53 protein-coding genes and 1 rRNA gene (1 of these 54 cut by a window edge) are annotated in these 57,298 nt (G+C 70.6%); 46 read left to right on the top strand and 8 right to left on the bottom strand.

The window, feature by feature from the left end; genetic code table 11:
- The 15 genes from pdxS to CA984_RS01115 form a co-directional block, all read left to right on the top strand.
- Positions 1-131 carry the final stretch of a pyridoxal 5'-phosphate synthase lyase subunit PdxS gene (gene pdxS, locus CA984_RS01185; protein ID WP_012892587.1) on the top strand. Its footprint begins 784 nt before the window's first position, so only the last 131 of its 915 coding nucleotides appear in the window; the start codon falls outside the window, past its left edge; it ends in the stop codon at positions 129-131.
- A 290-nt stretch (positions 132-421) separates the two neighbouring features.
- Positions 422-838, top strand: coding sequence for a MarR family winged helix-turn-helix transcriptional regulator (locus CA984_RS01180; protein ID WP_086566906.1), 417 nt, complete (start codon positions 422-424; stop codon positions 836-838).
- Between the two features lie 112 nt (positions 839-950).
- Positions 951-2,159 (top strand): MFS transporter, encoded by a 1,209-nt coding sequence (locus tag CA984_RS01175; protein WP_133061500.1) that lies wholly within the window; start codon positions 951-953, stop codon positions 2,157-2,159.
- Between the two features lie 70 nt (positions 2,160-2,229).
- Positions 2,230-2,820, top strand: coding sequence for a pyridoxal 5'-phosphate synthase glutaminase subunit PdxT (gene pdxT / locus CA984_RS01170; RefSeq protein ID WP_086566902.1), 591 nt, complete (start codon positions 2,230-2,232; stop codon positions 2,818-2,820).
- A 3-nt stretch (positions 2,821-2,823) separates the two neighbouring features.
- Entirely contained in the window at positions 2,824-3,576 is a 753-nt protein-coding gene (locus CA984_RS01165) for a YebC/PmpR family DNA-binding transcriptional regulator (RefSeq protein WP_012892582.1), read from the top strand.
- A gap of 115 nt (positions 3,577-3,691) precedes the next feature.
- Positions 3,692-4,966: a cation:proton antiporter gene (locus CA984_RS01160; RefSeq protein ID WP_086566900.1), complete on the top strand. Its 1,275-nt coding sequence runs from the start codon at positions 3,692-3,694 to the stop codon at positions 4,964-4,966.
- 47 nt (positions 4,967-5,013) lie between these two features.
- The gene (locus CA984_RS01155) at positions 5,014-6,171 is read left to right on the top strand and encodes a GNAT family N-acetyltransferase (protein ID WP_086566898.1); all 1,158 of its coding nucleotides are present in this window, start codon (positions 5,014-5,016) and stop codon (positions 6,169-6,171) included.
- A gap of 100 nt (positions 6,172-6,271) precedes the next feature.
- On the top strand, positions 6,272-6,859 hold the full coding sequence (gene ruvC / locus CA984_RS01150) for a crossover junction endodeoxyribonuclease RuvC (protein ID WP_051864835.1): 588 nt from the start codon (positions 6,272-6,274) through the stop codon (positions 6,857-6,859).
- Positions 6,856-7,476 carry a Holliday junction branch migration protein RuvA gene (gene ruvA / locus CA984_RS01145; RefSeq protein ID WP_086566895.1) on the top strand — a complete coding sequence of 207 codons (621 nt, stop codon included), beginning with the start codon at positions 6,856-6,858 and terminating at the stop codon, positions 7,474-7,476. The genes ruvC and ruvA overlap by 4 nt, the downstream gene beginning before the upstream one ends.
- 172 nt (positions 7,477-7,648) lie before the next feature.
- Positions 7,649-8,707, top strand: coding sequence for a Holliday junction branch migration DNA helicase RuvB (gene ruvB, locus CA984_RS01140; protein WP_086566892.1), 1,059 nt, complete (start codon positions 7,649-7,651; stop codon positions 8,705-8,707).
- A 226-nt stretch (positions 8,708-8,933) separates the two neighbouring features.
- Complete coding sequence (gene yajC, locus CA984_RS01135) at positions 8,934-9,299, top strand: preprotein translocase subunit YajC (protein WP_086566890.1); 366 nt, start codon at positions 8,934-8,936, stop codon at positions 9,297-9,299.
- A gap of 87 nt (positions 9,300-9,386) precedes the next feature.
- On the top strand, positions 9,387-11,132 hold the full coding sequence (gene secD / locus CA984_RS01130; RefSeq protein WP_086566887.1) for a protein translocase subunit SecD: 1,746 nt from the start codon (positions 9,387-9,389) through the stop codon (positions 11,130-11,132).
- A complete protein-coding gene (secF, locus tag CA984_RS01125) occupies positions 11,132-12,175 on the top strand; it encodes a protein translocase subunit SecF (protein WP_086566884.1) in 1,044 nt (347 codons plus the stop codon). Before secD ends, secF begins: the two co-directional genes overlap by 1 nt.
- Before the next feature lie 64 nt (positions 12,176-12,239).
- Positions 12,240-12,758 carry an adenine phosphoribosyltransferase gene (locus tag CA984_RS01120; RefSeq protein ID WP_086566881.1) on the top strand — a complete coding sequence of 173 codons (519 nt, stop codon included), beginning with the start codon at positions 12,240-12,242 and terminating at the stop codon, positions 12,756-12,758.
- 239 nt (positions 12,759-12,997) lie between these two features.
- Positions 12,998-15,193, top strand: a complete 2,196-nt coding sequence (locus CA984_RS01115; RefSeq protein WP_086566990.1) for a RelA/SpoT family protein — start codon at positions 12,998-13,000, stop codon at positions 15,191-15,193.
- Between the two features lie 317 nt (positions 15,194-15,510).
- On the opposite strand, the gene CA984_RS01110 is transcribed toward CA984_RS01115, so the two are convergent.
- Positions 15,511-16,761 (bottom strand): DUF349 domain-containing protein, encoded by a 1,251-nt coding sequence (locus CA984_RS01110; protein WP_207620629.1) that lies wholly within the window; start codon positions 16,759-16,761, stop codon positions 15,511-15,513.
- 38 nt (positions 16,762-16,799) lie between these two features.
- Positions 16,800-17,669, bottom strand: coding sequence for a peptidylprolyl isomerase (locus CA984_RS01105; RefSeq protein ID WP_086566878.1), 870 nt, complete (start codon positions 17,667-17,669; stop codon positions 16,800-16,802).
- Between the two features lie 148 nt (positions 17,670-17,817).
- Between CA984_RS01105 and CA984_RS01100 the strand changes: the two genes are divergently transcribed.
- Genes CA984_RS01100 through aspS form a run of 3 tightly spaced genes read left to right on the top strand, consistent with a single transcriptional unit; the run spans position 17,818 to position 21,514 of the window.
- On the top strand, positions 17,818-18,513 hold the full coding sequence (locus tag CA984_RS01100; RefSeq protein WP_086566876.1) for an MBL fold metallo-hydrolase: 696 nt from the start codon (positions 17,818-17,820) through the stop codon (positions 18,511-18,513).
- A 2-nt stretch (positions 18,514-18,515) separates the two neighbouring features.
- On the top strand, positions 18,516-19,781 hold the full coding sequence (gene hisS / locus CA984_RS01095; protein WP_086566871.1) for a histidine--tRNA ligase: 1,266 nt from the start codon (positions 18,516-18,518) through the stop codon (positions 19,779-19,781).
- Positions 19,778-21,514 (top strand): aspartate--tRNA ligase, encoded by a 1,737-nt coding sequence (aspS, locus tag CA984_RS01090; RefSeq protein ID WP_086566867.1) that lies wholly within the window; start codon positions 19,778-19,780, stop codon positions 21,512-21,514. Before hisS ends, aspS begins: the two co-directional genes overlap by 4 nt.
- Before the next feature lie 61 nt (positions 21,515-21,575).
- Here the strand turns inward: aspS and CA984_RS49145 are convergent, their stop codons facing one another.
- Both CA984_RS49145 and CA984_RS01080 read right to left on the bottom strand, forming a co-directional pair.
- A complete protein-coding gene (locus CA984_RS49145; RefSeq protein WP_207620627.1) occupies positions 21,576-22,811 on the bottom strand; it encodes a cytochrome P450 family protein in 1,236 nt (411 codons plus the stop codon).
- Positions 22,812-22,973: 162 nt separating this feature from the next.
- A complete protein-coding gene (locus CA984_RS01080) occupies positions 22,974-23,864 on the bottom strand; it encodes a peptidylprolyl isomerase (protein WP_086566865.1) in 891 nt (296 codons plus the stop codon).
- Between the two features lie 201 nt (positions 23,865-24,065).
- Here CA984_RS01080 and CA984_RS01075 point away from each other — a divergent pair, with 201 nt between their 5' ends.
- From CA984_RS01075 to CA984_RS01035, 9 genes are all read left to right on the top strand, one after another.
- Positions 24,066-24,527, top strand: a complete 462-nt coding sequence (locus CA984_RS01075; RefSeq protein ID WP_086566862.1) for a hypothetical protein — start codon at positions 24,066-24,068, stop codon at positions 24,525-24,527.
- 105 nt (positions 24,528-24,632) lie between these two features.
- The gene (locus CA984_RS01070; protein WP_086566859.1) at positions 24,633-25,943 is read left to right on the top strand and encodes a replication-associated recombination protein A; all 1,311 of its coding nucleotides are present in this window, start codon (positions 24,633-24,635) and stop codon (positions 25,941-25,943) included.
- Positions 25,944-26,170: 227 nt separating this feature from the next.
- Positions 26,171-26,557 (top strand): DUF948 domain-containing protein, encoded by a 387-nt coding sequence (locus tag CA984_RS01065; protein ID WP_031165734.1) that lies wholly within the window; start codon positions 26,171-26,173, stop codon positions 26,555-26,557.
- Complete coding sequence (locus CA984_RS01060) at positions 26,554-26,808, top strand: hypothetical protein (protein WP_031165735.1); 255 nt, start codon at positions 26,554-26,556, stop codon at positions 26,806-26,808. The genes CA984_RS01065 and CA984_RS01060 overlap by 4 nt, the downstream gene beginning before the upstream one ends.
- A 1-nt stretch (position 26,809) precedes the next feature.
- Positions 26,810-29,482: an alanine--tRNA ligase gene (alaS, locus tag CA984_RS01055; RefSeq protein WP_086566856.1), complete on the top strand. Its 2,673-nt coding sequence runs from the start codon at positions 26,810-26,812 to the stop codon at positions 29,480-29,482.
- A 46-nt stretch (positions 29,483-29,528) separates the two neighbouring features.
- Positions 29,529-30,026 carry a Holliday junction resolvase RuvX gene (gene ruvX / locus CA984_RS01050; RefSeq protein ID WP_086566983.1) on the top strand — a complete coding sequence of 166 codons (498 nt, stop codon included), beginning with the start codon at positions 29,529-29,531 and terminating at the stop codon, positions 30,024-30,026.
- Positions 30,027-30,031: 5 nt separating this feature from the next.
- Positions 30,032-31,060 (top strand): endolytic transglycosylase MltG, encoded by a 1,029-nt coding sequence (mltG, locus tag CA984_RS01045; protein WP_086566853.1) that lies wholly within the window; start codon positions 30,032-30,034, stop codon positions 31,058-31,060.
- Positions 31,061-31,223: 163 nt separating this feature from the next.
- Positions 31,224-32,390: an endolytic transglycosylase MltG gene (gene mltG / locus CA984_RS01040; protein ID WP_086566850.1), complete on the top strand. Its 1,167-nt coding sequence runs from the start codon at positions 31,224-31,226 to the stop codon at positions 32,388-32,390.
- Positions 32,390-33,214, top strand: a complete 825-nt coding sequence (locus tag CA984_RS01035; RefSeq protein WP_086566847.1) for a shikimate dehydrogenase — start codon at positions 32,390-32,392, stop codon at positions 33,212-33,214. Before mltG (CA984_RS01040) ends, CA984_RS01035 begins: the two co-directional genes overlap by 1 nt.
- Here CA984_RS01035 and CA984_RS01030 read toward each other — a convergent pair.
- Positions 33,189-34,154 carry a hypothetical protein gene (locus CA984_RS01030; RefSeq protein WP_086566844.1) on the bottom strand — a complete coding sequence of 322 codons (966 nt, stop codon included), beginning with the start codon at positions 34,152-34,154 and terminating at the stop codon, positions 33,189-33,191. The two genes, CA984_RS01035 and CA984_RS01030, sit on opposite strands and share 26 nt — an antisense overlap.
- Positions 34,151-34,519 (bottom strand): PadR family transcriptional regulator, encoded by a 369-nt coding sequence (locus tag CA984_RS01025; protein ID WP_242675659.1) that lies wholly within the window; start codon positions 34,517-34,519, stop codon positions 34,151-34,153. Before CA984_RS01025 ends, CA984_RS01030 begins: the two co-directional genes overlap by 4 nt.
- A gap of 339 nt (positions 34,520-34,858) precedes the next feature.
- Between CA984_RS01025 and infC the strand changes: the two genes are divergently transcribed.
- The 8 genes from infC to CA984_RS00985 all read left to right on the top strand — a co-directional run bounded on the left by infC (position 34,859) and on the right by CA984_RS00985 (position 42,289).
- On the top strand, positions 34,859-35,527 hold the full coding sequence (gene infC / locus CA984_RS01020) for a translation initiation factor IF-3 (RefSeq protein WP_086566839.1): 669 nt from the start codon (positions 34,859-34,861) through the stop codon (positions 35,525-35,527).
- Between the two features lie 130 nt (positions 35,528-35,657).
- Positions 35,658-35,852: a 50S ribosomal protein L35 gene (gene rpmI, locus CA984_RS01015; protein WP_012892553.1), complete on the top strand. Its 195-nt coding sequence runs from the start codon at positions 35,658-35,660 to the stop codon at positions 35,850-35,852.
- Positions 35,853-35,876: 24 nt separating this feature from the next.
- A complete protein-coding gene (rplT, locus tag CA984_RS01010) occupies positions 35,877-36,260 on the top strand; it encodes a 50S ribosomal protein L20 (protein WP_012892552.1) in 384 nt (127 codons plus the stop codon).
- Between the two features lie 73 nt (positions 36,261-36,333).
- Entirely contained in the window at positions 36,334-37,164 is an 831-nt protein-coding gene (locus tag CA984_RS01005) for a TrmH family RNA methyltransferase (protein ID WP_086566836.1), read from the top strand.
- Between the two features lie 51 nt (positions 37,165-37,215).
- Positions 37,216-38,298, top strand: a complete 1,083-nt coding sequence (locus tag CA984_RS01000; RefSeq protein ID WP_086566833.1) for a sensor histidine kinase — start codon at positions 37,216-37,218, stop codon at positions 38,296-38,298.
- 119 nt (positions 38,299-38,417) lie between these two features.
- Complete coding sequence (gene pheS, locus CA984_RS00995; RefSeq protein ID WP_086566980.1) at positions 38,418-39,467, top strand: phenylalanine--tRNA ligase subunit alpha; 1,050 nt, start codon at positions 38,418-38,420, stop codon at positions 39,465-39,467.
- Positions 39,467-41,983: a phenylalanine--tRNA ligase subunit beta gene (gene pheT / locus CA984_RS00990; protein ID WP_086566830.1), complete on the top strand. Its 2,517-nt coding sequence runs from the start codon at positions 39,467-39,469 to the stop codon at positions 41,981-41,983. The genes pheS and pheT overlap by 1 nt, the downstream gene beginning before the upstream one ends.
- A gap of 60 nt (positions 41,984-42,043) precedes the next feature.
- Complete coding sequence (locus tag CA984_RS00985) at positions 42,044-42,289, top strand: hypothetical protein (protein WP_086566827.1); 246 nt, start codon at positions 42,044-42,046, stop codon at positions 42,287-42,289.
- Positions 42,290-42,402: 113 nt separating this feature from the next.
- Here the strand turns inward: CA984_RS00985 and CA984_RS00980 are convergent, their stop codons facing one another.
- Both CA984_RS00980 and CA984_RS00975 read right to left on the bottom strand, forming a co-directional pair.
- A complete protein-coding gene (locus CA984_RS00980) occupies positions 42,403-43,716 on the bottom strand; it encodes an MFS transporter (RefSeq protein WP_242675658.1) in 1,314 nt (437 codons plus the stop codon).
- A 79-nt stretch (positions 43,717-43,795) separates the two neighbouring features.
- The gene (locus CA984_RS00975) at positions 43,796-45,457 is read right to left on the bottom strand and encodes a class I adenylate-forming enzyme family protein (RefSeq protein WP_086566822.1); all 1,662 of its coding nucleotides are present in this window, start codon (positions 45,455-45,457) and stop codon (positions 43,796-43,798) included.
- A 268-nt stretch (positions 45,458-45,725) separates the two neighbouring features.
- On the opposite strand from CA984_RS00975, the gene argC reads away from it, so the two are divergent.
- The 11 genes from argC to CA984_RS00920 all read left to right on the top strand — a co-directional run.
- Positions 45,726-46,748, top strand: a complete 1,023-nt coding sequence (gene argC, locus CA984_RS00970; protein ID WP_086566819.1) for an N-acetyl-gamma-glutamyl-phosphate reductase — start codon at positions 45,726-45,728, stop codon at positions 46,746-46,748.
- On the top strand, positions 46,745-47,899 hold the full coding sequence (gene argJ / locus CA984_RS00965) for a bifunctional glutamate N-acetyltransferase/amino-acid acetyltransferase ArgJ (protein WP_086566817.1): 1,155 nt from the start codon (positions 46,745-46,747) through the stop codon (positions 47,897-47,899). Before argC ends, argJ begins: the two co-directional genes overlap by 4 nt.
- Positions 47,896-48,864, top strand: coding sequence for an acetylglutamate kinase (gene argB / locus CA984_RS00960; RefSeq protein ID WP_086566814.1), 969 nt, complete (start codon positions 47,896-47,898; stop codon positions 48,862-48,864). The genes argJ and argB overlap by 4 nt, the downstream gene beginning before the upstream one ends.
- Positions 48,865-48,920: 56 nt before the next feature.
- A complete protein-coding gene (locus CA984_RS00955; RefSeq protein ID WP_242675665.1) occupies positions 48,921-50,069 on the top strand; it encodes an acetylornithine transaminase in 1,149 nt (382 codons plus the stop codon).
- Positions 50,062-51,072, top strand: a complete 1,011-nt coding sequence (argF, locus tag CA984_RS00950) for an ornithine carbamoyltransferase (RefSeq protein ID WP_086566811.1) — start codon at positions 50,062-50,064, stop codon at positions 51,070-51,072. Before CA984_RS00955 ends, argF begins: the two co-directional genes overlap by 8 nt.
- Positions 51,072-51,575 (top strand): arginine repressor, encoded by a 504-nt coding sequence (locus tag CA984_RS00945; protein ID WP_086566808.1) that lies wholly within the window; start codon positions 51,072-51,074, stop codon positions 51,573-51,575. Before argF ends, CA984_RS00945 begins: the two co-directional genes overlap by 1 nt.
- Before the next feature lie 68 nt (positions 51,576-51,643).
- Positions 51,644-52,843: an argininosuccinate synthase gene (locus CA984_RS00940; protein WP_086566976.1), complete on the top strand. Its 1,200-nt coding sequence runs from the start codon at positions 51,644-51,646 to the stop codon at positions 52,841-52,843.
- Between the two features lie 41 nt (positions 52,844-52,884).
- Positions 52,885-54,303, top strand: coding sequence for an argininosuccinate lyase (gene argH / locus CA984_RS00935; RefSeq protein ID WP_207620625.1), 1,419 nt, complete (start codon positions 52,885-52,887; stop codon positions 54,301-54,303).
- Entirely contained in the window at positions 54,303-54,989 is a 687-nt protein-coding gene (locus tag CA984_RS00930) for a DNA-3-methyladenine glycosylase (RefSeq protein ID WP_086566805.1), read from the top strand. Before argH ends, CA984_RS00930 begins: the two co-directional genes overlap by 1 nt.
- Before the next feature lie 125 nt (positions 54,990-55,114).
- The gene (gene tyrS, locus CA984_RS00925) at positions 55,115-56,383 is read left to right on the top strand and encodes a tyrosine--tRNA ligase (RefSeq protein WP_086566802.1); all 1,269 of its coding nucleotides are present in this window, start codon (positions 55,115-55,117) and stop codon (positions 56,381-56,383) included.
- Positions 56,384-57,080: 697 nt separating this feature from the next.
- Positions 57,081-57,298, top strand: a 16S ribosomal RNA gene (locus CA984_RS00920); the annotation flags it as partial.

Raw genomic sequence — 57,298 nt, 5'->3', positions numbered from 1 at the left:
TCAAGGCCACCACGTTCTACGACGACCCGGACGTCATCGCCAAGGTCTCCCGCGGTCTGGGCGAGGCCATGGTCGGCATCAACGTCGACGACATCCCGGCCCCGCACCGCCTGGCCGAGCGCGGCTGGTAGGAATTTTCGGGAAAGGCGACATCCGTGAAGGATGTCGCCTTTTTTCGTGTCCGGCGGAGTTCGCTCCGCCGCCATGATCCTCCGCGAGGCTGACGGGCGTCCGTGCCCGATCGTCCTGGGAGGCCCCCACGCCCGGGCTCACCCGACGTTCCCTGTCGCCGGCATCCCTGTCGCCGGCATCGCGGCGGGAGCGGTGACGGGCGTCCCTGACCGTTGCGGGGCGGCGTCCGGCGGAGCACCGCCCTCTGTCCGGAATAATAGTTAGTCAGACTAAGTTAGACTGGCTAACTATGACGACGGACGATCTGGCACAGAGCCTTTCGAGGGAGCTGCGGCACCTGGTGCTGCTGCTGCGCCGCGTGGCGGCCGGGCAGCCCATCACCAGCCAGCAGTACGCCGTGCTGGGCTCGCTGGAGAGCGGCCCCCGCCGGATGACCGGGCTTGCCGAGGAGCACGGCGTCCAGCTGCCCACCATGACCGTGCAGATCAACCGGCTGGAGGAGCCCGGCCTGGTGGCGCGCGGCACCGACCCGTCCGACGCCCGGGTCCGCACGGTCGAGCTCACCGAGGAGGGGCGCGCCCGCCTGGTAGCCGTCCGCCGTGCCCGCGTCGCCTACCTGACCGAGCAGCTGGAGGCGCTGACAGCCGAGGAGCGCGCCGCGATCGGCGCCGCGCTCCCGGCCCTCGCCAAGCTCGGCGACGTCTGACCCGCGGCCGCCGCTCCCGCCGCCGGCCGCGTCCCGCGAACCACCGCAGAAAACCGCACGATCGGACGGCCCGGCCCCCGTGCCGGCTCCGCCCGAGAAGGAGTCCACCCCCATGTCAGCACAGAGCGGCGGCAGCATCCTGCGCCAGCCGATGTCCGTCTGGGCCACCGCGTTCGCCGCGGTCGTCGCCTTCATGGGCATCGGCCTGGTCGATCCGATCCTGCCCTCCATCGCCCAGGGGCTGCACGCCGGCCCGAGCCAGGTCTCCCTGCTGTTCACCAGCTACTTCCTGGTCACCGCCGTGGCCATGCTCGTCACCGGGTGGGTCTCCAGCCGGATCGGCGGCAAGCGCACCCTGCTGCTCGGCCTGGCCCTGGTCGTGATCTTCGCTGCCCTGGCCGGAACCTCCGGCAGCGTCGGCGAGCTGATCGGCTTCCGGGCCGGCTGGGGCCTGGGCAACGCCCTGTTCGTGGCCACCGCCCTGGCCGTCATCGTCGGCGCGGCCAGCGGCGGCGCCGAGTCCGCCATCATCCTCTACGAGGCGGCCCTCGGCCTGGGCATCTCCATGGGCCCGCTGGTCGGCGCCGCTCTCGGCGACTGGAACTGGCGCGCGCCCTTCTTCGGCACCGCCTCCCTCATGGCCGTCGGCTTCGTCCTCATCGCCACCCTGCTGAGGACCACCCCCACGCCGGCCGTGAAGACCCGCCTGGGCGACCCGCTCCGCGCCCTCGCCCACGGCGGCCTGTCGACGACCGCCTTCACCGCGTTCTTCTACAACTTCGCCTTCTTCACGATCCTGGCCTTCACCCCCTTCATCCTCGGTATGTCGCCCTACGGCATCGGCGCGGTCTTCTTCGGATGGGGCGCCTGCGTCGCGCTCGCCTCGGTCTTCGCCGCCCCCGCCCTGCAACGGCGGCTCGGCTCGGTCAAGGTGCTCCACCTGTCCCTGGCGGTGCTGGCGCTCCTGCAGGTCGGCATCGCGCTGTCGGGCCACGCCGGCATCGTCGTCTTCGTCATCCTGTCGGGCATCCCGATCGGCCTGAACAACACCGTGTTCACCGAGGCGGCCATGGAGGTCTCCGACGCGCCGCGGCCGGTCGCCTCCGCCGGGTACAACTTCGTGCGCTGGATGGGCGGGGCCCTCGCGCCGTACATCGCCACCAAGCTGGGGGAGGACGTCGCCCCCGCGCTGCCGTACCTCCTCGGCGCGCTCTGCTGCCTGGCGGGCATGGCCGTCCTGTACGGCAGGCGCCACCACATGCGGAGCCTGGAGCGCGTCGACGCCGACCACGCCTTCCAGGACGCCCCCGTGGTCGCCTGACCGGTTTGGGGAGACCTGCGCAGTGGCCATACGCTGAGAGGGCATTCCGAGCACCTTGAAAGGACCACTGGTGACCATCGCCCCGACGATCGGTGTGTTCGCTCTGCAGGGAGACGTGCGCGAACACGCGCGCTCCCTGGAGACGGCGGGCGCCAAGGCGGTAGCCGTACGGCGGCCCGGTGAGCTGGAGGCGGTCGACGCCCTGGTCATCCCCGGCGGGGAGTCCACCACGATGTGGAAGCTCGCCGAGACCTTCGACCTGCTCGAACCGCTCAGGCTGAGGATCAAGAACGGCATGCCGGCCTACGGCTCCTGCGCCGGCATGATCATGCTGGCCGACCGGATCGAGGGCGGCGTCGACGGCCAGCAGACGATCGGCGGCATCGACATGGTGGTCCGCCGCAACGCCTTCGGCCGCCAGGTCGACTCCTTCGAGGCCGACGTCGATTTCGCCGGTCGTGGCCCGCTGCGCGCGGTTTTCATCCGCGCCCCGTGGGTGGAATCCATCGGTTCCGACGTCGAAGTGCTGGCTCGGGCCGAAGCTGGGGATAGGATCGTCGCGGTCCGCCAAGGACCGCTGCTCGCCACGTCCTTCCATCCAGAACTTACCGGGGATGTCGGCGTGCATTCATACTTTGTTGAGATGGTGAGGGAGCTCTAGGCGATGTCCGGCCACTCCAAATGGGCGACGACGAAGCACAAGAAGGCCGCGCTCGACTCCAAGCGCGGCAAGCTGTTCGCCAAGCTCATCAAGAACATCGAGGTCGCGGCCCGGACCGGCGGCCCGGACCCGGACGGTAACCCGACGCTGTACGACGCCATCACCAAGGCGCGCAAGAGCTCGGTCCCGATCGACAACATCGAGCGCGCCCGCAAGCGCGGCGGCGGTCTGGAGGCCGGCGGCGCCGACTGGCAGACCATCATGTACGAGGGCTACGCCCCGGGCGGCGTGGCGGTGCTGATCGAGTGCCTCACCGACAACCGCAACCGCGCGGCCTCCGAGGTGCGCGTCGCCCTGACCCGCAACGGCGGCTCCCTGGCCGACCCCGGCTCGGTGTCCTACATGTTCAACCGCAAGGGCGTCGTGCTCGTCCCCAAGGGTGAGCTGTCCGAGGACGACGTGCTGACCGCGGTCCTCGACGCGGGCGCCGAGGAGGTCAACGATTTGGGAGACCAGTTCGAGGTCGTCTCCGAGGCCACCGACCTCGTCCCGGTCCGCAAGGCCCTGCAGGAGGCCGGGATCGACTACGACTCGGCCGAGTCCAGCTTCCTGCCGACGATGAACGTCCCGCTCGACGAGGACGGCGCCCGCAAGGTCTTCAGGTTGATCGACGCCCTTGAGGACAGCGACGACGTCCAGAACGTCTGGGCCAACTTCGATGTGTCCGACGAGGTTCTGGAGAAGCTCGACGCGTGACGGCCTCCGAGCGCCCGTCTCCCCCCCCCGCGGAGGCGGGCGCTCCGCCGTCTGATGAGCATTTCGAGTTGTCTGTGAGGTTTGTCCCCCCAGGTGGGGGCAGACCAGGCGGACGATGGGGAATCCTGATCTGATCTTCGCGCTGGCAGGCGCCGGAGCCCTGCTCGCGGCCGTCCTGCCCCGGCTGCTCAACCGGCGGCCCTTCTCGCTGCCGCTGGCCTGCCTGATCGGCGGGATCCTGCTCTACCTCCTGCCGCTGGACCTGCCCACGCCCGACCCCGTGGCCCATCGCGCCCTGGTCGAGCACGCCACCGAGATCTGCGTGCTGATCTCGCTCATGGGCGCCGGGCTCGCGATCAACCGGCGCTTCGGGCCGCGCGCCTGGGCCTCCACCTGGCGCCTGCTGGGATGGACGCTCCCGCTGACCGTCGTAGGAGTGGCCGGCGCCGCCTGCCTCCTGCTGGACTGGCCCCCGGCCGCGGCGCTGCTGCTGGGCGCGGTGCTCGCCCCGACCGACCCGGTGCTCGCCTCCGACGTGCAGGTCGGCGAGCCCGTCGACTCCGAGAAGGCCGACGACGAGGTCCGCTTCACCCTCACCTCCGAGGCGGGGCTCAACGACGGCCTGGCCTTCCCCCTGGTGTTCGCCGCCATCGCGATGGCGGCCGCCGGCGGCTCCGGATGGGCCGGCGAGTGGGTCCTGGTGGACCTGCTCTACAGATGCGGGGCGGGACTGCTCTGCGGCCTGCTGGCCGGAAAGCTGCTGGGCCGGCTGTTCTTCCGCGCACAGGTGTCCGACCTGCGGCTCGCCGAGCACAGGGACGGCTTCGTCGCGCTGGCCGCGACGTTCCTGGCGTACGGCCTCACCGAGCTGGTGCACGGATACGGCTTCATCGCGGTGTTCGTGACCGCGTGCACCATCAGGGCCGCCGAGCGCACCCACGGGTACAACGGCGTGCTGCACGGCTTCATCGAGCAGATCGAGCGGCTGTTCACCGCCTGGTTGATCCTGCTGCTCGGCGGCTTCGTGGCGGTCGGCGGCCTGGCCGCCCTCACCTGGCGGGGCGCGGCCGTCAGCCTGCTCCTGCTGCTGGTCATCCGGCCGCTGACCGGCTGGGTCGCCCAGCTCGGCGGGCGGGCGGGGCCGCGCGAGCGCGGCGTGACGGCCTTCTTCGGCATCCGCGGCATCGGCTCGCTGTTCTACCTCGCCTACGCCCTCGGCCACGCCGACTTCGGCGTGCCGGCCGAGGAGCTCTGGGCGGTGGTCGCCTTCACCGTGCTGGTCTCCCTGGTCCTGCACGGGGTCACCGCGACGCCGATCATGTCGCGGCTGGACCGCCTGCGCGACAGGGCGGGGGACGCGGGGACCGAGCCCGCCGCCCGCCACCTGTAGGGGATCGATTCGCCTTTCCGGACCCGCCCTGCCTAGGTTGGGGGCTTGTGGAGCTACGTGATCTGACCGCCGACGACCTCGACGCGGTGCTGGACAACCGCAAGCGCGCCTTCGGGCCCATCTCGGGAGGGGATCTGGAGACCTGGCGCAAGCTGGTCACCCCGATGCTCGAAGAGGGGAGATACCTCGGGATCGTCGACGGCTCCCGGCTGGTCGCGACCAGCCGGGTCAACGACTTCACCCAGTGGTGGCATGGCAGGCCGATCTCCATGGGCGGCGTCGCGTCGGTGACCGTCGCCCCCGAGGAGCGCGGACGCGGCGTCGGCCGGACGCTGATGCGGGCCACCGTCGACCGCTGCGCGGAGCTGGGCCATCCGGTCTCGGCGCTCTACCCGGCCACCACCCACATCTACCGGTCGCTCGGCTGGGAGCACGCCGGCGCCATGCACCGGGCCACCCTGCCGGCCGAGGCCCTGCGCGCGATCAGGACCACCGGACAGGTCGAGATCCGCCGGATGGGCCCCGCCGACGCCGCCGAGGTGGTCGCCGTCCTCGGCCGTGTCCACGCCGCCACCCGCGCCTCCGGCCCCGTCTGCTGGGACGAGAGAAGCTGGCGCCTGCGCCTGGAGGAGCAGGACGACTTCCTCTACCTGGCCGACGACGGCTTCGTGGTCTACCGCTGGCAGGGCGGCGACATCGAGGTCTCCAACCTCGTCGCGGGCTCGGAGGCCACGGCGCGGGCGCTGTGGGCCATGGTCGGCTCGTCGGCCTCCATCGCCAAGTCGGTCCGGGCGGTCGTCGCCCCCGACGACCCGGTGTTCTGGCTGATCGGGGACCGTCCCAGGGACGAGGTCGGCCAGACCCGCTGGATGTTCCGCGTCGTCGACCTCGCCCCGGCCGTCGCCGGACGCGGCTTCCCGGCGGGCGTCGCCCTCGACGCCGTCGTCCGGGTCGACGACCCCCAGCGCCCCGCGAACTCCGGTCCGTGGCACCTGTCGGTCTCCGGCGGCTCCGGTACGGCCGAGCCCGCCGGCACCCTGCCGGAGTCCACCCCCACCTTCACCGCCGGAGGCTTCTCCGCACTGTTCGCCGGGGTCCCGGCGGCCACCCTGCGCCGCTCGGGCCTGCTCGCCGGCCCGGCGGACGGAGACGACGCCCTCGACGCCGCCTTCCAGGCCAGAGCCCACATGCTCGACTACTTCTGAGCGGCGGTGAGGTAGCCGTGCGCGGTGCGCTCACACGCGGTAGAGTCGGGCACCGAACAGGTGTTCGGCGAGCGGAGGCGTGTCGGTGCGGTTGCCCGAGCTGCGGGTGATGGGGGTCGATCCGGGGCTGACCCGGTGCGGGCTCGGGGCGGTCGAGGGACGGCCCGGAGCGCCGCTCAACCTCGTCAAGGTCGGAGTCGTCAGGACTCCGGCCGACGACGAGATCGGGGCCAGGCTGGTGGCGATCGAAGCGGGTATCGAGCAGTGGCTCGACGAGATCCGGCCCGACGCGGTCGCTGTAGAGCGGGTCTTCGCCCAGCACAACCTCAGGACCGTGATGGGCACCGCGCAGGCGTCCGCCGTGGCGATCCTGTGCGCCTCCCGCCGGGGACTGCCGGTGGCCCTGCACACGCCGTCCGAGGTCAAGGCAGCGATCACCGGCAGCGGCACGGCCGACAAGCAGCAGGTGGGGACGATGGTGACCCGGCTGCTGCGGCTGGACGCGATGCCCAAGCCCGCCGACGCCGCCGACGCGCTGGCGCTCGCGATCTGCCACGTGTGGCGGGGCGGGGCGCAGAACCGGCTGGCCGAGGCCGTGGCCAGGACCAAGACCGGGCCGGGGACGACCGCCGCCGCCTATTTCCGGGGGCGGGGCCGGGCCGGATATTCGAGAGGAACCACGCAGTGATCGCCTCGGTGCGGGGACGGGTGGCCGCGATCGCGCCCGACGGTGCGGTGGTCGAGGTCGGCGGGGTGGGCATGCTGGTCCACTGCACGCCGGGCACGCTGGCCACGCTCAGGGTGGGCGAGGAGGCCCGGCTGGCCACCTCGCTGGTGGTCCGGGAGGAGTCGCTGACGCTGTTCGGCTTCGGGAGCGACGACGAGCGCGGCGTGTTCGAGATGCTGCAGACGGCCAACGGGGTCGGCCCCAAGGTCGCTCTGGCGATGCTGGCCGTCCACACCCCCAACGCGCTCCGGACGGCCGTGGCGAGCGCCGACGTCAAGGCGCTGACCAGGGTTCCCGGGGTGGGCCCCAAGGGGGCCCAGCGGATCATCGTCGATCTCAAGGACAAGCTCGGCACGCCCGATCAGGCCGTCAACGCCGTCCTCAACGGCGCTACGGCCGCGCCCGCCTGGCGGGACCAGGTGCACTCCGGACTGGTGGGCCTCGGCTACTCGGCCCGGGACGCCGACGAGGCCGTGGCGGCCGTCGCCCCCCAGGCCGACGCCGAGGTGGCGGAGGGCCGCTCCCCGCAGGTGGCGGTGTTGCTCAAGGCCGCGCTCCGCGCCCTGAGTGTGCGGTGAGGACGGGGTCTGCGATGCGGATCCCGCAGGGACGCGGCGGGATGGAGGCCGTCCGCCCGGGTCTGGACGGCCGGGACCGGCAGGGCGGGACGGGGAACGCCCTCCTGGGCCGAGGCGGCCGGGGCGGGTCAGGTGAGGCGGGGAGGACCCGCGTGAGTGAAGGTGGACCGGCGTGAGCTTCGATCGGGATCTGGTGGCGCCGGACGCCGAGGGCGACGAGCGGCTGATCGAGGCGGCGCTGCGGCCCAAGCGGCTGGACGAGTTCATCGGCCAGGCGCGGGTGCGCGAGCAGCTGTCACTGGTGCTGCAGAGCGCGCTGCGGCGCAACCGGCCGCCGGACCACGTGCTGATGAGCGGTGGGCCCGGGCTGGGCAAGACGACCCTCTCCATGATCATCGCAACGGAGCTCTCCGTGCCGCTCCGGATCACCTCCGGGCCCGCGCTGGAGCGGGCCGGTGACCTCGCGGCGATCCTGTCGACCCTCTCGGAGGGAGAGGTCCTCTTCATCGACGAGATCCACCGGATGGCCCGTCCGGCGGAGGAGATGCTCTATCTCGCGATGGAGGACTTCCGCGTCGACATCGTGGTGGGCAAGGGGCCAGGGGCGACCGCGATCCCGCTGGAGGTCGCGCCGTTCACCCTGGTCGGAGCCACCACGCGGGCCGGGCTGCTGCCCGCGCCGCTGCGCGACCGCTTCGGTTTCGTCGCGCACATGGAGTTCTACGATGTGGCCGAGCTGGAGCAGGTGTTGCACCGCTCCTCACGGCTGCTGGGCCTGCAGCTCCCCGGCGACGCGGCGCACGAGATCGCCGGACGGTCGCGGGGCACGCCCCGTATCGCCAACCGGCTGCTGCGCCGGGTCCGCGACTTCGCCGAGGTGCGGGCCGGCGGGGTGGTCACCCGGGACGTCGCCTCGGCGGCGCTGAACCTCTACGAGGTGGACGCCGAGGGGCTGGACCGGCTGGACCGGGCGGTGCTCGGGGCGCTTCTGCGGAAGTTCGGCGGCGGCCCGGTGGGTCTTTCCACACTGGCGGTCGCGGTGGGGGAGGAGCCGGAGACGGTCGAGGTGGTCGCGGAGCCGTTCCTGGTCCGCCAGGGCCTGCTGGCGCGCACCCCCCGGGGCCGGGTCGCCACCGCCGCGGCCTGGGTCCACCTGGGGCTGACGCCGCCGCCGGACGCGTTCGGCGCCTCGATGCTCGTCGATCTTGAGGATGATCTGGGGCAGGTCTGACGTTGGGTTTTGATGGGGAAACCGTACAGAGTTGATCACAGATCGGTGACAACGGTATCGAAATGGGAACTTCCCTGCGCGCCTGTCCGTGACTTCGTTGCCGCGCTCTAACAGCTCGCCTAAACTCCGTGGCTTGGCTGGCTGTGTAGGCTGACGTGCTGAGCGGCGTGGCCGCATACGACGTCCGGCCCCAGGCCGGTCATTCTTAAGCCTAAGGAGCGGCCCTATGGGCGACTATTCAAGCCTTATCATGATCGCTCTGATGGTCGTGGTGTTCTACTTCCTGCTTATCCGGCCGCAGCGCAAGCGGCAGCAGGAGCAGGCTCAGATGCAGAACTCCCTGACCTCCGGAACCCGCATCATGACCACGACGGGGCTTTTCGCGACCGTGGTGGCGATCGACGCCGACGACGTGATCCTGGAGATCGCTCCCGGTGTCGAGACCCGCTGGGTCAAGGCCGCGATCGGCCGTGTGCTGACCCCGGTCGACGACGTCGAGCACGAGGAAGATGTCAAGAGCGTCGACGTCGTGGACGACAATGTGGTGGACACCGTGAAGCCGCACGAAGACCAGGACTCGCCGAAGAAGTGATGCACAGGCTCACCGACCATCCCCTATAGCCGAAAGAACTGACGACCAGTGGCCCGACCGACCAGCGGCCAGAGCAGACCGGGGCGCATGCTCCTGGTGCTTCTGGCGATTATTCTCGCCATGGGCGGGGTGATGTTCTTCAACAAGGCATTCACCCCGGAATATGGCCTCGACCTCGCCGGCGGCACGACAGTGACGCTGCAGCCCGTCACCCCGAATGGCACTCCTCCCACCGAGGAGAGCCTCAACCTCGCCGTGGGCATCATCCGGAACCGGGTGAACGGCAGCGGAATCTCCGACGCCGAGGTCGCCAAGTCCGGTGACAACATCGTCATCTCCGTTCCCGGAGCCGGGCAGGAGGAAGTCGTCAAGCTGGTCGGCACCACCGCGGAGCTGCGATTCCGCCAGGTGATGGCGGTCGCGGCCGGGTCGCCGCCGCCCCCCGCTCAGATGCCCACCCAGGCGCCGACACCGGCGCCGTCCGCCTCTCCCACGGCCACCGGCAAGCAGAACTCCAAGGCCCCCAAGCCGGGGCAGACGGCCACGCCGAGCCCGACCGGCTCGCCCGCCGGTCGCGCCCTGTCCTCGGCGCTCACCAACCCGAGCCCGGGCGCCACGCAGGCCCCTTCGGACAAGAAGCCGGCCAAGAACGCGTCCCCGTCCGCGGAGCCGAGTCGGAGCGCCGCTCCGTCGGCGCAGCCCACGGCCCCGGCCATGGACCCGAACGACCCGATGGCGGGCGTGGACCCGACCGGGATCGACCCGGCGGTGCTCAAGCAGTTCCAGGAGCTCGACTGCGCCAAGGACAACGGCCAGGGCGCCCAGGACGACCCCAACAAGCAGTTCGTCGGCTGCAGCCAGGACGCCGGCACCAAGTACGTGCTCGACAAGGCGGCCGTGACCGGCACCTCGATCGACACCGCGACCGCCGGGGTCGACCAGACCACCGGCGAGTGGCTCGTCCAGCTCTCCTTCAAGGGCGACGGCCCGACCCAGTGGTCGAAGGTCACCACCACCGCCTTCAACTCGCAGCCGCCGCGCAACCAGGTCGCCATGGTCCTGGACGGCGTGGTGATCTCCGCTCCGGTCATCCAGGAGCCGATCACCGGCGGCCGGGCGCAGATCTCCGGCAGCTTCACCCAGGTGACGGCCGACGAGCTGGCCAGCCAGCTCAAGTTCGGCGCGCTGCCGCTGAAGTTCAAGAAGGGCTCGATCGAGGAGGTCTCCTCCACACTGGGCGCCGACCAGCTCCGCGGCGGCCTGATCGCCGGCGCGATCGGTCTCGGCCTGGTGCTCATCTACTCGATGCTCTACTACCGGGGCCTGGGAATCGTCTCGGTGCTGAGCCTCCTGGTCGCCTCGGTCCTGACCTACCAGGCGGTGGTGATCCTCGGCGCGTTCGCGGGCTTCCGCCTGTCGCTGCCGCACATCATCGGCCTGATCGTCTCGATCGGTATCACCGCGGACTCGTTCATCGTCTACTTCGAACGCATCCGTGACGAGATGAAGGAGGGCCGCCGCTCGCTGCGGACGGCCGTCGAGGTCGCCTGGGTCCGTGCCCGCCGGACGATCCTGATCGCGGACGCGGTCATGTTCATCGCCGCCGTGGTCCTGTACTTCCTGGCGGTCGGAGGTGTGGCCGGATTCGCCTTCGCGATGGGCCTGACCACTCTGATCGACATCGCGGTGGTGTTCATGTTCACCAAGCCGTTCGTCGCGCTGCTCGCCAAGAGGAAGTTCTTCGCCAAGGGCCACAAGCTCTCCGGTCTCGACGCCGAGCGCATGAGCGTCCAGACGTCCGTCGGCTCCAAGCCCACCCCGCAGGAGGCCTGATGTCCGGCATCGCGCGCCGGCTGTACCGAGGCGAGGTCAATGTCGACTTCGTCGGGCGCAAGAAGCTCTGGTACGGCCTCTCCGCCGTCCTCCTGCTGATCTCCATCGCCGGCCTGGTCATCAACGGCCTGAACCTGGGTGTGGAGTTCAAGGGCGGGTCGGTGTTCTCCTTCAAGGCCCCGGCCGCCGACATCCAGCAGGTGCGCACCACCTTCAACGACGCGGGCGTCCACCAGGTCATCGCGCAGACGACGAACAACGGCTGGCGGGTCACCACCGAGAGCCTCCCCGAGGAGGAGGTGACCACGGTCCAGAAGACGGTCGCCCAGAAGTTCGGCCTGCAGCAGAACCAGGTCAACCTCCAGGTGATCGGCGCCTCGTGGGGCGGTCAGGTGGCCGACAAGGCCGTCGTCGGCCTGATCGTCTTCATGCTGGCGATCATCCTGTACCTCACGCTCGCCTTCGAGTGGAAGATGGCGCTGGCCGCCGTCGTGGCGCTGCTCCACGACCTGGTGATCACCGCCGGCGTCTACGCGTGGTCCGGATTCGAGGTCACCCCGGCGACCCTGCTGGGCTTCCTGACGATCCTGGGATACTCGCTGTACGACGCGGTCGTCGTGTTCGACATGATCAAGGAGGTCACGGCCAAGCTCGGCACGACCTCCAAGATGACCTACACGCAGGCCGCCAACAACGCGCTGAACCACACGCTGATCCGGTCGCTGAACACCACTCTGGTGGCGATCCTGCCGGTGGCCGCGATCCTGTTCATCGGCACCACGCTGTTCGGCGCCGGCACGCTGAAGGACCTGTCGCTGGCCCTGTTCGTCGGCATGATCGTCGGCACGTACTCCTCGCTGTGCGTGGCGACGCCGCTGCTGGTCACGTTGAAGGAGCGGGAGTCGCGTTACCAGGCGATCGCCCGCAGGCTCGCCGCCCACGGCGGCGCGGCCGGGACGGCGGCCAAGAGCACCCGCCAGCCGGTCACGGCGGGGGCGGCCAACGGCTCCGTGCCGGACGCCGAGAAGCGCAAGAAGAAATAGGCGGAACAAGATCACGCCTCCGCTCCCGCCAGGGGGCGGAGGCGTTTTCGTAAGGGATGTGACCATGAGTGACCTGCAGCAGCTGATCCTCGACAGGATCCGCGACATACCCGACTACCCCCAGATGGGAGTGCTGTTCAAGGACATCACCCCGCTGCTCGCGGACCCGTCCGCCTTCGCGGAGGTGGTGAACGAGCTCGCCGGGCTCCACCGGGTCGACAAGATCGTCGGCATCGAGGCGCGGGGCTTCATCCTGGCCGCTCCGGCCGCCTACAAGGCGGGTGCCGGGTTCGTCCCGGTACGCAAGAAAGGCAAACTGCCCTCCGAGACGCTTGAGGCGTCCTACGATCTGGAGTACGGCTCCGCCACCATCGAGGTCCATCGGGACGCCTTCGCCCCAGGAGATCGCGTTCTGATCGTCGATGACGTGCTCGCCACCGGAGGTACGGCGTGCGCGGCGGTGGAACTGGTCCGCAGGGCGGGCGCCGACGTCGTCGCCATCGCCGTGCTCATGGAATTGGCCTCCCTCAGGGGGCGCGAGCGGCTGGACGGCGTCGAGCTGCACTCCCTCGTGATCGTCTGATTCCACCCCACCGGGGTAAGCATAGAAGCCGGTCTGGATACACTTGGGAGATCTGGACTCGAATGTGAGGAGTCTGAGTGCCCCGTGATGTGGTCGTCCCCGACGTGACCGCCGACGGCGGCGGTCCCGTGACGGCCGTCCCGGCCGGCGATGCCGGTTCCGCCATGTCCGGAGCCACCGAAGAGAAGCCTGCGGTAAGGCGCAGGCTCGCGCGCTTTGGGGGGCAATGGGGTGGCGCCATGAATCCGGTGCTGGAGCCGCTGTTCCGGACGGTCCGTGCGACCCATCCGAAGGCAGACCTGCGGCTGATCGAGCGTGCCTACGATGTGGCCGCCTACCACCACCGCGATCAGAAGCGCAAAAGCGGCGACCCCTACATCACCCACCCCCTGGCGGTGGCGACGATCCTGGCCGAGCTCGGCACCGACGACGAGACGCTGTGCGCCGCGCTGCTGCACGACACCGTCGAGGACACCGCCTACGGCCTGGACGAGCTGCGCTCGGACTTCGGCGACAACATCGCGCTGCTGGTCGACGGCGTCACCAAGCTCGACAAGGTCAAGTTCGGTGACGCCGCGCAGGCCGAGACCGTGCGCAAGATGGTCGTGGCGATGTCCCGCGACATCCGGGTGCTGGTGATCAAGCTCGCCGACCGGCTGCACAACATGCGCACCATGCGCTACCTCCCCGAGCACAAGCGGCAGCAGAAGTCCCGCGAGACGCTGGAGATCTTCGCGCCGCTCGCCCACCGGCTGGGCATGAACACCATCAAGTGGGAGCTGGAGGACCTCGCGTTCGCCATGCTCTACCCCAAGCGCTACGACGAGATCGCCAGGATGGTGTCGGAGCGGGCCCCGCGCAGGGACCTGTTCCTGCAGGAGGTCATCGAGAAGGTCTCCGGCGACCTGCGCGAGGCCAAGATCCGCGCGGTGGTCAAGGGACGTCCCAAGCACTACTACTCGGTCTACCAGAAGATGATCGCCAGGGACGTCGCCTTCGACGACATCTACGACCTGGTCGGCATCCGGGTGCTGGTCGACACGGTCCGCGACTGCTATGCCGCCCTCGGAACGATCCACGCGCGATGGAACCCGGTGCCCGGCCGGTTCAAGGACTACATCGCGATGCCCAAGTTCAACATGTACCAGTCGCTGCACACCACGGTGATCGGCCCCGAGGGCAAGCCGGTGGAGCTGCAGATCCGCACCCACGCCATGCACCACAGGTCCGAGTACGGCGTGGCCGCGCACTGGAAGTACAAGGAGGACATGACGGCCTCCGGTCCTCCCGGGGCGAAGCTGAAGCCCGGCAACGACATGGCGTGGCTCCGCCAGCTCCTGGACTGGCAGAAGGAGACCGCCGATCCGGGAGAGTTCCTGGAGTCGCTCAGGTTCGACCTGTCGGTCTCGGAGGTGTACGTCTTCACCCCGCGGGGCCAGGTGATCGCCCTCCCCGAGGGCGCGACGTCGGTCGACTTCGCCTACGCCGTGCACACCGAGGTCGGACACCGCTGCATCGGGGCCCGGGTCAACGGCCGCCTGGTGCCGCTGGAGTCGCGGCTGGGCAACGGCGACACCGTCGAGATCTTCACCTCCAAGTCGCCCGACGCGGGCCCGTCGCGCGACTGGCTCAAGTTCGTCAAGTCCGGCCGGGCCCGTAACAAGATCCGTCAGTGGTTCTCCAAGGAGCGCCGCGAGACCGCGATCGAGGCGGGCAAGGAGGCCATCGGCCGGGCCATGCGCAAGCAGGGCCTGCCGCTGCAGCGCATGATGTCCGGAGAGTCCCTCCTGACCCTCGCCAGGGACCTGCGCTATCCCGACGTCTCCGCGCTCTACGCGGCCGTTGGAGAGGGCCACATCGCCGCCCAGGCGGTCGTGCAGAAGCTGGTGCACTCCCTCGGGGGAGTGGACGGCGCGGAGGAGGACATCGCCGAGGCCGCGGTGCCCACGAAGGTGCGTGGCCGGCCCCGCGGCAGCGGTGGCGCGGGCGTGGTGGTGGCGGGTGACTCGGACGTGTGGGTACGGCTGTCGCGCTGCTGCACTCCCGTGCCCGGTGACGAGATCATCGGCTTCGTCACCCGTGGACACGGCGTGTCGGTGCACCGCACCAACTGTCCCAACGTGGAGCAGCTGAAGTCCCAGCCGGATCGGCTGGTCGAGGTCGCCTGGTCGGCCGCGGACGACTCGGTGTTCCTGGTCGCCCTGCAGGTCGAGGCGCTCGACCGGCCGCGTCTGCTGTCGGATGTGACCCGCACCCTTTCGGACCAGCACGTGAACATCCTGTCGGCGTCGGTGACGACGTCCAGGGACCGGGTGGCGATCAGCAAGTTCACCTTCGAGATGGGCGACCCCAAGCACCTGGGGCACGTCCTGAAGGCCGTGCGCAACATCCCGGGTGTCTACGACGTCTACCGGGTGAGCGGCGCCGGAGCCTGACCCCACGCACCGGGCGGGGCGGGGTCCCCGTACCCGCCGCGGGTGCCGCTCCCCGTGTCCCGGACGGCCGGGGCCTCGGCGCGCCGTACGAGCGGCGTGGACGACCGTTCTTCACGGCACGGCGGTTCTACGGCACGGCTGTGCCGCACGGGTGGGACGGCCCGGTCGAGGTCTCGGCACGCCCGTACGGGCGTGAGGGGCGGCCGGCACCGTGCCGCCGCGAGGCCGCCCAGGGGGCGCCGGCTGCGCCGTACGGGGGAAAGCCGGAGGGCGCGCCCCCGCAAGCGGGGACACGCCCTCCAGGGTCTTTCAGCGCGTCAGGAGAACTCGGCGAGCGTGCGCTCGGCCTCCTCCAGCCAGGAACGGCGGGCGATCAGGGCCTCCTGGGCGTCCTTCACGTCCTTGTCCTTGCCGGCCGCCTCTGCCTTGGCCAGGCGGGTCTCCAACTGCTCGATCGACTTGTGGAGCTGGTCGACCGTGTTCTGGGCACGCGCGCGGGCCTCGGGGTTGGAGCGCTTCCACTCTGCCTCCTCTGCCTTGCGGACCGCTTCGTCGATCTTGCGCAGCCCACCCTCAAGGCGGTCGCGCTGCTCGCGCGGGACCTGACCGGCGGCCTCCCACCGCTCCAGGATGCCGCGCAGCGCGGCCCTGGCGGAGCGGGCGTCGGAGACCGGGACGATCTTCTCGGCCTCGGCGAGGAGCTGCTCCTTGACCTCGGCGTTGGCCGCCAGCGAGGCGTCGCGCTCGGCGAAGACCGCCGAACGGGCCTGGAAGAACTGGTCCTGGGCGCCCTTGAAACGGCCCCAGAGCTCGTCCTCGACCTCACGGGAGGCCCGGCCCGCCGTCTTCCACTGCTGCATCAGCTCGCGGTAGGCGGAGGCGGTGGCGCCCCAGTCGGTGGAGGAGGCCAGTGCCTCGGCCTCGGCGACGATCCGCTCCTTGGAGGAGCGCACGCCCTCACGCTGCTCGTCCAGCCCGGCGAAGTAGGCCTTGCGCCGCTTGGCGAAGGCCGTACGGGCCGCGGACAGCCGCTTCCAGAGCGCCGCCTCGGTGACGCGGTCGATGCGCTCGGCCGCCTTCCACTCCTCGACGAGCTGGCGCAGCCGCTCGCCGCCGGTCTTCCAGTGGGTGGTGTCGTCGGCGATGCGCTCGGCCTCGGCGACGATCCGCTCCTTGATGCCCTTGGCCTCCGCGCGGGCCACGTCACGAGCGGCCTTGACCTCCTCGCGGCGCTGGGCGACCAGCTCCGTGAGGACGCTCAGCCGGTTCAGCAGCGCGTCGAGGTCGCCGACCGCATGCGCGCCGGTGATCGCTTCGCGGAGCTTGACGATGGTCGCCTCGGCCTGGGCGGGTGGCAGGTCGGTGCCGCGGACCCGCTGTTCCAGCAGCGTCACCTGCCCGGCCAGCTCGTCGAACTTGCGATGGAAGTAGGCAAGTGCCTCCTCCGGCTCGCCGGCCTGCCAGGACCCGACGGCCCGCTCTCCCTCAGCCGTACGCACGTAGACGGTGCCGTCGTCGTCTACCCGGCCCCACGGGTCGGTGCTCACCGTGTCCTCCCGCACTTTCATCAGCCTTTCGAGGCTAACCGCCCCTTGGTTGTATTACGTCAGCTCTTGTTGGACATTGTCACGTTTTTGATTTCGACGGTTTCCTTCGGAGCTCCGGTCCCGTCCCCCCCGGAGGTGATGACACCGCCCTTGTTCACCTTGTCGATGATCTCCATCCCCTTGGTGACCGTACCGAACGGGGTGTAGTTCGGGGGCAGCTGGGTGTCGCCGTACACGATGAAGAACTGGCTGCCGTTGGTGTCAGGACCGCTGTTGGCCATGGCCACGACGCCCCGGGTGTACTTCGCGCCTTCGAGGTTCTCGTTGACGAAACGGTAGCCGGGGCCGCCCTGGCCGTCGGTCTGGCTCTTGCCGTCGGCCTTGGCCAGCGGGTCGCCGCACTGCAGCATCGGGAACTGGTCGGAGCCCAGGCGGTGACACTTGGAGCCGTTGAAGAACTTCTTCTCCGCCAGGAAGGCGAAGGAGTTGACCGTGCAGGGCGTCTTCTCGGCCGACACCGCGATCACGATGTCGCCCTGGTTGGTCTTCAGGGTCATCGTCTTGGGCTTGGTGTCGACCTTGGCCGGAGGGGTGCCCACGTTCTTGGCGGGGCTGCCGTCGGCGTCGGCGACGTAGCCGCAGGTGCCGCTGGCGGGGTCGAAGGCCGTCGGCTTGGCGGCGGTGTCCGTCTCCGACGGGTTCGCCGACGCCTCGGAGCTCGCAGAGGCCTCCGGGCTGGCCGTGGCCGGTGAGTCACTGCCCCCGAGCAGGGTCGTCGCGGCGATGACGCCGCCGATGACCACTACGACGCCCACGCTGGTACCGATGATCGCGTTGCGCTTGGCCCGGGCCTCCCGCTCGATGCGCCGCTGATTCTGCCGCTCGTAGTGCTCGCGCGCCAGCTGCTTCTGGCGGTCCTTGCCGCTCACCGCTTCGCCCTCCCGAGTGCCGGAGTATTACTTAATGAGGTGGGCGAATCGTATCGGCCAAAGGGTAATGGTTCGCAGCCCGCCGACCCGCACCGGTACCCTTCGGTTACATTCCCATCCGTATTCTTGACGAGATCAGCTGAGGCAGATGCTCATCGCCGGCTTTCCCGCAGGGTCGTTTCAGACCAACTGCTACGTCGTCGCGCCCGCCGCGGGCGAGGAGTGCGTCATCGTCGACCCGGGGCAGAACGCCGTCGGCGACCTGGACGACGTGCTGCGCGAGCATCGGCTGAAGCCGGTCGCGGTGCTGGTCACCCATGGTCACATCGACCACATGTGGTCGGTCGCCCCGGTCTGCGGCGCGCGTGACGTTCCCGCGTGGATCCACCCGGAGGACCGTGATCTGCTCTCCGATCCGGGTAAGGGACTGTCGTTGGCGACCAGGCAGCAGCTGTTCGGAGGGCTGGCCTTCAGCGAGCCCGACGACGTGCGGGAGCTGGCCGACGGCGAGGTGCTGCGTCTGGCGGGCATGGAGCTCACGGTCGACCACACCCCGGGCCATACCAGGGGGTCGGTGACGTTCAGGCTGCCCAGCACCGAGGAGATTCCGGACGTGCTGTTCTCGGGCGACCTGTTGTTCGCCGGCTCCATCGGACGCACAGACCTCCCGGGCGGCGACTACCCGACCATCCTGCGCAGCCTGGCGACCAAATGCCTGCCGCTGCCGGAGGACACGGTGGTCCTGCCCGGCCACGGACCACAGACCACGATCGGCCACGAGCGCGCGACCAACCCGTATCTCGCGGAAGCCGCCCCGTACGCCGGTCCCACCAGGGGAATCTGAAGATGACTTTGCAGGCGCCCAAGGGCACCTTTGACTGGCTCCCGCCCCGTTCGGAGCAGGCGCTCGCCGTGCGGGAGGCGTTGACCGCCCCGGCCCGCCGCGCGGGCTACGGCTACATCGAGACGCCGGTCTTCGAGGACACCGCGCTGTTCGTCCGAGGTGTCGGCGAGTCGACCGACATCGTCTCCAAGGAGATGTACACCTTCGAGGACAAGGGCGGGCGTTCGCTCACGCTGCGCCCCGAGGGCACCGCGTCGGTCGTGCGCTCGGTCCTCCAGCACGGCCTGCACAACGGCCAGCTCCCGGTGAAGCTCTGGTACTCCGGCAGCCAGTTCCGCTACGAGCGCGCGCAGAAGGGCCGCTACCGCCACTTCTGGCAGGTCGGCGCCGAGGCCCTGGGAGCCGAGGACCCCGCGCTGGACGCCGAGCTGATCGTGCTGGCCGCCGACGGCTACGCCGGGCTGGGCCTCACCGGCGTGCGGCTGCTGCTCAACACGCTGGGCGACAAGGAGTGCCGTCCCGTGTACCGGACGGCGCTGCAGGACTTCCTGCGCGCCCTCGACCTCGACGAGCCCACCCGGCAGCGGATCGAGATCAATCCGTTGCGCGTCCTCGACGACAAGCGCCCCGAGGTGCAGGCCCAGCTCGCCGGCGCCCCGCTGGTCGTCGACCACCTGTGCGAGGCCTGCAAGGCCTACCACGAGGAGGTCCGCTCGCTGCTGACCGCCGCCGGCCTGGCCTACACCGACGATCCCCGGCTGGTCCGCGGTCTCGACTACTACACGCGCACCACCTTCGAGTTCGTCCACGACGGGCTGGGCTCGCAGTCGGCGGTCGGCGGCGGCGGCCGCTACGACGGGCTGAGCGAGATGCTCAGCGGTCCGGCCCTGCCCAGCGTCGGCTGGGCGCTCGGCGTCGACCGGACGCTCCTGGCGATGGAGGCCGAGGGGCTGTTCGGCGCCGAGACCGCCGAGTCGCGTGTCCAGGTGTACGGTGTGCCGCTGGGTGAGGAGGCGCGCCGCCGGATGTTCCTGCTCATGACCGAGCTGCGCCGGGCCGGTCTCGACGCCGACATGTCGTTCGGCGGCAAGGGCGTCAAGGGCGCCATGAAGGGCGCCGACCGGTCGGGTGCGAGCTATGCGGTGATCCTCGGCGAGCGAGATATCGCCGCCGGATCCGCGCAGGTCAAGGACCTGGCCAGCGGCGACCAGGCCGCCGTACCGCTCGCTGAGATCGTCACGACCTTGAAGGAGAGACTGAAGAAATGATCCGCACGCACGAAGCGGGATCACTGCGCAAGGAGCACGCCGGACAGCAGGTGACGCTGGCCGGTTGGGTGGCGCGCCGCCGCGATCACGGCGGTGTGGTCTTCATCGACCTGCGTGACGCCTCCGGCTCCTCCCAGGTGGTCTTCCGCGAGGAGGACGACGCGCACGGCCTGCGCGCGGAGTACTGCGTCAAGGTCGTCGGAGAGGTGCGGGTCCGTCCGGAGGGCAACGAGAACCCCGAGCTGCCGACCGGCGCGATCGAGGTCGTCGCCTCCGAGGTCGAGGTGCTCAGCGAGTCCGCGCCGCTGCCGTTCCCGATCGAGGGCGGCACGGGGGTGTCGGAGGAGGCCCGGCTCAAGTACCGCTACCTCGACATCCGCCGCCAGCAGGTCGCCAACGCCATGCGGATCCGCTCCAAGGCCACCTACCTGGCCCACGAGGTGATGAACGAGCACGGGTTCAACTACATCGAGACCCCGACGCTGACCCGTTCCACCCCCGAGGGCGCCCGTGACTTCCTGGTCCCGGTCCGGCTGCAGCCCGGCAGCTGGTACGCGCTGCCGCAGTCGCCGCAGCTGTTCAAGCAGCTGCTCATGGTCGCCGGCATGGAGCGCTACTACCAGCTCGCCCGCTGCTTCCGCGACGAGGACCTGCGCGCCGACCGGCAGCCGGAGTTCACCCAGATCGACGTCGAGATGTCCTTCGTGGACCAGGACGACGTCATCGCCCTGGGCGAGGCCCTGGTCAGCCGCATCTGGAAGGAGACGATCGGCTACGAGCTGCCGACGCCGCTGCCCCGGATGACCTACTGGGACGCCATGTCCCGCTACGGCTCCGACAAGCCGGACCTCCGTTTCGGCCAGGAACTCGTCGAGATGACCGAGTACTTCGCCGGCACCACCTTCCGCGTGTTCCAGGCGCCGTACGTGGGCGCCGTGGTCATGCCGGGCGGCGCCTCCCAGAGCCGCAAGGAGCTGGACGGCTGGCAGGACTGGGCCAAGTCGCGCGGTGCCAGGGGCCTGGCCTACGTGCTCGTCGGCGAGGACGGCACGCTCGGCGGTCCGGTCGCCAAGAACCTCTCCGAGACCGAGGCCGCGGGCCTGGCCGCCAAGACGGGCGCCAAGCCCGGCGACGCGATCTTCTTCGCGGCCGGTACGGCCGCCGCCTCGCGCGACCTGCTCGGCGCGGCACGCCTGGAGATCGGCCGCCGCTGCGGCCTGATCGACGAGTCGGCGTGGAACTTCCTCTGGATCGTCGACGCCCCCATGTTCGAGGAGGACGGCGAGGGCGGCTGGACCGCGGTCCACCACCCGTTCACCGGGCCCAAGCCCGAGTGGGCCGACAACTTCCAGGACCACCCCGGCGAGGCCCTGGCCTACGCCTACGACATGGTCTGCAACGGCATGGAGATCGGCGGCGGCTCGATCCGTATCCACCGGGCCGAGATGCAGCAGCGCGTCTTCGACGTGCTCGGCATCTCCAAGGAGGAGGCGGAGAACAAGTTCGGCTTCCTGCTGGAGGCGTTCAAGTACGGCCCGCCGCCGCACGGGGGCATCGCCTACGGCTGGGACCGGATCTGCATGCTCCTGGCGGGCGGCGACTCCATCCGCGACGTCATCGCCTTCCCGAAGACGGCGTCCGGCTTCGACCCGTTGACCGGCGCGCCCACCCCCATCACGGGTGAGCAGCGCAAGGAGGCGGGCGTGGACGCCAAGCCGAAGGCGGAGGCCTAGGTCCGAACGCGGCGCGGGCCCCCGGAACGACCCGTTCCGGGGGCCCGCGCCGTACCTGCGGCTAGAAGCGGACGGGCAGCGCCCGCAGCCCGCGGATCAGCGAGCCGTCCTGGCGCCAGGAGAGCTCGTCCGGCGGGCAGCCGAGGGCGATGTCCGGCAGGCGCCGCAGGAGCGTCCCGAAGGCGATCTGGGCCTCCAGGCGGGCCAGCGGAGCCCCCAGGCAGAAGTGGACGCCGTGACCGAAGGCCACGTGACGGTTGTCGGTCCGGGTGATGTCGAGGGTGTCCGGATCCTCGAACGCCCCGGGGTCGCGGTCCGCGGCGCCGAGGGAGACGTGGACCAGGCTGCGCTTGGGGATGTGGACGCCCGCGATCTCCAGGTCGTCGGTGGAGAAGCGGAAGGTGGCCCGCTCCACCGGGCCCTCGTAGCGCAGGAACTCCTCGATCGCCGAGGGCAGCAGCTCGGGCCGCTCCCGCAGCAGCCGGAGCTGGCCGGGGTTGGCGAGCAGGGCCAGCATGCCGTTGCCGATCAGGTTGACCGTGGTCTCGTGTCCGGCGATGAGCAGCAGCGTGAGCGTGGAGACCAGCTCGTTCTCGCTGAGCAGCTCCTCCTCGTCGCGGGCGACGACCAGCGCGCTGATCATGTCGTCGCGCGGCTCGGCCCGGCGCTCGGCGATGGTCTGGACGAAGTAGGCGCGGATGGCGGTGTTCGCCTCGACGCGGCGCAGGACCTGCTCGTCGTCGAACGGCGGGGTGATCAGGGTGGTCGACCACCGGCGGAAGTCGTCGCGGTCCTCGACGGGGACGCCCAGAAGCTCGCAGATCACCGTGATCGGCAGCGGGAAGGCGAAGTCGTCGAGCAGGTCGGCGTGGCCCTTGACGGCCATCGCGTCGATGAGACGGTCGGTGATCTCCTGGACCCGGGGACGCAGGCTCTCGGTCCGCCGCGGGGTGAAGGCCTTGGAGACCAGGCGGCGCAGCCGGGTGTGGTCCGGCGGGTCGCTGTTGAGCATGTTGTGGGCCAGGACCGGGTTGCCCTGGCCCAGGAGCGCGCGGAACGCCTCGGGCCCCTCGGACGGGTTCTTGCTCAGGCGCGGGTCGTTGAGGGCCCGGCGGCCGTGCTCGTAGTCGACCACCAGGAAGCCGTCGACGCCGGGCGGGAACTCGATCGGGTGGACCGGCCCCTTCTCCCGGAGCGCGGCGTAGGCGGCGTAGGGGTCCCTGCCGAACTCGGGATTTACCACGAACTCAACGGGTAGCTTCTCCGACATCCGGTCCCCCTCGGTGAGATGGATCACACTGCCTCTGCTCCAAGTGTGGCTCCGGCACTCCGGGGATCATCCGATTGTGATCGGGATCACAGTTCACGCGGCGGCCTCTCGGCCCGAGGGGGCGGCCTCCGCCGGAAAGGCGGACGCCCCGGCGGTCGACCGACCCCGGGGCGTCCGACCGGCACTCCGCTAGGTGAGCTTCACGTCCTTGATGATCACCGGGATCTTGGGGGCGCTGGAGCCGCCGTCACCGGTGATGTCGTCGGGGTTGGTGATCCACCCGCCCTTGTAGACCTTGTCGAGGATGTCCGCGCCCTTGGAGACGACGCCGAAGGGGGTGTACTCCGGGCCCAGCTGGGCGGTCTCGTCGCCGAGCGAGATCCAGAACTGGCTGCCGTTCTGGTTGACCGCCTCGGCGGGCTGGGCCATCGCGACCGTGCCCTTGGTGAAGGGGATACCGCCGAGGTTCTCGTCGTCGAAGACGTAACCCGAGCTGCCCTGGCCGTCGGTGGGGTTCTTGCCGTCGGCCTTGGCCTGCGGGTCGCCGCACTGGAGCAGGGCCAGGCCGGAGTTCTCCGGGGTGGCCAGGCGGTGGCACTTGGTGTTGTCGAAGAAGTTCTTCTTGGCGAGGAAGGCGAAGGAGTTCACCGTGCAGGGCGCCTGCGCCGTCGCCAGGTCGATCACGATGTCACCGTGGTTGGTGGTGATCGTCATGGCCTTCGGCTTCAGGTTGGGCTTACTCGGCGGCATGCCCACCTTCTTGGCCGGGCTGCCGCTGGTGTCCTTGCGGTAGGAGCAGCTCACCTTGGACGGGTCGACGGGGGCGCTGGGCGTCGCGGACGCCGTCGGCTCCGCGGCGGTCTCGGAGGGAGCGGGGGAGCTCGCGGCCGCGGGCTTGCCCTCGCCGTCGCCGCCTCCGAGCAGTGTCGTCGCGGCGATCAGGCCGCCCACGACGACGACCACCGCTGCGCCGGCTCCGATGAAGGTGTTCCGCTTCGTCTTGGTCGCCTGCTCAGCACGCTGGGCCTGGCGCTCTTTGTGCTCCCGCGCCAGCTGGCTCTGGCGGTCCTCGCCGCTCACCGGTATGTCCTCCAGGATTACTGTTACTTGACTGTCAACTGGCCGAAAGCGTACCGGCCTCAGCGTGTGCTGAATGTAAGTGACGGAATCCACCAGATGGGGCAGGTGTGAAAACTGCCCAGCATCTGGTGCATTTCGGAACCGTTCATGGTGAGATTCCGTACTTGGTGACGACGAGCCACGGATGACCGGAGCCCCCGCATGTTCGACGAGATCCTGGGCCTGCCCGCCCACCCGCTGATCATTCACGCCGCCGTGGTCCTGACGCCGCTCCTGGCCGTGCTGGCCGCCGTCCACGCGCTGGCGCCGCGCACGCGCGCCGTGCTGCACTGGGCGGTGACGGCACTCGCGGTGGCCGTCCCGGTCGCCGCCTTCGCGGCCAGGCAGAGCGGCGAGGCGCTGAAGGACAAGCGGTTCTCCTCGGTCGACGGCCCGCTCGGCCTGCGCATCGCCGAGCACGAGGGGTTCGCCACGCCGCTGCTGGCGGCCGCCCTCGCCCTGGGCGTGCTCTCGCTGGCACTCGTCCACGTCTCGCGGACAGAGCGGTACGGCCGCCCGGTGGGGCACGTCGTCTCGGCGCTCACCGTGGTCGCGGCCGTCGTGGCGGGCTACTACGTGCTGCGCGCCGGGCACAGCGGGGCGACGGCGGTCTGGGGGAGCTGACCGCCGGCGGCGGACTCTCCCGGACCGCCGGATCCCCGGCCCCACCGGGGACGGGGCCGCGGCGGGGTGGATCCGGGACGGGTGGCCTGACGGTACTGTCGGAGCGTGGACAGCCTGTTCGATTCCGCGGCGGAGGAAGCCCACCGCGGCCATGAGCCCCTGGCGGTGCGGATGCGCCCGCGCGGCCTCGACGAGGTGATAGGCCAGCGCCACCTGCTGGGCCCCGGCACGCCGCTGCGCAGGCTCGTCGAGGCCGAGGCGCCCATGTCGCTGTTCCTGTGGGGCCCGCCCGGCACCGGCAAGACCACCCTGGCCTACGTGGTCGCGGGCGTCACCGAGCGCCGCTTCGTCGAGGTCTCCGCGGTGTCCGCCGGCGTCAAGGAGGTCCGCGCGGCCATCGAGCAGGCCCGGCGCGAGCTGGGCATGTCCGGCCGCCAGACCGTGCTGTTCGTGGACGAGGTGCATCGCTTCAACAAGGCCCAGCAGGACGCCCTGCTGCCCGCCGTGGAGAACCGCTGGGTCACCTTCATCGGCGCCACCACCGAGAACCCGTTCTTCTCCGTCATCTCGCCGCTGCTGTCCCGCTCGCTCCTGCTGACCCTGGAGTCGCTGTCGGAGGACGACATCCGGATGGTGCTGGAGCGCGCCGTCGCCGACCCGCGCGGCCTGGACGGGAAGGCGAAGCTGGCGCCCGAAGCCGCCGAGCACCTGGTCCGGCTGGCCGGAGGAGACGCCCGCAGGTCGCTCACCTACCTGGAGGCCGCTTCACTGATCGCCGACGGCGAGATCACCGTCGAGGTGGTGGAGCGCGCGGTGGACAAGGCGGCCGTCCGCTACGACCGCCAGGGCGACCAGCACTACGACGTGATCAGCGGCTTCATCAAGAGCATGCGCGGCTCCGACGCCGACGCCGCGCTGCACTACCTCGCCCGCATGATCGAGGCGGGCGAGGACCCCCGTTTCATCGCCCGCAGGATCGTCGTCTTCGCCTCCGAGGACGTCGGCATGGCCGACCCGACGTGTCTGCAGGTCGCGGTGGCCGCGGCCCAGGCGGTGGAGTTCATCGGCCTGCCCGAGGGACGGCTCAACCTGGCCCAGGCGGTCATCCACTGCGCACTGGCCCCCAAGTCCAACGCGGTGATCAACGCCATCGGCGCGGCCTCCGAGGACGTACGGCGCGGCAGCATCGGCCACGTCCCCACCCACCTGCGCGACGCCCACTACGGCGGGGCCAAGAAGCTCGGCCACGGCAAGGGGTACAAATACCCCCACGACTTCGAGCACGGCCTGGTCCGCCAGGACTACGCCCCGGAGGAGCTCCGGGACCGCCGCTACTACCAGCCCACCCGCCACGGCGCCGAAGCGGCCTTCGCCGACCGCTGGTCCAAGATCCGCGCTTTCCTCCGCGGTCAGTAGCCGCTCCGGTCCGGCACCCCGGTGCCGGACCGTGCCGCGGCGGGTTTCCCGGCGGCTAGCCTGGGTACGCGCCCCGCGCGGACGAGGGCCCGGCGGTGACAACCGGCCTCGCGAGCTCTCCGGCCCGCCCGGAGGAGACGGCCGTCGTGCGGCGGCATGCCGGGGGAACAAGGCGGGACACGATAGGGTCTTGCCATTCCAGCCGGGTGAACTAAGGAGATCGGCGCATGCTTACCGCGGGAGAGGTCGCCGGGCTGATCGTGGCCACGGCATGGGCGGTGCTCGTCTGCTTCCTGGCCATGGTCCTGGTGAGGCTGGCCCGGCTGCTCACCGAGACCACCAAGATGGTCTCCGACCTGGGCGAGCGCGTGGTGCCGTTGCTGGAGGACGTCACGGCCACCGTTGGCGAGACCAACCGCCAGCTGATCGCCGTCGAGGCCATCGCCAAGGACGTCAAGCAGGTCAGCGGGCACGTCGCGAAGGTCAGCGACGTCACCCAGAGCCTGGTCACCGGGCCGTTGATCAAGGTTGCGGCACTGAGCCACGGCATCAGGCAGGCCCTGCACGTCCGTGGCAGATCGAACCTCCGGATGCTGGAGAGGCGGCGGCGATGATCCGGCGGCTGTTCTACATGTCCCTGGGCGCGTTCGGCGCGGTGTGGGTCATGCGTAAGCTGCAAGCACTGCATCCGAACCACCTGGCCCGGCGCGCCGTGCACAACGCCTCCGGTGCTCTGGACCAGATGCGGGAATTCGCCGGCGACGCCCTGGACGGCGCGGCCAAGAGGGAAACCGAGTTGCGATCCAGGTTCGGGCTCGACACTGTTGAGAACACCTATCACTACGACGTAAAGGATGGCCGCTGACATGGAGTCGGCAGAGATCGCCCGCCGCTTCCTGCGCTTCTTCGAGGAGCGTGGGCACACCGTCGTGCCCTCGGCCAGCCTGATCGCCGAGGACCCGACGCTGCTTCTGGTCCCCGCGGGCATGGTGCCGTTCAAGCCCTACTTCCTGGGACAGCAGAAGCCGCCCTTCAACCGGGCCACCAGCGTCCAGAAGTGCGTGCGCACCCCCGACATCGACGAGGTCGGCAAGACCACCAGGCACGCCACGTTCTTCCAGATGCTCGGCAACTTCTCCTTCGGCGACTACTTCAAGGAGCAGGCGATTCCGCTCGCCTGGGAGCTGCTGACCAAGCCCGAGTCCGAGGGCGGTTTCGGCTTCCCCGAGGAGCGGCTCTGGGTCACCGTCTACCAGGACGACGACGAGGCCTACGACATCTGGCACGAGAAGGTCGGCGTCCCGGCCGAGCGCATCCAGCGCCGCGGCCTGGAGGACAACTACTGGCACATGGGCGTCCCGGGTCCGGGCGGGCCGTGCAGCGAGATCTACTACGACCGCGGCCCCGAGTACGGCAGGGACGGCGGCCCCGTCGCCGACGAGAACCGCTACCTCGAGGTGTGGAACAACGTCTTCATGCAGTTCCAGCTCAGCGCGGTCCGCAGCAAGGTGGACTTCGACGTCGCCGGCGAGCTGCCCGCCAGGAGCGTCGACACCGGCATGGGCCTGGAGCGCATGGCGGCGATCCTGCAGGGCGTCGACAACATCTACGAGATCGACACCACCTACAAGATCCTCGACCGGGCCGCCGAGCTGACCAAGACGCGTTACGGCCGTGACGAGCGCGCCGACGTCTCGCTGCGGGTCATCGCCGACCACGTCCGGACCGGCGTGATGCTCGTCGCCGACGGCGTGCTGCCCTCCAACGAGGGGCGGGGCTACGTCCTGCGCCGCATCCTGCGCCGCGCCATCCGCAACCTGCGCCTGCTGGGCGCGGGCGAGGAGCGCTACATGCACGAGCTCACCGCGGTGACCATCGACGTGATGGGCGAGCAGTACCCCGAGCTCAAGGCCGACGCCCCGCAGATCCACGGCGTCATCGACGCCGAGGAGGCCTCGTTCCTGGGCACCCTCCGCACCGGCACCGCGATCTTCGACGTCGCCGTGGAGGAGACCAGGCGCAAGGGGCAGGGCACCCTCGCCGGGGATCAGGCCTTCCAGCTCCACGACACCTACGGCTTCCCGATCGACCTGACCCTGGAGATGGCCTCCGAGCAGGGGCTCAAGGTCGACGAAGAGGGCTTCCGCCGGTTGATGAAGGAGCAGCGCGACCGGGCCAAGGCCGACGCCGCCGCCAAGAAGACCGGCAACGCCGACATCTCGGTGTTCGGCCAGATCCTTGAGAAGACCGGCCGGGTGGAGTTCCTGGGCTACGACCAGGTGACCGCCGAGGCCGAGGTCATCGGCCTGCTCGTCGGCGGGGTCCCGGTCCCGGCCGCGGGCGCCAGCACCGAGGTCGAGGTCGTGCTGGGCCGTACCCCCTTCTACGCCGAGGGCGGTGGCCAGCTCGCCGACCAGGGGGTCATCCGCACCGACGGGGCCGAGGTCGAGATCGTGGACGTGCAGTCCCCGGTCTCCGGCGTCGTCGTCCACCGCGGGAAGGTCCGCGCCGGCGAGATCCGGGTGGGCGACCAGGCCCAGGCCGAGATCGACGTCGAGCGCCGCCGCGCCATCTCCCGCAGCCACACCGCCACCCACCTGGTGCACCGCGGCTTCCGCAACGCGCTGGGCGAGACGGCGGCGCAGGCCGGTTCGGAGAACTCGCCCGGCCGTTTCCGTTTCGACTTCACCGCCGCCGGCGCCGTGGCGCCCAGCATGCTCCGTGACGTCGAGGACGAGGTCAACGCCGTCCTGATCAACGACCTCACGGTCAACGCCTTCCACACCTCCCAGGCCGAGGCCCGGGCGATGGGCGCGCTGGCCCTGTTCGGCGAGAAGTACGGCGAGACCGTCCGCATCGTCGAGGTCGGCGACTACTCCCGTGAGCTCTGCGGCGGCACCCACGTCTCCAGCTCCGGCCAGCTCGGTCTGGTCAAGGTGCTGGGCGAGGCCTCGATCGGCGCCGGAGTGCGCCGGGTGGAGGCTCTGGTCGGCCTGGACGCCTTCCGCTTCCTGGCCCGCGAGAGCGTGCTCGTCGCCCAGCTGTCGGAGCAGCTCAAGGCGCGCCGCGAGGAGCTGCCGGAGCGGATCGACGGCATCGTGACCCGGCTGCGCACCGCGGAGAAGGAGCTGGACAAGCTCCGTTCCGCCCAGGTGCTCGCGGTGGCGGGCGAGATGGCCGCCTCCGCCCGCGACCTGCACGGAGTCTCCGTCGTGACGCGCCGCGCGCCTGATGGAACCTCCCCCGACGATCTGCGTAAGCTCGCCCTTGATGTGCGCGGCCGGTTCCCGGGTGAGCGGCCCGCGGTCGTCGTCGTGGCCGGTGTCCCCAGCGACCGGCCCGTCGTCGTCGCCGTGGTCAACGACGCGGGGCGCGGCCGGGGCCTGAAGGCGGGCCGGCTCGTCGGCGTCGCCGCCAAGGCGCTCGGCGGCGGCGGTGGCGGTAAGGATGACGTCGCCCAGGGCGGTGGAGCCCGCCCTGAGGCGATCGACGACGCGCTTGTCGCCGTCGAGCAGGCGATCGCGCAGACGGTCGTCTGACGATGGACGCCTGCGAGTCGGTGGCGGCTCGGAGGCGGGGATGATGATGAGAAACGGCATCCGGCTGGGCGTCGACGTCGGCTCGGTCCGCATCGGCGTGGCCCGCAGTGACCCTTCGGGACTGCTGGCCACGCCGGTGGAGACCGTACGGCGCGGCAGGGGCGATCTGGACCGGCTCGCGGAGATCGCGGCCGAGTACGAGGTCGTCGAGATCGTCGTCGGCCTGCCGACCTCGCTGTCCGGCCGCGAGGGGCAGGCGGCCGAGGCCGCCCGCGACTTCGCGACCCGGATCTCGCTGCGGCTGTCACCCATCCCCGTCCGGCTGTTCGACGAGCGGCTGACCACCGTCACCGCCCAGCAGGGCCTGCGGGCCAGCGGGGTCAAGGCCAAGAACCAGCGGGCCGTGGTGGACCAGGCGGCGGCCATCGTGCTGCTCCAGGCGGCCCTGGACGCCGAACGCGCAACCGGCAGGCCCCCGGGCAGGGCGCTCGCCCCGCCGGGCGGGCAGCCCGGCGGGGAGCCAGGTGGCGGGGCCGCCCGGTGAGCCGCATGCGGCCGCTTTGGCTGCTGGCGGGCGGGACGGTCGTAACCGCCCTGATGGTGGGCGCCGGCGGATACGTCCTGGTCAAGCCGTACCTGATGCCTCCGGACTTCGAGGGGCCCGGCTCGGGCACGGTCACCGTCACGATCGACGAAGGCGCGACCGCCGGTGAGATCGCCTCTGTCCTGGCCGGAGCCGGGGTGGTGGCCAGTGCCCGCTCGTTCATCCTGGTGACCCAGGAGCAGGCGAGGGAGAGCAGCCTGCGGCCCGGCCGCTTCAGGCTCCGCAGGGGCATGTCGGCCGCCGAGGCCCTCGGACTGCTGACCGCGCCCGAGTCCCGGCTGGTGCGGCGGGTGGTCGTCCCTGAGGGGCTGCGCCTGCCCGAGCTGCTCGACAGGCTCGCCGCGGGCACCGGAATGCGGCGGGCCGGCTTCGCCAGGGCCGCGGCGGACCGCGAGAGACTCGGACTGCCCTCCTACGCCGGGAGCGCCGAGGGGTTCCTGTTCCCGGCCACCTACGAGGTGGAGCCCGGCATGACGCCGGAGGACGTGCTCGCGGCGATGGTGGAACGTTACAAACGCGCCGCGGCCGAGCTGCACCTAGAGGCGCGGGCCGCCAGAAGGCGCCTGACGCCCTTGGAGGTCGTCACGGTGGCAAGCATCCTGCAGGCCGAGGGCGGGCGGGACGCGGACTATCCGAAGATCGCTAGAGTGATCTACAACCGGATCAAGGCGGGGACGCCGCTCCAGCTCGACACCACGGTGCTCTACGCACAGAGGCGCAGGACCCTCAGAGTGACGGACAAGGACACCGAGGTGAGATCGCCGTACAACACCTACCTGAGGCGTGGCGTGCCGCCGGGGCCCATCGCGAATCCGGGAGAGAAGGCGTTACATGCGGCTCTCCACCCAGACCAAGGAGATTGGCTCTGGTTTGTCACAATCGATCCGGAGCATAGAATCACGAAATTCACTGACAAAGAGAGTGAGTTCGTGAGATACCGGGAAGACCTAAACAGCTACCTCGGGACGCGTTGATGCCCGGCGGAACACCCCCCGTTCCGCCGCGTGCGGCGACTCGCATCGAGAGGCCAGGAAAAGGCGCCCGGCGGACCGGGACGTCTGGCATGGTGTCCCCCCTCGGTTCGGCATACCCGCTTGACGGCAGGCCGCCTCTACCGGGAGATTGGCGGGCGACTCTATGAACGATCTCGATATGGACTTCCTGGTCGGCGACGACGACGATGGCAGGTCGCGGCGCGGCTCACGCACATCTCCAGGCTCCGGCAGCCGGCGAGGACGCCGCCGCCGGCGCCGCCGCAACCGGGGTGGCTTCCTCGCCCCGATGCTCGCGGCCATCGTCCTGCTGGGCGGTGTCGGCGCCGGAGGCTTCTACGGCTACACCTGGCTGCGCGACGCGATGACCGTCGAGGACTACACCGGAGAGGGCGCCGGCGAGGTCGTCGTGGAGATCAAGACCGGGCAGAGCGCCTCGGACGTCGCCCGGACCCTGCAGGAGCAGGGGGTGGTCAAGAGCGCCGAGGCGTTCGTCGACGCCGCCGCCGCCGCGGACATGAGCGCCTCCCTGCAGCCGGGCGAATACACCCTGCGCAAGCAGATGTCGGCCGCCGCCGCGGTCAAGCTGCTCGACCCGGACAAGCGGCTGCGGGAGACGGTGACCCTCAAGGAGGGCCTGCGCCTCTCCGACACCCTGACGCAGCTCGCCAAGCAGACCGGCAAGCCGCTCAGGGAGTTCCAGCGGGCGGCCAGGGACGGCAAGGCGCTCGGCCTGCCCTCCTACGCCAGGGGCAGGCTGGAGGGCTACGCCTTCCCCGCCACCTACGAGATCTCCCCCAAGATGGGGGCCGCCGAGATCCTGACCGCCATGGTCGACCGCTTCCACCAGACCGCCGGTAAGGACGGGCTGGAGAAGGAGGCCAAGGCCCTCGGCCACACCCCGCACGAGATCATGACGATCGCCAGCATCGTCCAGGCCGAGTCCGGCAGCGTCGAGGACATGGGCAAGGTGGCCCGCGTCATCTACAACCGCCTCGACGGCAATCCGCCGCGCAAGCTGGAGATGGACAGCACGGTGATGTACGGGCTGAACAAGTACGGCGTCGCGGCGACCAACGCCGACCTCGAGAGCAATTCGCCCTACAACACCTACACGCGGGAGGGCCTGCCTCCGGGACCGATCGCCAACCCCGGCGACCACGCCATCCAGGCGGCGCTCAACCCCACCAAGGGCGACTGGATCTTCTTCGTGACCACCGACACCAAGCGCGGCATCACCAAGTTCACCGCATCCGAGGCCGAGTTCTTCAGGTTCAAGGCGGAGTTCGAGAAGAACCGGGCGGGCGGGTGATGAGAGCGGCGGTGCTCGGGTCGCCCATCGTCCACTCGCTCTCGCCCCACCTGCACCGGGCCGCCTACGAGGGCCTCGGCCTGCACGACTGGCGCTACGAGGCGATCGAGTGCGACGAGGCAGGGCTGCCCGGCCTGATCGGCGGACTCGGCCCGGAGTGGGCGGGGCTGTCGCTGACCATGCCGCTCAAGCGGGCCGTGCTGCCGCTGCTCGACACCGTCTCCGACCTCGCGGTGGCGGTGGGCGGGGCCAACACCGTGATCTTCTCGGACGGCGCCCGCCACGGCGAGAACACCGACGTCCACGGCATCGTCCGGGCGCTCGCGGAGGCGGGCGTGGCGCCGCCCCGGGCGGCGACGGTCCTGGGCGGCGGGGCGACGGCGGCCTCCGCGCTGGCCGCGCTCCGCGAGCTGGGCCTGCGCGAGGCGAACCTGGTGGTCCGCGACCCGGACCGGGCAGGGGAGACCGCCGCGGTGGCCGAGCGGCTGGGCACGGCCCTGACGGTCCAGACTTTCGACAAGCTCGACACCGTCCTGGACGTGGACCTGGTCGTCTCGACCCTGCCGGCGGGAGCCGCCGACGGTCTGGCCGTCCTGGTGGCCGGGGTGCCGGCCCTCTTCGACGTGGTCTACGCGCCGTGGCCCACCCGCCTGGCCGCGGCCGTGGCCGGGCGGGGCGGGACCGTGATCGGCGGCTTCCCCATGCTCCTGCATCAGGCGGTCCGGCAGGTCGAGCTGATGACCGGCCGGAGCGACGTGCCGGTGGAGGCGATGCGCGCGGCGGGCAAGGCCGAGATCGTCAGACGAGTCGCTCCGGAGAGCTGACCGTCCCGGTGCCGTAGGGGCGGAAACCGCGCCGGGCCACGGTGAAGAACATGGCCACGAGAAGCATCTGCAGCAGAAAGTGCGGCCATGCGCCCCTGAGCGGCCCGTCCAGCAGTCCCATGCCGTAGAGCTGTGCGAGTAACGGGACCATGAGCAGGATGGCGCGGCGGCCGACGGGGGTCCGGCTGGCCACGCCACAGGCCATCGCGATCAGGGTCAGGTCGACCCTGAGCCCGTCCGGGTTGTCGAGCGGGAAGAGGTAGGTGAAGACGTTGAGGGCGGCGAGCAACAGGACCGCGGCGACGCTCCAGTGGAGCAGTCGCCGGTGGCCGATCAACGCCGCTCCCTCGGCCGGCCGGGGCGCAAGGGTCAGCAGGAGGGCGACGACACAGTTGGGGAAGGCCTGGAGCGCCACGTCGCCGGGGGTCAACGGGTGCACCGAAGGGTCGTCCGGGCCCACGTGCTTTATGATCTCCATGGTCGACACGGTGTAGATGGCGCTCTCCGCCACCGCCCAGATCCAGGCACCGGCGGCCGCCCAGCGTGAGCCCCGTAGCGCCAGGCCGAGGATCAACGGGTAGGGCAGCAGTTGCACCACGATGAGTACGACTTGGAGAAAGCCCATCGGCTCCCACGTGCCCGGCCACAAGACCAGCGCTGAGCTGCTGAGCGACAGGACGAGCAGGTAGAGCGGGGCGACGATCGCGGCGGTGTTCAGTGCGTCGCGCCAGTGCGCGGCGGCCTCGGGGCCGAGGGAGCGCTGGAGGCGGATGAGGATCCCGCCTTTGACCACGTCGAACACCTCATGTGGATTTGGGCGCTCGCGGCCCGGCCCGGCTGCGGCGAGCATCACGCCGATCATCTCCTCCTCGTGGCGGGCCCTGTGCTCGCGGGGGTAGCAGGCCAGGAGCCTGCGGTAGCGCGCCTCCAGAGAGCTCACGCCGCACCTCCGGCGAGGCCGCGGCGGAACAGCGCCCCACCGGCGGGGCGGACGCGCAGGCGCGTGGTGGCCGCCTCGGCGTGCCGGCGCAGCCGTTCGGCCTCGGCGGCCAGGCGGCCGGCGCCGTCGCCGGTCAGCCGGTAGTAGCGCCGCAGGCGGCCGTCCACCACCTCCTCGCGGTCGGCGGAGACCAGGCCCTCGGACTGGAGACGGTCAAGGGCGGCGTAGAGGGTGCCCGCGCGCAGGCGCACCCGGCCGCCGGAGATCTCCTGGACGTCGTTGATCACGCCGTAGCCGTGCTGGGGCCCGGCGGCCAGGGCCGTGAGGATCAGGAACGTGGGTTCCTGCATCGATCGTTCGCTCATACCTCCGTTATATACAGATCATCGGCATGTCGCGCAACGGGCGTGCGAGACGCGGCTCCTGCGGGGATGTCGCGGGATGATTCAGTGGACGTGGGTGGTTGTGGTAATGTAACTACTCGATCGGTCCGGCGTGCCTGCTGGACGCGCAAGCGGAGGGTCACCTCCCACCTGGTCGACCGCGAGGTCGGCAGGTCAAGGATCACACCGGGTAACTCCGGAGGGCTTACGGCGTCAAAGCTGATGAGCTCATGTGGCCCCGCATGCGCGACGTGCGGGGCATTTCGTGTATCCAGACCTGCAAAATGGCCTGCGTTCCGCGACCTCCCGGCACGATCGAGCATGTGGCAGCCGCCCGCAAAGACGGCGGCGGATCGCAACCTAGGAGGCCCCATCAGCGCCGAGCCCCGCATCAACGACCGTATTCGCGTCCCCGAGGTCCGCCTCGTCGGCCCGAACGGCGAACAGGTTGGCATCGTCTCCATCGGCGATGCTCTGAAGCTGGCTCAGGAGTCCGACCTCGACCTCGTAGAGGTCGCGGCCACGGCTCGCCCGCCCGTGTGCAAGCTCATGGACTACGGCAAGTTCAAGTACGAGTCCGCGATGAAGGCACGTGAGGCGCGGCGTAACCAGGCGTACACGATCATCAAGGAGATCAAGCTCCGGCCGAAGATCGACCCGCACGACTACGAGACCAAGAAGGGTCACGTGGTGCGGTTCCTCAAGGCGGGGGACAAGGTCAAGGTCACGATCATGTTCCGCGGGCGGGAGCAGTCCCGGCCCGAGCTCGGCTTCCGGCTCCTGCAGCGCCTGGCGGAGGACGTCACGGACCTCGGTTTCGTGGAGTCCCAGCCCAAGCAGGACGGCCGAAACATGATCATGGTGATCGGCCCGCACAAGAAGAAGGCCGAGGCCAAGGCCGAGAAGGCGGCGGCCAAGGCGCGGCGTGACGAGGACCCCGTGGAGGAACAGGCGCCCGTCGGCGACGAGGTGGCCGCTCCGCAGGAGTGACTCGCATAGCCTGAACCGTCAGGTAGTCGCGAGATTAAGCCGAGACCGGGTCCGGTCTCGCAGTCAGGCATGCCCTTGACTTGGGTTACCGGCCCGGGACATCGGCACGATCGAGGGAGAGACGGCTGAGATGCCGAAGATGAAGACGCACAGCGGTGCGAAGAAGCGATTCCGGCTCACCGGCACCGGCAAGATCAAGCGTCGCCGTGCCAACCGCGCGCACTACAACGAGTGGAAGTCCTCCACCTTGACGCGTCGTCTCAAGTCCGAGGTCGTGCTCTCCGATGCCGACGCCAAGAAGATCAAGAAGCTGCTCGCTAAGTAACGGCCCCCGGGGAGATAGATACACATGGCACGCGTGAAGCGGGCGATCAACGCCAAGAAGAAGCGCAAGGTCGTTCTTGAGCGGGCGAAGGGCTACCGGGGCCAGCGGTCCAGGCTGTACCGCAAGGCCAAGGAGCAGATGCTCCACTCGATGACCTATGCCTACCGCGACCGCAAGGACCGCAAGGGCACCTTCCGCCGTCTCTGGATCCAGCGCATCAACGCCGCTGCCCGCCAGAACGGCATCACCTACAACCGGCTCATCCAGGGTCTGCGCCTGGCCTCCATCGAGGTCGACCGCAAGATCCTCGCCGACCTCGCGGTCAACGACGCCGCCACGTTCGCGACGCTGGTCGAGGCCGCCAAGAAGGCGCTCCCGGCCGACGTGAACGCGCCGGTCGCCGGCTGAATCCGGCACTGACGAGCGTGCGGCCCACAGCGATCCCGCTGTGGGCCGCATTCGCATTCTTGGGGGGACAGGCATGGCCGGATCTGAGCTGACCAACATCAAGTCGCCGAGGGTCAAAGCCGTGCGGCGGCTGACCAAACGGGCCTTCAGGGACCGTGACCGCTCCTTCCTGGCAGAGGGGCCCCAGGCGGTCCGTGAGGCGCTGGCGCTGGAGGGCGTCGTGGTGGAGCTGTTCGCCACGGCCGAGGCCGAGCAGCGGCACGCCGACATCGTCGCCGCGGCCACCGCCGCGGGGCTGGCCGTCCACCGGGCCAGCGGAGAGGTCATGGCCGAGCTCGCCCAGACCGTCACGCCGCAGGGGCTGCTGGCCGTGTGCCGGTTCGTGCACGTGCCCCTGGACGGAGCCGTCACCGCCGACGCCAGGCTGGTGGCCGTGCTCGCCCACGTCCGGGACCCGGGCAACGCCGGGACCGTGCTGCGCACCGCCGACGCGGCCGGCGCCGACGCGGTCGTCTTCACCGACGCCTCGGTGGACCCCTACAACGGCAAGTGCGTCCGCGCCAGCGCCGGCAGCCTGTTCCATCTGCCCGTCACCACGGAGGCCCCGGTGGCGCAGGCCGTACAGCGGCTCAAGGACGCCGGGCTGCGGGTGCTCGCCGCCGACGGCGCGGGCAAGCAGACGCTGGACGACGTGGATCTGTCCGGCCCGACCGCCTGGATCTTCGGCAACGAGGCCTGGGGACTGCCGGAGGAGATCCTGCGGCTGGCCGACGAGGTGGTCCGGGTGCCGATCTACGGACGGGCGGAGAGTCTCAACCTCGCGACCGCCGCCGCGGTGTGTCTGTACGCATCTGCCCGATCTCAGCGGGCCGGTTCCCCGAGCCCCGCTCCGAGGCTGCCGTAGAACGCGGGAAACCCGCTATTGTCGGCGTTGTAGCGTCGAGGAGGCGGGGTCGTGCACGGCGAACACACCGACGAGCGGAGCGCTGATTCCGCCTGTGTGATCGACGTGGACGACCTCCCCGACGGCCTCGTCGTGACCGACCGGGACGGCCACGTGCTGACCGTCAACCGGGCCGCGACCCGCCTGACCGGGGTCACCCGCGACCAGGCCGCCGGACGGCACCTGCGCGACGTGTTCTCCTTCCGCGACCATGACGGGCGCGACTGGTGGAAGTGGTTCGACACCTACGGCGGGCTGCCCACCCGCAGCCGCCAGCCCGAGCTCCCGCTGCGCACCCCCGGCGGCCAGGAGATGCTCGTGGCCGCCCGCCTGGTGCGCAGGCCCGCGCGGGGCGGCGAGGTCGTCCGGGTGGTCATCACGCTCCGGGACGCCGGCGCCCGCGCCCGCCTGGAGCGCAGCCGCGCCGACCTGGTCTCCACCGTCGCCCACGAGCTCCGCTCCCCGCTGACCAGCGTCAAGGGCTTCACCGCGACCCTGCTGGCCAAGTGGACCCGTTTCACCGACAACCAGAAGCTCGTCATGCTGGAGACGGTCAACGCCGACGCCGACCGGGTGACCCGGCTGATCACCGAGCTGCTCGACGTGTCCCGCATCGAGTCCGGGCGGCTGGAGATCCACCGCCAGGTGGTCGACATCCCGGCGAGGGCCCGCAAGATCATCGCCGGCCGGGTCGCGGCGGGGGAGCCGGAGGATCGTTTCCGGCTGGAGGTGGACGGCGAACTGCCCGAGACCTGGCTCGACCAGGACAAGATCGACCAGGTGCTGGCGAACCTGATGGAAAACGCGGTGCGTCACGGGCGCGGTACGGTGACAATAGCCATCGAGCCGAACGAGTGGGGAGTGACCGTGTCCGTCCGTGACCAGGGAGAGGGCATCCCCCCTGAGCTGGCCACGCGCGTGTTCCGGCAGTTCTGGCGGGGCAACGCCCGTCGCCGTGGTGGCACCGGGCTCGGCCTGTTCATCGTCAAGGGACTGATCGAGGCCCATGGCGGCACCATCTCCGTGCAGCGGGGGCCCGAGGGCGGGGCCGAGTTCCGATTTATGGTGCCCACCGGCACCCCCGACTTCGCCTGAGCGCGGATGCAGGCCCGGTGGGCTTCCCCGACTAGACTCGTTGCCGCTCAAGCCCTGGATACGGAGCTCTCTTGTCTAACTACGACCCGGTTGAGGTGACCCCGCTGCACGCCGATGAGATGGCGCGCATGCAGGCCGACGCGCTCGACGCCATCACGGCGGCGCGCGACCTCGACGAACTCAAGCAGGTACGGCTCGCACACGCCGGTGACCGCTCGCCGATCGCCCTGGCCAACCGCGAGATCGGCGCGCTGCCCCCGGCGGCCCGCGCCGAGGCGGGCAAGCGCATCGGCGGCGCCCGCAAGGCCGTCGCCGACGCTCTCGTCCGGCGCCAGGCCGAGCTGGAGGCCGAGCGTGACGAGAGGGTCCTCGTCGAGGAGACCGTCGACGTCACGCTGCCCGCCGACCGTGCCCCGCGCGGCGCCCGGCATCCCCTGACCACCCTGCAGGAGCGCATCGCCGACGCGTTCGTCGCGATGGGCTACGAGGTGGCCGAGGGGCCCGAGCTGGAAGGCGAGTGGTTCAACTTCGACGCGCTGAACATCTCTCCCGACCACCCGGCGCGCTCGGAGCACGACACCTTCTTCGTGGAGTCCGTGGAGTCCGGGAAGGTGCTGCGCACGCAGACCTCGCCGGTGCAGATCCGGGCCCTGCTCAGCCGCCGGCTCCCGGTCTACGTGATCTCTCCCGGCAAGGTCTTCCGCACCGACGAGCTCGACGCCACCCACACCCCGGTCTTCCACCAGGTCGAGGGGCTGGCGATCGACGAGGGCCTGACCATGGCCCACCTCAAGGGCACCCTGGACCGTTTCGCCGAGGTCATGTTCGGCGAGGGCATCACCACCAGGTTCCGGCCCAACTACTTCCCCTTCACCGAGCCGTCCGCCGAGATGGACCTGAAGTGCTTCGTCTGCCGGGGCGCCTCCGCGGTGCCGGGCAACCCGCCCTGCCGCACCTGCAAGTCCGAGGGCTGGATCGAGTGGGGCGGCTGCGGCATGGTCAACCCGCGGGTGCTCATCGCCTGCGGCGTCGACCCGGGCCGCTACAGCGGCTTCGCCTTCGGGATGGGCATCGAGCGCACGCTGATGTTCCGTCACAACGTCGAGGACATGCGCGACATGGTCGAGGGAGACGTCCGCTTCACGCTCCCGTTCGGAATGGAGATCTGATGAAGGCCCCGCTTTCATGGCTGCGGGAGTACGTCGATCTCCCCGCCGTCACCGCGCACGAGATCGCCGACAGGCTCACCGCCGCCGGGCTCAAGCTGGAGGCCGTCACCTCCTACGGCTACGACGTCAAGAACGTGGTCGTCGGCGAGGTGCTGGCCATCGAGGAACTGCAGGGCTTCAAGAAGCCCATCCGGCACTGCCAGGTCGAGGTGGGGGAGGCCGCGCCGCGTGAGATCGTCTGCGGCGCCACCAACTTCGCGGTCGGCGACCGGGTGCCGGTCGTGCTGCCGGGGGGCGTGCTGCCCGGCGGGTTCGAGGTCGGCGCCCGCAAGACCTACGGCCGGATGTCCGAGGGCATGATCTGCTCGGAGCGCGAGCTCGGCCTGAGTGACGAGCACGCCGGCATCATGGTGCTGGCCGAGGGCACCCCGATCGGGGCCGACGTGGTCGAGCTGCTCGGCCTGCGCGACGACGTGATCGAGATGGAGATCACCCCGGACATCGGCTACGCGCTGTCGATCCGCGGCGTGGCCCGCGAGGCGGCCATCGCCTTCGGCTCGGCGTTCCTCGACCCGGCCGACGTCTCCCCGCCCACCGAGGCGGGCCCGTCCTACCCGGCCTCCATCGCCGACCCGACCGCCTGCGACCGCTTCGTGCTGCGCGAGGTCCACGGCTTCGACCCGTCGGCGCGGAGCCCGCTGTGGATGCGGACCCGGCTCACGCGGGCCGGCGTCCGCCCGGTCTCGCTGGCCGTCGACGTCACCAACTACGTGATGCTGGAGACGGGCCAGCCCCTGCACGCCTTCGACGCCGCGAAGCTGACCGGTGAGATCGTGGTGCGCCGGGCCGAGCCCGGCGAGACGCTGGAGACGCTCGACCACGTCGTCCGCAAGCTCGACCCGGAAGACATCCTGATCACCGACGGGTCGGGCGCGATCTCGATGGCCGGGACCATGGGCGGCCTGCACACCGAGATCTCCGACGCCTCCACCGACATCGTGATCGAGGCCGCGCACTTCTCCGCCAGCGGCATCGCGCGCGAGTCCCGCCGCCACAACCTGGTCAGTGAGGCCTCCAAGCGCTTCGAGCGGGGCGTGGACCGGGAGCTGCCGCTGTACGCCTCCTGGCGCGCGGCCCAGCTCCTGGCCGAGCTCGGCGGCGGCACGATCCAGCCGGGCGTGACCCACGCCGAGGTCGAGGTCGAGCCGGTCCGCATCTCCATCCCGAGCGGCCACCCCGGCAGGGTCGCCGGGGTCGGCTACGACCGCGAGACCGTGATCCGCCACCTGGAGCAGGTCGGCTGCACGGTGGTCGCGGGCACGGTCGTCCCCGCCGACGAGCTCGCCGCCAAGCTGGCGGTGACCGGCGACGACATGCTGACGGTCACCCCGCCCTCGTGGCGGCCCGACCTGACCGACCCGAACGACCTCGCCGAGGAGGTCATCCGGCTCGAAGGCTACGAGAACCTGCCCTCGATCCTGCCGGCCGCCCCGGCGGGCGCCGGTCTCAGCGAGAGCCAGCGGCTGCGCCGCCGGGTGGGCCGGGCGCTGGCCGCCTCCGGCTACGTCGAGGTCCTGGCCTACCCGTTCGTCGGGGAGCGTGACTTCGACAACCTGCAGCTGCCCGCCGACGACGCGCGCCGCCGTGCCGTACGGCTGGCCAACCCCCTCAGCGAGGACGAGCCGCTGATGCGGACCACGCTGCTGCCGGGTCTGCTCAAGACACTGGTCCGCAACGTCGGCCGGGGCTTCGGCGACGCGGCGCTGTTCGAGATGGGCCTGGTCTACCGGCCCTCGCAGGGCGCGCCCGCGACCGCGCCGGTGCTCGGGGTGGACCGCAGGCCGACCGAGGAGGAGCTCGCCTCCATCGAGGCCGCGCTGCCCGCCCAGCCGCTGCGGGTGGGCGCCGTGCTGGCCGGGGAGTTCGAACGGTCCGGCTGGTGGGGCAAGGGACGCGCGGGCACCTGGGCGGACGCCGTCGAGGCGGCCCGCACGGTGGCCCGGGAGGCCGGGGTCACCCTCGACGTCCGCGCCGACCGGCACGAGCCCTGGCACCCGGGCCGCTGCGCGGCGCTGTACGCCGGGGACGTGCTCGTCGGTCACGCCGGTGAGCTGCACCCGCGCGTCATCGAGGCGTACGGCCTGCCCGCGCGGACCAGCGCGATGGAGCTGGAGCTGTCCCGGCTGGAGTCGCCGTCGGCCGGTCCGGTGGCGGCGCCCGTGATCTCCGCCTACCCGGTCGCCACGCAGGACGTCGCGCTCATCGTCGACGCCGCCACCCCGGTGGCCGCGGTGGAGGCGGCGCTGCGCGAGGGGGCGGGCGACCTGCTGGAGTCGGTCCGGCTGTTCGACGTCTACACCGGGGCCCAGGCAGGAGAGGGCCGCAAGTCCCTGGCCTACTCCCTGCGGTTCCGGGCGCCGGACCGGACGCTGACCGCCGAGGAGGCCAGCGCGGCCCGCGACGCGGCCGTGGCGCTCGCCGGAGAGCGCACCGGAGCCCAGCTCCGCGGCGTCTGATCCACAGCGGCGGAGGCCCCGGCGGTCCTGCCGCCGGGGCCTTCACCTTCGGGAGGGACGTTGAGACACCTGCTGGTCTTCGCCGATCGCGGCGACGCGGAAGAGGTCGCGGAGACCGTGGCCGAGGAGTTTCCGCGGATGGGCACGCCCGCCGTCGTACGGGAGACCCTCGCGGGCGAGGACGACGCCGAGGACGCCCAGTGGGTCGTGGTCGTCGAGGACCCCGACGGGGTGCTGGAGACGGATCACCTGGCACGGCTGGAGGCGCTGGCGGAGGAGTACGAGGGCTGGCGCGAGGCCGGCTGAGACCCGGACCCGCAGAGCCGCCCGGTCTCCCCGGCGGAGGGCCGGCCGTTCCGGAGCGCCGGAGTGGCCGGAGGTCCGCGGGGAGCAGCCTGGGGCGTTCCGGCGGGCGGCCGTCAGGTCTCGGCCCCCGCGAGGGCCTCGCGACGGGCGCGCTCCCTGGTCGCGTGCTCGTCGGTGCGGGCGTCGTAGTCGCGGAACCTGGGCAGCAGCCCGGCCATCGCGACCACCGCGCCGATGCACAGCAGGCCGCCCGCGCCCAGGGAGAAGCGGGTCCCGCCGAGCTGGCCCATCAGGCTCGCCCTGGCGTTGCCCAGCATCGGGCCGCTGGTGTACGAGAGCAGCTCGATGCCCGCGAGGCGGCCACGGAACTCGTCCGGGATGGTCTGGTTCCAGATGGTGGAGCGGAAGACGCCGCTGATCATGTCGGCCGCCCCGGCCAGGGCCAGGCAGACGAAGATGCCCCAGACGGTGGGCATGACGGCCGCCAGCGCCACCGCGCCGCCCCACCCGATCGCCGCCACGATGACCCCCAGGCCGTGGCGGTGGACGTGACTGGTCCAGCCCGAGGTGACCGAGGCGATCAGCGAGCCGACGGCCGAGGCGGAGAAGAACAGGCCCTGCGCCTCGGGGACGCCGAGCTCGTCGGCGAGGAACGGGTACAGCGCGGTGGAGAACGCGAAGATCATCGCGGCGATGTCCACCAGGTAGGTGCCCATCAGGTCCGGGCGGCCCACGGCGTAGCGGACGCCCTCGACCAGCGCCCTGATCGACGCCGGGGGAGCGTCCTCGGACTGCGGCGGGGCCTTCACCAGCCAGAGCAGGGCCAGGGAGAACAGGAAGGTCGCCACGTTGACGCCGTAGGCGGCGGCGAAACCGAACCAGATGACGATCAGGCCGCTGAGGCCGGGAGCCACGATGGCGCCGAGGTTCCAGCGGAAGCTGGTCAGCGCGGCGGTCGCGGTGAGCTGGTCGTGCCTGACCACGCGCGGCATCAGCGACTCCAGGCTCGGCCGCTGCAGGCTGCCGAGGCCCGCGGAGAGCGCGCCGACCACGTACAGCACCCAGATCTGCGGCTCCGGCAGCATCGCGTTGACCATCAGGACCACGACCGTGACGCAGAGCCCCGCCTCGGTGTAGAGGATGATCTTCCGCCGGTCCAGCGCGTCCGCGATCGCCCCGCCCCAGAGCCCGCACACCACCATGGGCACGAATTCCGCCACGCTGACCAGGCCGACCGCCAGGTAGGAGCCGTGGGTGAGCTCCTTCATCTGCAGCGGGACCGCGACCAGGGTGAGAAAGGTGCCGAACATCGTGACCAGTCCCGAGCCGAAGAGCAGCCGGAAGTCACGGGAGTCGCGCAGGGGGCCCAGGTCCATCTTCAGCCGGCGGACCAGCGTTCTGAGCGATCGGTCAGGAGTTTCAGGCACGGTCAATCAGTCTCGGCGGTGACCTGCGCCAAGGCAAACGATTTTACGCCGCTCACCGCAGGTCACCGCCGATCCCGCGTCAGGAGCCCAGGACCTCCTTGCGGAGGTGGGTCTTGAGGATCTTGCCGCCGGGGTTGCGGGGGAGCTCGGTCTCGCGGACCCAGAACCGGACCGGGATCTTGAACGCCGCGATCCGCTCGCGCAGGAAGGCCTGCAGCTCCTCGGCGCTCGCCGGGGACGCCAGCCGTACCACCGCGCCGACCTCCTCGCCGAGCTCGTCGTGGGGGATGCCGATCACCGCGACGTCGTCCACCGCCGGATGTTCGAACAGCGCGGCCTCGACTTCGGCGCAGTAGACGTTCTCGCCGCCGCGGATGACCATGTCCTTGGCCCGGTCCACGATGAACACGAAGCCCTCCTCGTCCACCCGCGCCAGGTCGCCGGTGTGCAGCCAGCCGCCGATGAAGGTCTCGGCGGTGGCCTCGGGGCGGTTCCAGTAGCCGAGGATCACGTTCGGGCCGCGCAGGCAGAGCTCTCCCACCTCGCCGGCCGGGAGCTCGTCGCCGAGCGGGTCGGAGATCTTCACCTCGACCACGGGCATCGGCAGGCCGATGCTGTCGGGCTTGGCCAGGTAGTCCACGCCGGCGTTGTTGATGGTGAGCGCGGTGGTCTCGGTCAGACCGTAGCCGTTGGAGGGGGAGCGGCTGGGCAGCAGTTCGGTGATGCGCTCCAGCAGCTTCGGCGGGGCCGGGGCGCCGCCGTACCCGAGGGAGTTGAGGCTGGAGATGTCATGCTTGTCCAGATCGGGGTGGGACAGGAGCTGCCACACGTTGGTGGGCACGCCGCTGAACGTGGTGACCTTCTCGCGCTCGATCAGCTCCAGGGCCCGCCCGGCGTCCCATTTGTACATCAGCACCAGGCCGCCGCCGGTGAACATGGTGGTGGTCATCACCGCGAAGCAGCCGGTGACGTGGAAGAGCGGCACGGTGAGCAGGGTGACGCGGCGCTGCCCGGCCGACTCCGCCGGGTCCTTGCCCGCCCGGACCACGCTGCGCAGCAGGCTGTAGGCCACGGTCATGGGGGACTGGCCGAGGTTGCGGTGGCTGCCGAGGGCGCCCTTGGGGCGGCCGGTGGTGCCCGAGGTGTAGAAGATCGTGGCCGGGTCCTCCGGGGACAGCTCGACCGCCGGCAGCGTCACGTCGGCCTCGACGGCGCCCAGCACGTCCTCGAACGAGCGGGCGCCCTCGGGCGCCTCGCCCCGGGCCACGATCAGCGACTGCGCCAGGCCGCCGATCCTGGCGGCGCGCTCGCCGTCGGCGATCAGCACCTTGGCCCCCGAGTCCGACAGCCCGAACTCCAGCTCCTGAGCAGTCCACCAGGCGTTGAGCGGTACGGCCACCGCCCCGGCGGCCAGCGTGGCGGAGAACGCGACCACCCACTCGGGGTAGTTGCGCATGGCGATGGCGATCCGGTCGCCCTTGACCACGCCGTAGTCCTCCACCAGGCGCCGTGCCAGCGTCGCCGCCCGCCGGAAGTGCTCCTCGTAGGTGATGTGCTCGTCCTCGTACGTCAGGAAGACCTTGTCGCCGTGGAACCGGCTCATCTCGAGGAGCGCGCGGAAGTGGCCGGGCGCGTGTTTCCACGTCCTGACGGCACCGCCGTGGCCGGTGACCTCCTCCATCTCGAAAAGCTGCCCTGGACCGGTGAGCTGGGCCTGGACCTGGTCATGGGTGACAGTCATGTGTTCGTACTCCCCGGGGGCGGAGGGACCGGAAACGTAACGATACCGACCGGTAGGTACGGGCAACAGTGCCGAAACATCACCGACCTCAAGGACGCATGATCATACATGGTGAAATATGGTTATTTGTACAGCTCTGGGCCCTTTGTCTTATCCGGCTGACCCGGCGCCGACGCATCGGCTAGTTGCATGACAATCCTGGAAGATGCATAATCTCTCTAGTAAGTCCATAAGCAAAAGCGTATGAATATGCAGTGTTGGGGGACGGATGAGAGCGGCGATCGCCGGTGCAAGCGGCTATGCCGGAGGCGAGTTGCTACGCCTGCTGCTGTCCCACCCCGAGATCGAGATCGGCGCGCTGACGGCGGGCTCCAACGCGGGCACCGCCCTCGGCGCCCACCAGCCGCACCTGGCCCCGCTGGCCGACCGGATCCTGCTGGACACCGCGGCCGACACCCTCGGCGGCCACGACCTCGTCTTCCTCGCCCTCCCGCACGGCCAGTCCGCGGCCGTCGCCGAGCAGCTCGGCGACGACACCCTCGTCGTCGACTGCGGCGCCGACTTCCGCCTCACCGACCCCGCGGCCTGGGAGCACTTCTACGGCGGCGTCCACGCGGGCGCCTGGCCGTACGGGCTGCCCGAGCTGCCCGGCCTGCGTGACGGGCTCCGCGCCACCAGGAGGATCGCCGTTCCCGGGTGCTACCCGACGGCCGTCACCCTGGCGCTGTTCCCCGCCTTCGCCGCCGGCCTGGCCGAGCCCGACGTGGTCGTGGTCGCCGCCACCGGCACCAGCGGGGCGGGCAAGTCGCTCAAGCCGAACCTGCTGGGCAGCGAGGTGATGGGCTCGGTCAGCGCCTACGGCGTCGGCGGCGTCCACCGGCACACCCCCGAGATGGAGCAGAACCTCTCCCCCCTGGCGGGTGAGCCGGTGAAGGTCTCCTTCACCCCCATGCTGGCTCCCATGAGCCGCGGCATCCTCGCCACCTGCACGGCGCCCGCCAAGTCCGGCGTCACCGCGCAGGTCCTGCGCGAGGCCTACGAGAACGCGACCAAGGACGAGCCGTTCCTGCGGCTGCTGCCACCGGGGCAGTGGCCCGCGACCTCGATGACCCTCGGCGCCAACACCGCCGCCCTCCAGGTGACCCTGGACGAGCGCACCGGCCGCGTCGTCGCCGTCATCGCCATCGACAACCTGACCAAGGGCACCGCGGGAGGCGCGATCCAGAGCGCCAACCTCGCCCTCGGCCTGCCAGAAGAACTCGGCCTTCCTCTCAATGGAGTTGCCCCATGAGTGTGACCGCCCCCCTCGGCTTCCGGGCATCGGGTGTCGTCGCCGGAATCAAATCCGGCGGCGCCCGCGACCTGGCGCTCGTCGTCAACGACGGCCCGTCGCGCGCCGCGGCGGGTGTCTTCACCCGTAACCGCGTCAAGGCCGCGCCGGTGCTCTGGTCCCAGCAGGTGCTGGCCGGAGGCCGGATCCACGCGGTCGTCCTCAACTCCGGCGGCGCCAACGCCTGCACCGGCCCGCTGGGCTTCCAGGACACCCACGCCACAGCAGAGAAGGTCGCCGGGGCGCTCGGCGAGTCGGCGGGCGAGATCGCGGTCTGCTCCACCGGCCTGATCGGCGAGCGGCTGCCGATGGAGGCGCTGCTGGGCGGGGTGGACCTCGCGGTCTCCCAGATCAGCAGGGACGGCGGCCTGGCCGCCGCCGACGCCATCCGCACCACCGACACCGTCTCGAAGATCTCCTTCAGGCGCGGCGAGGGCGGCTACATGGTCGGCGGCATGGCCAAGGGAGCGGGCATGCTCGCCCCCGCCCTGGCCACCATGCTCTGCGTGATCACCACCGACGCCGACGTGCCCGCCGAGCAGCTCGACGCGGTGCTCCGCAGGGCGACCGCCGTCACCTTCGACCGGCTCGACGCCGACGGCTGCATGTCCACCAACGACACCGTCCTGCTGCTGGCCAGCGGCGCCTCCGGCGTCACCCCGGACCTCGCCGAGTTCGAGCAGACGGTCCGCGCGGTCTGCGCCGATCTCGCCCGCCAGCTCCTGGTGGACGCGGAGGGCGCGACCAAGGCGATCGCCATCGAGGTCGTCGGCGCGGCGTCGGAGGAGGACGCCGTCGTGGTCGGCCGTACCGTCTCCCGCTCGAACCTCCTCAAGTGCGCCATCCACGGCGAGGACCCCAACTGGGGCCGGGTGCTGTCGGCGGTCGGCACCACCGACGCCGTCTTCGAGGCCGACCGGCTCAACGTGGCCATCAACGGCGTCTGGATCTGCAGGGGCGGAGCGGCCGGGGACGACCGCTCCAAGGTGGACCTGCGCCCCCGCGACGTGACGATCACCGTCGACCTGTCGGCGGGCCCGCACTCGGCGACGGTCCACACCACGGACCTCACCGCGGCCTACGTCCACGAGAACTCGGCGTACTCCTCATGAAGACCGGCGACGCCCTGGCCAAGGCGCACACGCTGATCGAGGCGCTGCCCTGGCTCGCCCGCTTCAACGGCGCGACCGTCGTCATCAAGTACGGCGGCAACGCGATGACCGAGGAGCACCTGCGGGAGAAGTTCGCCGCCGACGTCGTCTTCCTGCGCTACGCCGGGCTCAAGCCGGTGATCGTGCACGGCGGCGGACCGCAGATCAACGCCCAGCTCGACAGGCTCGGCATCGAGTCCACCTTCACCGCCGGGCTCCGGGTCACCACCCCCGAGGCCATGCAGGTGGTCAGGATGGTCCTGGTCGGCCAGGTCAACCGGGACGTGGTCGGCCTGGTCAACCGGCACGGGCCGTTCGCCATCGGCATGTCGGGCGAGGACGCTCACCTGTTCACCGCCGTCCGCAAGCACGCCGTCGTCGACGGAGCCCAGGTGGACATCGGCCAGGTCGGCGACATCGTCAACGTCGAGGCCGGAGCCGTGCAGGCGCTGCTGGACGACGGGCGGATCCCGGTGATCTCCTCGATCGCGCGCAGCGACGACGGCACCGTCTACAACGTCAACGCCGACACCGCCGCCGCCGCGGTCGCGGTGGCGCTCCAGGCGTCCAAACTGATCGTCCTGACCGACGTCGAGGGCCTCTACCGCGACTGGCGCCCCGACGCCGGGGACGGCGGCAACGAGGTCATCAGGCAGCTGTCGGCCACGGAGCTCGACAAGCTCCTGCCCGGCCTGTCCAGCGGCATGGTGCCCAAGATGGAGGCGTGCCTGACCGCCGTCCGGGGAGGCGTGCCGCAGGCGCACGTGCTCGACGGCAGGGTGCCCCACTCGGTGCTGCTGGAGATCTTCACCGACGAGGGCATCGGAACCATGGTGCTGCCGGACGTCGCGAAGGCGCCGGCCGTGCCGAACCTGGTCAACCGGCGGCTGACCGCCACCATCCAGCTGAACGGGAGCGACAAGTGAGCCTGTACGAACGTCCCGTCGCGGACGCGCTCAGCAAGCGCTTCGAGGCCGCCTTCATGCCGAACTACGGCGTGCCCCCGGTGGCGCTGGCGCGCGGCGAGGGATCGAGGGTCTGGGACGTCGACGGCCGGGAGTACCTCGACCTGATCGGCGGCATCGCCGTCAGCTCGCTCGGCCACGCCCACCCGGCGCTGGTGGCGGCCGTCTCCAGGCAGGTGGCCACGCTCGCGCACACCAGCAACCTGTTCCTGCACGAGCCGGAGGTGCTGCTCGCAGAACGGCTCCTCGGCCTGCTCGGCGCCCCGGCCAGGGTCTTCCTCACCAACTCGGGCACCGAGGCCAACGAGGCCGCGCTCAAGCTGGCCATCAAGTACGGCAAGACGAACGGCCGCGGCTACTTCGTGGCCGCCGAGAACGCCTTCCACGGCCGGACCCTCGGCGCGCTCTCGCTGACCGGCAAACCGTCCATCCGCGACCAGTTCGGCCCGTTCCCGGTGGACGTCCGCTTCGTCCCCTACGGCGACGCCGACGCGCTGAAGAACGCGGTCACCGCCGAGTGCGCCGCGGTCTTCCTGGAGCCCACCCAGGGCGAGGCCGGAGTCGTGCCTCCGCCCGACGGTTACCTCAAGGCCGCCAGGGAGATCTGCGACGCGACCGGCGCGCTGCTGGTCGCCGACGAGATCCAGTCCGCGATCGGCCGCACCGGCCACTGGTTCGCCCACCAGCACGACGGCGTCCTGCCCGACATCCTGACCCTGGCCAAGGGCCTCGGCGGCGGCATGCCGATCGGGGCCTGCGTCGGCCTCGGCCCGGCGGGCACGATCTTCGCCAAGGGCGACCACGGCTCCACCTTCGGGGGCAACCCCGTCTCGGCCGCCGCCGCGCTCGCCGTACTCGACACCATCGACGGGGACGGCCTGCTGGAGCACGTCCGCACGGCCGGCGCGCAGCTCGCCGAGGGCATCGCCGCGATCGACCACCCGCTGCTGGCGGGCGTGCGCGGCAGGGGCCTGTGGCTGGCCATCGTGCTGACCGCCGACCGCTCCGCGCAGGTCCAGACGGCGGCCCAGAACGCCGGCTTCCTGGTCAACGCCCTCCAGCCCAGCGCGGTACGGCTCGCGCCCCCGCTGGTGATCACCTCCGGGCAGATCGCCGCCTTCGTGGCCGCGCTCCCCGCCATCCTTGACGAGGCCGCTGATGACTGACCACCGTGCGGACGCCGCGCGCACCAGGCACTTCCTCCGGGACGACGACCTGTCGCCCGCTGAGCAGGCCGAGGTGCTCGACCTGGCCGAGGCGATGAAGAAGGACCGGCACGGCTACCGGCCCTTCGACGGCCCGCAGACGGTCGCGGTGCTCTTCGACAAGCCGTCCACCCGGACCCGGATCTCCTTCGCCGTCGGCATCGCCGAGCTCGGCGGCCTACCACTGATCATCGACGCCGGATCCTCGCAGATGGGCCGGGGCGAGTCCATCGAGGACACCGCCCGAGTCCTGGAGCGCCAGGTCGGCGCCATCGTGTGGCGGACCGCGGGACAGGAGAGGATCGAGGCCATGGCCTCCGCGTCCTCGGTGCCCGTGGTCAACGCGCTCACCGACGAGTTCCACCCCTGCCAGATCCTCGCCGACCTGCAGACCGTCAGGGAGCACTTCGGCAAGACCGCCGGGCTCACCCTGACCTACCTCGGAGACGGCGCCAACAACATGGCCCACTCCTACCTGCTCGGCGGAGCCCTCGCCGGCATGCACGTGCGGATCGCCGCCCCACCCGGCTACCAGCCGGACCCGGAGATCATGCGGCAGGCCGGCCGGCTCGCCGCGGAGACCGGCGGATCGGTCGCCGCGCTGCCCGACCCGGCCGCGGCCGCCGCCGACGCGGACGTGATCGCCACCGACACCTGGGTCTCGATGGGCCAGGACGGCAAGGAGCAGCGGATCGCCGACCTGACGCCCTACCAGGTCAACGCCGCGCTGATGAGCCACGCGGCTCCCGGCGCGATCGTGCTGCACTGCCTGCCCGCCTACCGGGACCTGGAGATCTCCGCCGACGTGCTCGACGGCCCGCGGAGCCTGGTGTGGGACCAGGCCGAGAACCGGCTGCACGCCCAGAAGGCCCTGCTGCACTGGCTGGTCTCGGCCACCCGGAGCGCGGAGAGCGCCGGCGGGCGTGGCACGCTTGGCATGAGGCCCGCGGAAGAGGCCACCTGATGATTCCCATGACCAAGGTCGCCCGCCAGGCGCGGATCGCCGAGCTCCTGGAGCGCCAGCCGGTCCGCTCCCAGCCCGACCTCGCCAAGCTCCTGCTGGAGAGCGGGGTGGAGGTCACCCAGGCCACCCTCTCCCGTGATCTGGACGAGCTCGGCGCGCTCAAGCTGCGCGCCGAGGACGGTTCCCTGGTCTACGCCCTGCCCGGCGAGGGCGGCGGCCGGATCCCGCTGGCCAGGCTCGGCTCCGGGGAGTCCCCGGCCGCCCGGCTGGGCCGCCTCGCCGAGGAACTGCTCGTCTCCGCCGAGGCGTCCGCCAACCTGGTGATCGTCCGCACGCCGCCGGGGGCCGCCCAGTTCCTCGCCTCCGCCATCGACCACGCCGACTGGAAGTCCATCCTCGGCACGGTCGCCGGAGACGACACGATCCTCGTCATCAGCCGGGACCCGATGGGGGGAGAAGCGGTCGCCGAGGCCCTGCTCCGGCACGCCGACCGACGTATCTAGCCCGCGACGGCGGGCCACCCCAGCTCCACCCGAACATCTGTGACGCGAAGACTTTGGAGAAACTGATCATGAACGACCGGGTCGTACTCGCCTTCTCAGGCGGCCTCGACACCTCCGTCGCCATTCCCTTCCTCGCCGAGAAGACCGGCGCCGAGGTCATCGCCGTGGCCGTCGACGTCGGCCAGGGCGGCGAGGACATGGAGGCCATCCGGAAGCGGGCCATCGACTGCGGCGCCGTCGAGTCCGTCGTCGTGGACGCCCGTGAGGAGTTCGCCTCCGACTTCTGCGTGCCCGCCCTGCAGGCCAACGCCCTCTACATGGACCGCTACCCGCTGGTCTCCGCGCTGTCGCGGCCGCTGATCGTCAAGCACCTGGCCGCCGCGGCCAAGGAGTTCGGCGGCACCCACGTCTCCCACGGCTGCACCGGCAAGGGCAACGACCAGGTCCGGTTCGAGGCCGGCCTGGCCGCGCTCTTCCCCGAGCTCAAGGTCATCGCCCCCGCCCGCGACTACGCGTGGACCCGGGACAAGGCGATCGCCTACGCCGAGGAGAAGAACCTCCCGATCGAGACCAGCAAGAAGAACCCCTACTCGATCGACCAGAACATCTGGGGCAGGGCCGTCGAGACCGGCTTCCTGGAGGACATCTGGAACGGCCCCATCGAGGACGTCTACTCCTACACCGCCGACCCGGCCGAGCCGCGCGAGGCCGACGAGGTCATCATCAGCTTCGTCAAGGGCGTCCCGGTGGCGCTGGACGGGCGGCACCTGACCCCGTTCCAGATCATCGCCGAGCTCAACCGGCGCGCCGGCGCCCAGGGCGTCGGCCGGCTCGACATGGTCGAGGACCGGCTCGTCGGCATCAAGTCCCGTGAGGTCTACGAGGCGCCCGGCGCCATCGCGCTGATCACCGCGCACATGGAGCTGGAGAACGTCACCGTCGAGCGCGACCTCGCGCGGTTCAAGCGGTCGGTGGACCAGCGCTGGGGCGAGCTCGTCTACGACGGCCTCTGGTTCTCCCCGCTCAAGAAGGCCCTGGACGTCTTCATCGCCGAGGCCCAGCAGCACGTCACCGGTGAGATCCGGATGACCCTGCACGGCGGCCGGGCCACGGTCACCGGCCGGCGCTCCGAGGCCTCGCTGTACGACTTCAACCTCGCCACCTACGACACCGGCGACACTTTCGACCAGTCGCTCGCCAAGGGCTTCGTCGAGCTGTGGAGCCTGCCCTCCAAGATCGCGTCCGCCCGGGACGCCCGACTGGTCTGAGTGGGCTATGGTCGCGGATTGAACTGGGAGGGAGAACAACGGTGACTGATGGTGGTAAGCCGATGCGGCTGTGGGGCGGCCGGTTCGAGGGAGGTCCGGCCGACGCGCTGACCAGGCTCTCGGTGAGCGTGCACTTCGACTGGCGGCTCGTGCCGTACGACCTGCTCGCCTCGCGCGCGCACGCCCGGGTGCTGCACCGCGCCGGGCTGCTCACGGAGGAGGAGCTGGGGCGCATGATCGGCGCCCTGGACGACCTGGAGCGGGCCTGCAAGGCGGGTGAGTTCCGGCCGACCGTGGCCGACGAGGACGTCCACACCGCGCTGGAGCGCGGCCTGCTGGAGCGCCTCGGCACGCTCGGCGGCAAGCTCCGCGCCGGGCGCAGCCGCAACGACCAGGTGGCCACCGACCTCCGGCTCTACCTTCGCGACCACGTCAGGCACATCGTGTCCCGGCTGGTCGAGCTGGAGACCGCGCTGATGAGCCAGGCCGAGGAGCACGCCGAGACGGCCGCCCCCGGCATGACCCACCTGCAGCACGCCCAGCCGGTCTCCTTCGGCCACCAGCTCCTGGCCCACGTGCACGCCTTCGCCCGCGACATCGAGCGGCTGCGTGACTGGGACAGGCGGGCGGCTGTCTCGCCGCTCGGTTCGGGCGCGCTGGCCGGATCGTCGCTGCCGCTGGACCCGCAGGCCGTGGCCAGGGAGCTCGGCTTCGACTCGGCCGCGCCCAACTCGATGGACGCGGTCGCCGACCGTGACTTCGCCGCCGAGTTCCTGTTCGACGCGGCGATGATCGGCATGCACCTGTCGCGGCTGGGCGAGGAGATCGTCCTGTGGGCCTCGCAGGAGTTCCGCTGGATCGAGATGGACGACGCCTACTCCACCGGCTCGTCGATCATGCCGCAGAAGAAGAACCCGGACGTCGCCGAGCTCGCACGGGGCAAGAGCGGCCGTCTCATCGGCAACCTCATGTCGCTGCTGACGACGCTCAAGGGCCTGCCGCTGACCTACAACCGTGACCTGCAAGAGGACAAGGAGCCGGTGTTCGACTCCGTCGACACCCTGCTGCTGGTCCTCCCGGCCGTGGCCGGCCTGGTCGCCACCATGCGCGTCAACACCGCCAAGATGGAGGCCTCTGCCCCCGACGGGTTCGCGCTGGCCACCGACCTGGCCGAGCTCCTGGTCCGCAGGGGCGTCCCGTTCCGCGAGGCGCACGAGGCGGTCGGCCACCTGGTGGTCTGGTGCCAGGTCAACGACAAGGACTTCGACGAGCTCACCGACGAGGAGCTGGCCAAGGTCTCGCCGCACTTCACGCCCGACTCGCGCGAGGTCCTCTCGGTGCCGGGCGCGCTGGCGGCCCGCAAGGCGCACGGCGGCACGGCACCCGACAGGGTCCGCGACCAGCTCGCCGAGCTGCGCGAGACCGTCGACGCCCAGGCGGCCTGGGCGAGCGGCAACTGATGCGGGCCGGCGGACCCGGCGAGCCGGTGCTCACCGGGTCCGTGCCCCTGACACGGGAGTTCTTCGACCGGCCCGGCCACGAGGTCGCCCCGGACCTCCTGGGGCGGGTGCTCGTGCACGGACCGGTCTCGGTCCGCATCACCGAGGTCGAGGCGTACGGCGTGCCCGGGGAGGACCCCGCTTCCCACACCTACCGGGGCCGGACGCCGCGCAACGCGGTGATGTTCGGGCCGCCGGGGCACCTGTACGTCTACTTCACCTACGGCATGCACTTCTGCGCCAACATCGTCTGCCTCCCCGAAGGGGTGGGCTCGGGCGTGCTGCTCCGAGCCGGCGAGGTGGTCTCCGGCGCCGAGGTGGCCCGCACCCGCCGGACGGCGGGTGCGAGCCGTACCGTCGCCGCGCGTGACCTCGCACGCGGACCCGCCCGCCTGGCGGTGGCACTCGACTTCACCCGGGAGCACGACGGGCTCGACGTCTGCCCGCCCGGCCCGGCCGGCGCGCCCGCTCCGGCAGGCCCGCCCGGTCCGGCCGGCGTGCTGGGCGGCGATCCTCCCGGGGCCGAGGCGATCCGGTCGGGGCCTCGCACCGGGGTCTCGTCGGCCCGGGAGATCCCCTGGCGCTTCTGGATCGACGGAGACCCCACGGTCTCGCCGTACCGGCCACACGTCCCGCGCCGCCGGTAGATCCTTCGGCAGGACATGCTTGTCCTGCCGGTCACCGGGGAGATTCCGGGTGGCGGGCGGTGCCGGGATCGGGCAGGCTGTACGGGAGCGGTATATGTCCCTTCGAACATTGGAAAGCAAGGATCGTGACCGACATCCTCGATGAGCTCGAATGGCGCGACGTCATCGCGCAGACCACCGATGCCGACGCGCTGCGCACGGCACTCGCCGAGGGGCCGATCACGGTTTATGCGGGCTTCGACCCGACCGCTCCGTCGCTGCACGCCGGCAACCTGGCCACGCTGCTGATCCTCACCCGCTTCCAGCGGGCGGGGCACCGCCCGATCGGCCTGGTCGGCGGGGCCACCGGTCTCATCGGCGACCCCAGCGGCCGCAGCACCGAGCGGTCGCTGAACTCCTCCGAGGTCGTCGCGGAATGGGTCGCGCGGATCCGCGTCCAGGTGGAGAAGTTCCTCTCCTTCGACGACGGGCCCACCGGCGCGACCCTGGTCAGCAACCTCGACTGGACCTCGGAGATGTCGGCGATCGACTTCCTGCGCGACGTCGGCAAGCACTTCCCGGTCAACCGCATGCTCGCCCGGGAGTCGGTGTCCGCGCGTCTGGGCGGCGACGGGCTCAGCTACACCGAGTTCAGCTACCAGATCCTGCAGGCCAACGACTACCTGGAGCTCTACCGCCGGCACGGCTGCACGCTCCAGCTCGGCGGCAGCGACCAGTGGGGCAACATCACCGCCGGCGTCGACCTGATCCGCCGGGTGGAGGGCACGCACACCCACGCCCTGACCGGCAAGCTGATCACCAAGGCGGACGGCACCAAGTTCGGCAAGACCGCCGGCGGCGCCGTCTGGCTCGACCCGGCCCTGACCTCGCCGTACGCGTTCTACCAGTACTGGCTGAACGCCGACGACCGGGACGTCGTCCGCTTCCTCAAGGTGTTCACCTTCCGCACCCAGGACGAGATCGCCGAGCTGGAGAAGGCCGTCGCCGACCGTCCGGCGGCCCGTGAGGCGCAGCGGACACTGGCCGAGGACGTCACGACCCTCGTTCACGGAGCCGACGAGCTGGCACGGGTGGTGGCGGCGTCGAGGGCGCTGTTCGGCCAGGGCTCGCTGGAGGAGCTGGACGCCCGGACGCTCGGCTCGGCACTGGCCGAGGTGCCGCGCGCCGAGGTCTCCGCGGTGGGGGCCTCGTTCGTCGATCTGCTGGCCGAGAGCGGACTGGTGGAGTCGAAGTCCGCCGCCCGCCGCGCGGTCAAGGAGGGCGGCGCGTACCTCAACAACGTGAAGATCACCGATGAGGCCTACGTGCCGTCGGCCGGTGATCTGCTGCACGGCCGCTTCCTGGTGCTGCGCCGCGGCAAGCGCTCCATCGGCGGTGTCGAGGTCACCGCCTGACGCCTGCGTACGGCCGGCGTCCGGGTATGCGTGGTCTCCGGTACGCACGGCTGACCGCGGTACCGACGTCGTGATCCGCGTGACGAGCGCCCCGGCTCCGGCCGGGGCGCTCGTCGTCTGTTTCTGTAACGTTCGGGTAGCGAAGAGCGCGGATCGAGCCGCGAGTCGCCGGTGACCTGCAGGTTCCCCCGGAGGGGTTGATTTGACGAGGCTCCGGGGGCCGCCTAATGTTCTCAATGCCCCGGGAGCGAGCCGGACGCCGAATCCGGCGGACGGGCCCCAGGGCCGACTCCCACTGAACGAGCCTGAGCCTTCGGTGTCCGCTCAAACCCTTGAAAACCAGGGGGTTTGACGAGCTCCAGATGGCAGGGTAAGTTTAGAGGGTTGCCCTTGAGAAGGGGTAGTCAAAATCTTAACCAAGCTTGACCGGATTGTGGCAAGTGGCTCGAAATGAGCGGTTTGACACGAAAACGGCAGGCGAGCTAAGATCGAAATAACGAATGGAACGCCCCGGACGCCGGGCCAGTTGGCCGGGAAGATGGAGAACGCGTCCGTTTCTTGAGAACTCAACAGTGTGTTAAAAGCCAGTGCATGAAGCACAACCCCGTCCAACCCRCCTTCGGTGGGGGACGGATTCCTTTGGTTGATACATCCGACGCGAGTCGGGTGCTTTCAGTCGGGAAAACCTTTCAAACATTGTTTGGAGAGTTTGATCCTGGCTCAGGACGAACGCTGGCGGCGTGCTTAACACATGCAAGTCGAGCGGAAAGGCCCTTCGGGGTACTCGAGCGGCGAACGGGTGAGTAACACGTGAGTAACCTGCCCCCGACTCTGGGATAAGCCCGGGAAACTGGGTCTAATACCGGATACGACCACTTCCCGCATGGGATGGTGGTGGAAAGTCTTTTCGGTTGG

This window comes from Streptosporangium minutum, from assembly GCF_002149035.1.
GTDB classification, from domain to species: Bacteria; Actinomycetota; Actinomycetes; order Streptosporangiales; family Streptosporangiaceae; genus Streptosporangium; species Streptosporangium minutum.
The sequence above is the reverse complement of the archived record's forward strand: the minus strand, read 5'-3'. Positions and strand labels throughout refer to the sequence as shown.

What these genes read in the sequence shown, in the direction of transcription:
- CA984_RS01180 (WP_086566906.1), top strand. Translation starts at nt 422, where the DNA reads ATGACGACGGACGATCTGGCACAGAGCCTTTCGAGGGAGCTGCGGCAC.
- CA984_RS01175 (WP_133061500.1), top strand. Translation starts at nt 951, where the DNA reads ATGTCAGCACAGAGCGGCGGCAGCATCCTGCGCCAGCCGATGTCCGTC.
- CA984_RS01165 (WP_012892582.1), top strand. Translation starts at nt 2,824, where the DNA reads ATGTCCGGCCACTCCAAATGGGCGACGACGAAGCACAAGAAGGCCGCG.
- CA984_RS01160 (WP_086566900.1), top strand. Translation starts at nt 3,692, where the DNA reads ATGGGGAATCCTGATCTGATCTTCGCGCTGGCAGGCGCCGGAGCCCTG.
- yajC (WP_086566890.1), top strand. Translation starts at nt 8,934, where the DNA reads ATGGGCGACTATTCAAGCCTTATCATGATCGCTCTGATGGTCGTGGTG.
- secD (WP_086566887.1), top strand. Translation starts at nt 9,387, where the DNA reads ATGCTCCTGGTGCTTCTGGCGATTATTCTCGCCATGGGCGGGGTGATG.
- secF (WP_086566884.1), top strand. Translation starts at nt 11,132, where the DNA reads ATGTCCGGCATCGCGCGCCGGCTGTACCGAGGCGAGGTCAATGTCGAC.
- CA984_RS01120 (WP_086566881.1), top strand. Translation starts at nt 12,240, where the DNA reads ATGAGTGACCTGCAGCAGCTGATCCTCGACAGGATCCGCGACATACCC.
- CA984_RS01115 (WP_086566990.1), top strand. Translation starts at nt 12,998, where the DNA reads ATGAATCCGGTGCTGGAGCCGCTGTTCCGGACGGTCCGTGCGACCCAT.
- CA984_RS01110 (WP_207620629.1), bottom strand. Translation starts at nt 16,761, where the DNA reads ATGAAAGTGCGGGAGGACACGGTGAGCACCGACCCGTGGGGCCGGGTA.
- CA984_RS01100 (WP_086566876.1), top strand. Translation starts at nt 17,818, where the DNA reads ATGCTCATCGCCGGCTTTCCCGCAGGGTCGTTTCAGACCAACTGCTAC.
- hisS (WP_086566871.1), top strand. Translation starts at nt 18,516, where the DNA reads ATGACTTTGCAGGCGCCCAAGGGCACCTTTGACTGGCTCCCGCCCCGT.
- aspS (WP_086566867.1), top strand. Translation starts at nt 19,778, where the DNA reads ATGATCCGCACGCACGAAGCGGGATCACTGCGCAAGGAGCACGCCGGA.
- CA984_RS01075 (WP_086566862.1), top strand. Translation starts at nt 24,066, where the DNA reads ATGTTCGACGAGATCCTGGGCCTGCCCGCCCACCCGCTGATCATTCAC.
- CA984_RS01065 (WP_031165734.1), top strand. Translation starts at nt 26,171, where the DNA reads ATGCTTACCGCGGGAGAGGTCGCCGGGCTGATCGTGGCCACGGCATGG.
- CA984_RS01060 (WP_031165735.1), top strand. Translation starts at nt 26,554, where the DNA reads ATGATCCGGCGGCTGTTCTACATGTCCCTGGGCGCGTTCGGCGCGGTG.
- alaS (WP_086566856.1), top strand. Translation starts at nt 26,810, where the DNA reads ATGGAGTCGGCAGAGATCGCCCGCCGCTTCCTGCGCTTCTTCGAGGAG.
- ruvX (WP_086566983.1), top strand. Translation starts at nt 29,529, where the DNA reads ATGAGAAACGGCATCCGGCTGGGCGTCGACGTCGGCTCGGTCCGCATC.
- mltG (WP_086566853.1), top strand. Translation starts at nt 30,032, where the DNA reads ATGCGGCCGCTTTGGCTGCTGGCGGGCGGGACGGTCGTAACCGCCCTG.
- mltG (WP_086566850.1), top strand. Translation starts at nt 31,224, where the DNA reads ATGAACGATCTCGATATGGACTTCCTGGTCGGCGACGACGACGATGGC.
- CA984_RS01035 (WP_086566847.1), top strand. Translation starts at nt 32,390, where the DNA reads ATGAGAGCGGCGGTGCTCGGGTCGCCCATCGTCCACTCGCTCTCGCCC.
- CA984_RS01025 (WP_242675659.1), bottom strand. Translation starts at nt 34,519, where the DNA reads ATGAGCGAACGATCGATGCAGGAACCCACGTTCCTGATCCTCACGGCC.
- infC (WP_086566839.1), top strand. Translation starts at nt 34,859, where the DNA reads ATGTGGCAGCCGCCCGCAAAGACGGCGGCGGATCGCAACCTAGGAGGC.
- rpmI (WP_012892553.1), top strand. Translation starts at nt 35,658, where the DNA reads ATGCCGAAGATGAAGACGCACAGCGGTGCGAAGAAGCGATTCCGGCTC.
- rplT (WP_012892552.1), top strand. Translation starts at nt 35,877, where the DNA reads ATGGCACGCGTGAAGCGGGCGATCAACGCCAAGAAGAAGCGCAAGGTC.
- CA984_RS01005 (WP_086566836.1), top strand. Translation starts at nt 36,334, where the DNA reads ATGGCCGGATCTGAGCTGACCAACATCAAGTCGCCGAGGGTCAAAGCC.
- pheS (WP_086566980.1), top strand. Translation starts at nt 38,418, where the DNA reads ATGGCGCGCATGCAGGCCGACGCGCTCGACGCCATCACGGCGGCGCGC.
- pheT (WP_086566830.1), top strand. Translation starts at nt 39,467, where the DNA reads ATGAAGGCCCCGCTTTCATGGCTGCGGGAGTACGTCGATCTCCCCGCC.
- CA984_RS00975 (WP_086566822.1), bottom strand. Translation starts at nt 45,457, where the DNA reads ATGACTGTCACCCATGACCAGGTCCAGGCCCAGCTCACCGGTCCAGGG.
- argC (WP_086566819.1), top strand. Translation starts at nt 45,726, where the DNA reads ATGAGAGCGGCGATCGCCGGTGCAAGCGGCTATGCCGGAGGCGAGTTG.
- argJ (WP_086566817.1), top strand. Translation starts at nt 46,745, where the DNA reads ATGAGTGTGACCGCCCCCCTCGGCTTCCGGGCATCGGGTGTCGTCGCC.
- argB (WP_086566814.1), top strand. Translation starts at nt 47,896, where the DNA reads ATGAAGACCGGCGACGCCCTGGCCAAGGCGCACACGCTGATCGAGGCG.
- CA984_RS00955 (WP_242675665.1), top strand. Translation starts at nt 48,921, where the DNA reads ATGCCGAACTACGGCGTGCCCCCGGTGGCGCTGGCGCGCGGCGAGGGA.
- argF (WP_086566811.1), top strand. Translation starts at nt 50,062, where the DNA reads ATGACTGACCACCGTGCGGACGCCGCGCGCACCAGGCACTTCCTCCGG.
- CA984_RS00945 (WP_086566808.1), top strand. Translation starts at nt 51,072, where the DNA reads ATGATTCCCATGACCAAGGTCGCCCGCCAGGCGCGGATCGCCGAGCTC.
- CA984_RS00940 (WP_086566976.1), top strand. Translation starts at nt 51,644, where the DNA reads ATGAACGACCGGGTCGTACTCGCCTTCTCAGGCGGCCTCGACACCTCC.
- CA984_RS00930 (WP_086566805.1), top strand. Translation starts at nt 54,303, where the DNA reads ATGCGGGCCGGCGGACCCGGCGAGCCGGTGCTCACCGGGTCCGTGCCC.